General features: G+C 30.1%; 52 protein-coding genes and 1 pseudogene. 30 read left to right on the forward strand and 23 right to left on the reverse strand.

The window, feature by feature from the left end; all coding sequences use genetic code 11:
• The first annotated feature begins 36 nt into the window (after positions 1-36).
• Positions 37-1,410 (forward strand): DUF4317 domain-containing protein, encoded by a 1,374-nt coding sequence (locus KPL54_RS11040; RefSeq protein ID WP_216106636.1) that lies wholly within the window; start codon positions 37-39, stop codon positions 1,408-1,410.
• A gap of 203 nt (positions 1,411-1,613) precedes the next feature.
• On the opposite strand, the gene KPL54_RS11045 is transcribed toward KPL54_RS11040, so the two are convergent.
• Entirely contained in the window at positions 1,614-2,060 is a 447-nt protein-coding gene (locus KPL54_RS11045; protein ID WP_290444387.1) for a staygreen family protein, read from the reverse strand.
• A 464-nt stretch (positions 2,061-2,524) separates the two neighbouring features.
• Between KPL54_RS11045 and KPL54_RS11050 the strand changes: the two genes are divergently transcribed.
• Positions 2,525-3,142 (forward strand): uridine kinase family protein, encoded by a 618-nt coding sequence (locus KPL54_RS11050; RefSeq protein WP_216106637.1) that lies wholly within the window; start codon positions 2,525-2,527, stop codon positions 3,140-3,142.
• A gap of 56 nt (positions 3,143-3,198) precedes the next feature.
• Positions 3,199-3,723: an ECF transporter S component gene (locus tag KPL54_RS11055; RefSeq protein ID WP_216106638.1), complete on the forward strand. Its 525-nt coding sequence runs from the start codon at positions 3,199-3,201 to the stop codon at positions 3,721-3,723.
• A 431-nt stretch (positions 3,724-4,154) separates the two neighbouring features.
• On the opposite strand, the gene KPL54_RS11065 is transcribed toward KPL54_RS11055, so the two are convergent.
• Complete coding sequence (locus KPL54_RS11065; protein WP_216106640.1) at positions 4,155-5,453, reverse strand: cation:dicarboxylate symporter family transporter; 1,299 nt, start codon at positions 5,451-5,453, stop codon at positions 4,155-4,157.
• A gap of 476 nt (positions 5,454-5,929) precedes the next feature.
• Here KPL54_RS11065 and KPL54_RS11070 point away from each other — a divergent pair, with 476 nt between their 5' ends.
• The 8 genes from KPL54_RS11070 to KPL54_RS11105 all read left to right on the forward strand — a co-directional run bounded on the left by KPL54_RS11070 (position 5,930) and on the right by KPL54_RS11105 (position 12,561).
• Positions 5,930-7,048, forward strand: coding sequence for a YkvI family membrane protein (locus tag KPL54_RS11070; RefSeq protein ID WP_216106641.1), 1,119 nt, complete (start codon positions 5,930-5,932; stop codon positions 7,046-7,048).
• Between the two features lie 70 nt (positions 7,049-7,118).
• The gene (locus tag KPL54_RS11075) at positions 7,119-7,823 is read left to right on the forward strand and encodes an L-2-amino-thiazoline-4-carboxylic acid hydrolase (RefSeq protein WP_216106642.1); all 705 of its coding nucleotides are present in this window, start codon (positions 7,119-7,121) and stop codon (positions 7,821-7,823) included.
• 3 nt (positions 7,824-7,826) lie between these two features.
• Positions 7,827-8,633 carry a pyrroline-5-carboxylate reductase gene (gene proC / locus KPL54_RS11080; RefSeq protein WP_268038303.1) on the forward strand — a complete coding sequence of 269 codons (807 nt, stop codon included), beginning with the start codon at positions 7,827-7,829 and terminating at the stop codon, positions 8,631-8,633.
• A gap of 640 nt (positions 8,634-9,273) precedes the next feature.
• A complete protein-coding gene (locus KPL54_RS11085) occupies positions 9,274-9,696 on the forward strand; it encodes a thioredoxin family protein (RefSeq protein ID WP_216106644.1) in 423 nt (140 codons plus the stop codon).
• Entirely contained in the window at positions 9,693-10,652 is a 960-nt protein-coding gene (locus KPL54_RS11090; RefSeq protein WP_216106645.1) for a hypothetical protein, read from the forward strand. The genes KPL54_RS11085 and KPL54_RS11090 overlap by 4 nt, the downstream gene beginning before the upstream one ends.
• 119 nt (positions 10,653-10,771) lie before the next feature.
• Positions 10,772-11,050, forward strand: coding sequence for a DUF6442 family protein (locus tag KPL54_RS11095; protein WP_216106646.1), 279 nt, complete (start codon positions 10,772-10,774; stop codon positions 11,048-11,050).
• A gap of 189 nt (positions 11,051-11,239) precedes the next feature.
• Positions 11,240-11,521, forward strand: coding sequence for a ribosomal protein L7/L12 (locus KPL54_RS11100; RefSeq protein ID WP_216106647.1), 282 nt, complete (start codon positions 11,240-11,242; stop codon positions 11,519-11,521).
• Between the two features lie 281 nt (positions 11,522-11,802).
• On the forward strand, positions 11,803-12,561 hold the full coding sequence (locus tag KPL54_RS11105; protein WP_216106648.1) for a GNAT family N-acetyltransferase: 759 nt from the start codon (positions 11,803-11,805) through the stop codon (positions 12,559-12,561).
• A gap of 40 nt (positions 12,562-12,601) precedes the next feature.
• Here the strand turns inward: KPL54_RS11105 and KPL54_RS11110 are convergent, their stop codons facing one another.
• The 4 genes from KPL54_RS11110 to KPL54_RS11125 all read right to left on the reverse strand — a co-directional run bounded on the left by KPL54_RS11110 (position 12,602) and on the right by KPL54_RS11125 (position 15,963).
• Entirely contained in the window at positions 12,602-13,621 is a 1,020-nt protein-coding gene (locus tag KPL54_RS11110; RefSeq protein ID WP_216106649.1) for an ABC transporter permease, read from the reverse strand.
• Positions 13,621-14,367 (reverse strand): ABC transporter permease, encoded by a 747-nt coding sequence (locus KPL54_RS11115; RefSeq protein WP_216106650.1) that lies wholly within the window; start codon positions 14,365-14,367, stop codon positions 13,621-13,623. The genes KPL54_RS11110 and KPL54_RS11115 overlap by 1 nt, the downstream gene beginning before the upstream one ends.
• A gap of 13 nt (positions 14,368-14,380) precedes the next feature.
• On the reverse strand, positions 14,381-15,127 hold the full coding sequence (locus tag KPL54_RS11120) for an ABC transporter ATP-binding protein (protein WP_216106651.1): 747 nt from the start codon (positions 15,125-15,127) through the stop codon (positions 14,381-14,383).
• Between the two features lie 122 nt (positions 15,128-15,249).
• Positions 15,250-15,963 (reverse strand): PadR family transcriptional regulator, encoded by a 714-nt coding sequence (locus KPL54_RS11125; RefSeq protein ID WP_216106652.1) that lies wholly within the window; start codon positions 15,961-15,963, stop codon positions 15,250-15,252.
• Positions 15,964-16,204: 241 nt separating this feature from the next.
• Here KPL54_RS11125 and KPL54_RS11130 point away from each other — a divergent pair, with 241 nt between their 5' ends.
• On the forward strand, positions 16,205-16,885 hold the full coding sequence (locus KPL54_RS11130; protein WP_216106653.1) for a TetR/AcrR family transcriptional regulator: 681 nt from the start codon (positions 16,205-16,207) through the stop codon (positions 16,883-16,885).
• Positions 16,886-16,914: 29 nt separating this feature from the next.
• Positions 16,915-17,697: an acyl-CoA thioester hydrolase/BAAT C-terminal domain-containing protein gene (locus tag KPL54_RS11135; RefSeq protein ID WP_216106654.1), complete on the forward strand. Its 783-nt coding sequence runs from the start codon at positions 16,915-16,917 to the stop codon at positions 17,695-17,697.
• 261 nt (positions 17,698-17,958) lie between these two features.
• On the opposite strand, the gene KPL54_RS11140 is transcribed toward KPL54_RS11135, so the two are convergent.
• A complete protein-coding gene (locus KPL54_RS11140; protein WP_216106655.1) occupies positions 17,959-18,333 on the reverse strand; it encodes a zinc-ribbon domain-containing protein in 375 nt (124 codons plus the stop codon).
• A 451-nt stretch (positions 18,334-18,784) separates the two neighbouring features.
• On the opposite strand from KPL54_RS11140, the gene KPL54_RS11145 reads away from it, so the two are divergent.
• The gene (locus KPL54_RS11145) at positions 18,785-18,997 is read left to right on the forward strand and encodes a hypothetical protein (RefSeq protein WP_216106656.1); all 213 of its coding nucleotides are present in this window, start codon (positions 18,785-18,787) and stop codon (positions 18,995-18,997) included.
• 67 nt (positions 18,998-19,064) lie between these two features.
• Here the strand turns inward: KPL54_RS11145 and KPL54_RS11150 are convergent, their stop codons facing one another.
• From KPL54_RS11150 to KPL54_RS11175, 6 genes are all read right to left on the reverse strand, one after another.
• Positions 19,065-20,108 carry a PTS sugar transporter subunit IIC gene (locus KPL54_RS11150; protein ID WP_216106657.1) on the reverse strand — a complete coding sequence of 348 codons (1,044 nt, stop codon included), beginning with the start codon at positions 20,106-20,108 and terminating at the stop codon, positions 19,065-19,067.
• A gap of 27 nt (positions 20,109-20,135) precedes the next feature.
• Positions 20,136-21,014: an L-serine ammonia-lyase, iron-sulfur-dependent, subunit alpha gene (gene sdaAA, locus KPL54_RS11155; RefSeq protein ID WP_216106658.1), complete on the reverse strand. Its 879-nt coding sequence runs from the start codon at positions 21,012-21,014 to the stop codon at positions 20,136-20,138.
• Positions 20,995-21,696: an L-serine ammonia-lyase, iron-sulfur-dependent subunit beta gene (gene sdaAB, locus KPL54_RS11160; protein WP_216106659.1), complete on the reverse strand. Its 702-nt coding sequence runs from the start codon at positions 21,694-21,696 to the stop codon at positions 20,995-20,997. The genes sdaAA and sdaAB overlap by 20 nt, the downstream gene beginning before the upstream one ends.
• Before the next feature lie 261 nt (positions 21,697-21,957).
• On the reverse strand, positions 21,958-22,788 hold the full coding sequence (locus KPL54_RS11165) for a DNA-binding domain-containing protein (protein ID WP_216106660.1): 831 nt from the start codon (positions 22,786-22,788) through the stop codon (positions 21,958-21,960).
• Positions 22,785-24,071 carry a sensor histidine kinase gene (locus KPL54_RS11170; RefSeq protein WP_216106661.1) on the reverse strand — a complete coding sequence of 429 codons (1,287 nt, stop codon included), beginning with the start codon at positions 24,069-24,071 and terminating at the stop codon, positions 22,785-22,787. The genes KPL54_RS11165 and KPL54_RS11170 overlap by 4 nt, the downstream gene beginning before the upstream one ends.
• A 315-nt stretch (positions 24,072-24,386) precedes the next feature.
• Positions 24,387-25,283, reverse strand: a complete 897-nt coding sequence (locus KPL54_RS11175; RefSeq protein ID WP_216106662.1) for a LysR family transcriptional regulator — start codon at positions 25,281-25,283, stop codon at positions 24,387-24,389.
• 194 nt (positions 25,284-25,477) lie between these two features.
• On the opposite strand from KPL54_RS11175, the gene KPL54_RS11180 reads away from it, so the two are divergent.
• Positions 25,478-26,443 (forward strand): NmrA family NAD(P)-binding protein, encoded by a 966-nt coding sequence (locus tag KPL54_RS11180; protein ID WP_216106663.1) that lies wholly within the window; start codon positions 25,478-25,480, stop codon positions 26,441-26,443.
• Positions 26,444-26,738: 295 nt separating this feature from the next.
• Here the strand turns inward: KPL54_RS11180 and KPL54_RS11185 are convergent, their stop codons facing one another.
• Positions 26,739-27,581: a nitroreductase family protein gene (locus KPL54_RS11185; RefSeq protein ID WP_216106664.1), complete on the reverse strand. Its 843-nt coding sequence runs from the start codon at positions 27,579-27,581 to the stop codon at positions 26,739-26,741.
• Between the two features lie 914 nt (positions 27,582-28,495).
• On the opposite strand from KPL54_RS11185, the gene KPL54_RS11195 reads away from it, so the two are divergent.
• Together KPL54_RS11195 and KPL54_RS11200 are read left to right on the forward strand one after the other, a co-directional pair.
• Positions 28,496-29,665 carry a hypothetical protein gene (locus KPL54_RS11195; protein WP_216106665.1) on the forward strand — a complete coding sequence of 390 codons (1,170 nt, stop codon included), beginning with the start codon at positions 28,496-28,498 and terminating at the stop codon, positions 29,663-29,665.
• A 226-nt stretch (positions 29,666-29,891) separates the two neighbouring features.
• On the forward strand, positions 29,892-31,208 hold the full coding sequence (locus KPL54_RS11200; RefSeq protein ID WP_216106666.1) for a Na+/H+ antiporter NhaC family protein: 1,317 nt from the start codon (positions 29,892-29,894) through the stop codon (positions 31,206-31,208).
• 380 nt (positions 31,209-31,588) lie between these two features.
• Here the strand turns inward: KPL54_RS11200 and KPL54_RS11205 are convergent, their stop codons facing one another.
• Both KPL54_RS11205 and KPL54_RS11210 read right to left on the reverse strand, forming a co-directional pair.
• Entirely contained in the window at positions 31,589-31,945 is a 357-nt protein-coding gene (locus KPL54_RS11205) for a DUF4003 family protein (RefSeq protein WP_216106667.1), read from the reverse strand.
• A 212-nt stretch (positions 31,946-32,157) separates the two neighbouring features.
• Positions 32,158-33,498, reverse strand: a complete 1,341-nt coding sequence (locus tag KPL54_RS11210; RefSeq protein WP_216106668.1) for an MFS transporter — start codon at positions 33,496-33,498, stop codon at positions 32,158-32,160.
• A 913-nt stretch (positions 33,499-34,411) separates the two neighbouring features.
• On the opposite strand from KPL54_RS11210, the gene KPL54_RS11215 reads away from it, so the two are divergent.
• Positions 34,412-35,821: a L,D-transpeptidase family protein gene (locus KPL54_RS11215; RefSeq protein ID WP_216106669.1), complete on the forward strand. Its 1,410-nt coding sequence runs from the start codon at positions 34,412-34,414 to the stop codon at positions 35,819-35,821.
• 368 nt (positions 35,822-36,189) lie between these two features.
• On the opposite strand, the gene KPL54_RS11220 is transcribed toward KPL54_RS11215, so the two are convergent.
• Positions 36,190-36,618, reverse strand: a complete 429-nt coding sequence (locus KPL54_RS11220; protein ID WP_216106670.1) for a hypothetical protein — start codon at positions 36,616-36,618, stop codon at positions 36,190-36,192.
• 174 nt (positions 36,619-36,792) lie between these two features.
• Between KPL54_RS11220 and bioF the strand changes: the two genes are divergently transcribed.
• The 6 genes from bioF to KPL54_RS11250 all read left to right on the forward strand — a co-directional run bounded on the left by bioF (position 36,793) and on the right by KPL54_RS11250 (position 42,482).
• Positions 36,793-37,968, forward strand: a complete 1,176-nt coding sequence (gene bioF / locus KPL54_RS11225) for an 8-amino-7-oxononanoate synthase (protein ID WP_216106671.1) — start codon at positions 36,793-36,795, stop codon at positions 37,966-37,968.
• Positions 37,965-38,708 carry an alpha/beta fold hydrolase gene (locus tag KPL54_RS11230; protein WP_216106672.1) on the forward strand — a complete coding sequence of 248 codons (744 nt, stop codon included), beginning with the start codon at positions 37,965-37,967 and terminating at the stop codon, positions 38,706-38,708. The genes bioF and KPL54_RS11230 overlap by 4 nt, the downstream gene beginning before the upstream one ends.
• A gap of 13 nt (positions 38,709-38,721) precedes the next feature.
• Positions 38,722-39,543 carry a malonyl-ACP O-methyltransferase BioC gene (bioC, locus tag KPL54_RS11235; protein WP_216106673.1) on the forward strand — a complete coding sequence of 274 codons (822 nt, stop codon included), beginning with the start codon at positions 38,722-38,724 and terminating at the stop codon, positions 39,541-39,543.
• Positions 39,544-40,218: 675 nt separating this feature from the next.
• Positions 40,219-40,830: a hypothetical protein gene (locus tag KPL54_RS11240; RefSeq protein ID WP_216106674.1), complete on the forward strand. Its 612-nt coding sequence runs from the start codon at positions 40,219-40,221 to the stop codon at positions 40,828-40,830.
• Between the two features lie 167 nt (positions 40,831-40,997).
• Positions 40,998-41,240 (forward strand): CPBP family glutamic-type intramembrane protease, encoded by a 243-nt coding sequence (locus KPL54_RS11245; protein WP_326493182.1) that lies wholly within the window; start codon positions 40,998-41,000, stop codon positions 41,238-41,240.
• Positions 41,241-41,486: 246 nt separating this feature from the next.
• Positions 41,487-42,482: an alpha/beta fold hydrolase gene (locus tag KPL54_RS11250; RefSeq protein ID WP_216106676.1), complete on the forward strand. Its 996-nt coding sequence runs from the start codon at positions 41,487-41,489 to the stop codon at positions 42,480-42,482.
• Between the two features lie 83 nt (positions 42,483-42,565).
• Here KPL54_RS11250 and KPL54_RS26510 read toward each other — a convergent pair whose 3' ends face one another.
• The gene (locus KPL54_RS26510) at positions 42,566-42,697 is read right to left on the reverse strand and encodes a hypothetical protein (RefSeq protein WP_268038288.1); all 132 of its coding nucleotides are present in this window, start codon (positions 42,695-42,697) and stop codon (positions 42,566-42,568) included.
• Between the two features lie 632 nt (positions 42,698-43,329).
• Between KPL54_RS26510 and KPL54_RS11255 the strand changes: the two genes are divergently transcribed.
• From KPL54_RS11255 to KPL54_RS11275, 5 genes are all read left to right on the forward strand, one after another.
• Positions 43,330-43,719, forward strand: a complete 390-nt coding sequence (locus KPL54_RS11255; protein ID WP_216106677.1) for a guanylate-binding protein — start codon at positions 43,330-43,332, stop codon at positions 43,717-43,719.
• 426 nt (positions 43,720-44,145) lie between these two features.
• Positions 44,146-44,853: a LytR/AlgR family response regulator transcription factor gene (locus KPL54_RS11260; protein WP_216106678.1), complete on the forward strand. Its 708-nt coding sequence runs from the start codon at positions 44,146-44,148 to the stop codon at positions 44,851-44,853.
• Between the two features lie 22 nt (positions 44,854-44,875).
• Entirely contained in the window at positions 44,876-46,231 is a 1,356-nt protein-coding gene (locus KPL54_RS11265; RefSeq protein ID WP_216106679.1) for a sensor histidine kinase, read from the forward strand.
• 105 nt (positions 46,232-46,336) lie between these two features.
• The gene (locus KPL54_RS11270) at positions 46,337-47,296 is read left to right on the forward strand and encodes a M48 family metallopeptidase (RefSeq protein ID WP_216106680.1); all 960 of its coding nucleotides are present in this window, start codon (positions 46,337-46,339) and stop codon (positions 47,294-47,296) included.
• Positions 47,297-48,270: 974 nt separating this feature from the next.
• Complete coding sequence (locus KPL54_RS11275) at positions 48,271-48,765, forward strand: hypothetical protein (RefSeq protein WP_216106681.1); 495 nt, start codon at positions 48,271-48,273, stop codon at positions 48,763-48,765.
• Positions 48,766-48,905: 140 nt separating this feature from the next.
• Here KPL54_RS11275 and KPL54_RS11280 read toward each other — a convergent pair whose 3' ends face one another.
• Entirely contained in the window at positions 48,906-49,061 is a 156-nt protein-coding gene (locus tag KPL54_RS11280) for a hypothetical protein (protein ID WP_216106682.1), read from the reverse strand.
• A 923-nt stretch (positions 49,062-49,984) separates the two neighbouring features.
• Here KPL54_RS11280 and KPL54_RS11285 point away from each other — a divergent pair.
• On the forward strand, positions 49,985-50,383 hold the full coding sequence (locus KPL54_RS11285) for a hypothetical protein (protein ID WP_216106683.1): 399 nt from the start codon (positions 49,985-49,987) through the stop codon (positions 50,381-50,383).
• A gap of 66 nt (positions 50,384-50,449) precedes the next feature.
• Here the strand turns inward: KPL54_RS11285 and KPL54_RS11290 are convergent, their stop codons facing one another.
• The 4 genes and pseudogenes from KPL54_RS11290 to KPL54_RS11305 form a co-directional block, all read right to left on the reverse strand.
• Positions 50,450-50,797, reverse strand: a complete 348-nt coding sequence (locus KPL54_RS11290) for a hypothetical protein (RefSeq protein ID WP_253203434.1) — start codon at positions 50,795-50,797, stop codon at positions 50,450-50,452.
• A gap of 285 nt (positions 50,798-51,082) precedes the next feature.
• A pseudogene (locus KPL54_RS26835) lies at positions 51,083-51,199 on the reverse strand (carboxymuconolactone decarboxylase family protein); the annotation flags it as partial.
• A 34-nt stretch (positions 51,200-51,233) separates the two neighbouring features.
• Positions 51,234-51,794 (reverse strand): nitroreductase, encoded by a 561-nt coding sequence (locus KPL54_RS11300; RefSeq protein WP_216106684.1) that lies wholly within the window; start codon positions 51,792-51,794, stop codon positions 51,234-51,236.
• A 167-nt stretch (positions 51,795-51,961) separates the two neighbouring features.
• Positions 51,962-52,708, reverse strand: a complete 747-nt coding sequence (locus KPL54_RS11305) for an MATE family efflux transporter (protein WP_253203435.1) — start codon at positions 52,706-52,708, stop codon at positions 51,962-51,964.
• Positions 52,709-52,840 lie beyond the last annotated feature (132 nt).

Consider the following 52,840-nt stretch of genomic DNA (forward strand, 5'->3'; position numbering starts at 1 on the left):
TACGTATGGTTTGTCTATAAATTGAGGAGTTTATATATGAGAAGAAAAGATATACTTGAATTAAAAAGACGTTTTAAAAAAGAACAATGCACCTTCACTAAAGTGTGTGGCTGCTATGTTAATGGAGAAAAACATACTATTTTAAAATTTAGAGAAAGTTTTCTAAATTTAGATGAGGAAGAATACTTTAAATATTTAGAAATTGCTAAAAAAGTACTATCTGGGACTATTGGGAATAATATTTTAGAACTTAACTTTGAAGTTAATGAAGATTTTACAAATGAAAGACAAACTTTGCTTATGCAGCTTAAAAAGAGTCAATTAAAAGATGATGCTCTTGTAGGTAACCTTTATGATTTGATTATAGATAATTATGATTACACCGGTAATTTTTTAATACTCTTTTTTCATGATGCTTATGATGTTATTAGCAAAACCAGAGATAATGTGAAGATAGATGAATCTGAAGAAGTATATGAATACGTGTTATGTGCAATATGTCCAGTTTCACTTTCAGAGCCAGGTCTTGGATACTTTGAGCAGCAAAACGAAATAAAAGCACGTATTAGAGATTGGGTAGTTGAGTCTCCAACTAATGGTTTTGTGTTTCCTGCTTTTATTGATCGTAGCTCAGATGTTAACTCTATTATGTATTACACAAAAAATGCAAAGGATACACATACTGAATTAATGGAAAATGTTCTAGGGTGCCTCTCAAAACAAACGGCTACGGTGCAAAAGGAAACATTTCAATCAATTATTAAAGATTCTTTTAGCGAAGATGAAATTAAAGCAGATAAAATTTTTATGGATATACAAGAAAACTTAAGCACTATGATAGAAGAATACAATGAGCTAAACGATGATGCAGATTGTGAACCTATAAGCTTAACAAAGAAGGATATACAAAAACTTTTAATAGAAAGTGAAGTTCCAGGCGAAATTACTACTAAGATTGAAAACTCTTATGTAGAGAACTTTGGTGATGATATCACAATAGCTAAAAATTTAATTGACGCAAAGGCACTTAAGGCAAATGTGCAAAGAAAAAAGGAAGAACGCCTACATAAACAAGTAGAAACACTTCAAGCTAGACTTGATCAAGTTAACCAAGATAATACTATAGATAATGAAACTCAACTGTCTACAGAAGTTAACGATGACAATGTGGTTTTAGAAGAAGCTTCAGTAACTGAATTAAAAGAAACTTTAGAAACTAATTTAGAGAAAGTTCCAGATGCATTTGCAGAAGATAATGATGTTACCCCTCAGTATGATGTTATACTACAGGTAAAACCCGAAAAAGTATCTCAAATAAAATCTCAAATAATTAATGGCCAAAAATGCATAGTTATTCCTATTAATGACAATGAACAAACTACGGTTAATGGTATAGATAATTTGATTTAAGACAACTTTACATATTTGTTCAAGGGTCTGGCCCCTTACACAGGCTATTGACGGATTTTATGAGTGAAGCGAATTTGATATTATTAGCTGTTGCCATTAAAGAATCAAGGGAAGAAACTGGAGTGAAAAATATTCACCCTGTTATTTCCCTTATACTCTCATTGCAGTTTTAACTTATGTTATATGGATACTAAATAAAAAAATTATTTATAATCTGAAGGCGTTCCCCATAGTTCTAAACGATTAAACATAGGATAAACAGAATTAAATTTCACATAAATAGGTGCTTTATCTAAAGAGGGATTTTCTCTAAAAAATTCTCTATCTCCATATCTAATCGCCGAAAGTGCTAGCGGTAATTCTTTTGTGAAAATGCTATTACGTACCGCTGACATTATTGGGTTCTTTTCTTTATCTACCATAACGTTAACCATCAGTGCGTATTCGCTATTAACAATAATCCATTCTGCCAGCACTTCATCCCTCATATCAGTGATTTTATCATAATCATACTTTGCTGCAATAGTTAAAAATAATTCTCCGGTAACGTCTGAATGAGTAAGTGTATATTTCCTAGGAATAATTGGTTTTGTTTTACCTGTTCCCATGCCAAAATTAACGTGTAACATATCCGTATTGAATTTGCTCAAAGCCTACCCTCCATAATATAAATACATTACATATATTATGAAATTAACTGTTGTTATATTCTTGTTATACACTTAATGCTAGCAAGAATTTATGCAGTGAGAAGTCCAGTTATAGAAATTAGGAACAAAGTGTACGAGTTCTGTTTGATAACAAAACAACAGAGCTAATATTTACAAAGTAGAAGTTACATGGTATTATAAGTCAGTATATTACGAGAGTATACAATTGTTGGAAAATTATATAAATCTATAAATTTAATTAATGACCACGAAGGTTGATTTCTGCAGAGCAGTTATCAGTTTTTGTGGTTTTATTTTTTAAAAATTATTTAAGAGAGGATTTAAAATCTGAATTTATGAATGTAATAGTTTTACTAATATCAGGAGCTGTACTTAGATACAGCAATAAAACTTTGAATTATATATCTAAAATTAAAAGTAAAAATATTAAGGAGGAATATATTATGAACAATAATAGTAATCAATATTCACTATTGGATAAGGTAAAGTATCCGTTGGTGTTTGCAGCAGTGGAAAAGTTATCTAAGGCAAGTGCACCTACAATTATAGCAATTGAAGGGCGGTGTGGAAGCGGGAAAAGTTCTTTGGCAACAATGCTTGCAGAAACGTTTGACTGTAATGTATTTCATATGGATGATTTTTTCCTTCCCTTTGAGATGAAAACGAAGGAACGACTGTCCAAATGCGGTGGCAATGTATATTATGAGCGCTTTAAAGAAGAAGTTATTAAACCACTACAAAATAGGGAGGCAGTTACCTATCGACCATATTCATGTTTAAGTGGAACTTTGGGAGAAGCACGCCATGTAGGTTTTAAAAAAATTACTATTGTTGAGGGCAGTTATTGTCTACATCCTACAATTTCGAAATACTACGACTATAAAATATTTTTAGATCTTAATTCACAGGTGCAGCAGAAACGTATTTTAAGTCGCAACGGAGAAAAAATGTTTCAAAATTTCCGTGAAAAATGGATTCCTATGGAGGAATATTATTTCCTAAACCTTAATATTGAAGCTCAATGTAACATTGTAGTAGATACCTCTGCTTTGTGGATATAGAGAACTGTCACGTTGTTATATAGGTTAATAATTTAATTAAAAAAGGGGATTCTAACATGAAAATTAATCGTACACGAAAGCTTGCTTATACTGGGTTATGTATCGCTATTGGGTTGTTACTTCCTCAATTTGTAAAAATTATACCAGTATCTAATCCGGGGGCTATTTTTTTACCTATGCATATACCTGTGCTAATATGCGGTTTTCTCTGTGGATTCCCATATGGTGCTGTTTGTGGCATGATTTTACCCATACTAGCTTATGCTCTTACCGGAAGGCCAGCAATTTTTCCTACAGCTATATCTATGATGTTTGAACTGTATGCTTATGGTGCACTGTCTGCATTATTGTATCGGTATACCAAGGGTAAAATTTATCCAACCCTTATTGGAGCTATGTTGGGTGGCAGAATTGTCCAGGGTATAGTTAATACTATTTTCTTTAGATTTACCGATAAAACTTATGGTATGGTATCATTTATTTCTGTTTCATTTGTTACCGCACTTCCAGGTATTATTATTCAAATTGCTCTCATACCTACCATTATTTATGCATTGAAAAAATCTAGACTTATGTCATAATGTGAGGCTTTGAGATATAGTAAGAAACTTACATAGACCTTTCTGCTAGTTTTGACTTTGTTTCCACATGTTAAATGGGTACATGACTCGTTATATCAAAAGGCTTCATTTTTTCAATGGTATAGACTAATCCATTAGATTTTTCATCAACAATAACCAAGGCATATGATAAGGTTCTACCCCTCATATAAACAAAAGTTTTAGTTTATTAATCATAAATTTATGATGCTTTAATAATTAGGGAAAAATAAATTGGCTTGTCTATTTTACGACAAGCCAATTTATTGTTATTTTATCCATATTTAAAATTATTATTTAATACAATCTATGATATTGGGTTGCTAAGCAATATTTTACAATTCTCTTACTTAGTGCACTTCAATTAAGAAATGAAAATATTGTAGCCATTACTTAGAATATATTAATGTCGGTTACAAACTTTGAGCTTCGTTAGAATTAATAACGCCGTTCTTAATTTCTTCTAGATATTTCTCACCTTTAACTGCATCGTATTTACCTTCCCATTTGGACATAACCACAGCGGCTAATGAGTTACCAACCACATTTACAACTGTTCTTGCCATATCAAGGATACGGTCAATTCCAGCGACAAATGCTACTCCTTCTAATGGAATACCTACAGATCCAAGAGTAGCTAATAATACAACTAAAGATGCTCCTGCTACACCTGCCATACCTTTTGAAGTAATTGCAAGAACTACCACTAAGTTAATTTGAGCAAATATTGACAAATGAACTCCATATAACTGAGCAATAAATAGTGCTGCAATAGATTGATATAATGTTGATCCATCTAAGTTAAATGAATAACCAGTTGGAATAACAAAGGATACAACAGATTTTGAACAACCAAAGCTCTCCATTTTGTTCATTACTCTAGGTAATACTGCTTCAGAACTTGCTGTAGTGTATGCAAGAATAATTTCATCTTTTAGAACTTTAATTAGTGAAAAAATGTTTATTCCAACCATTTTAGCTATTAATCCTAGTATTACTAAAACGAAGAATATCATACATCCATAAACAGTGAAAGTTAACTTGCCAAGAGGAATTAGGGACTTAAGACCAAATTTTGAAACGGTCACACCCATTAAGCCAAATACTCCAATTGGTGCTACTTTCATAACTTGATTAGTTACCCAGAACATTGCCTCAGAAATCCCTTGACATAACTGAAGAACAGGTTTCGCTTTTTCCCCGACTGCAGAAATTCCTAATCCGAACATAACCGAGAAAAATATGATAGAAAGCATATTGCCTTCAGCCATGGCGCTAACAATGTTTGTAGGAACAATATTTACAAGCATATCTACCGTGCTGTGATTTGCAACGGATTTAGTAGTACTAACATAACTTGATATGTTAGTTTTTACAAGTGTTGCCATATCTATACCTGTTCCAGGATGGAATACATTGCCTGCCAATATTCCAATTAAGATGGCAACTGTAGTTACTACTTCAAAGTAAATTAGGGTCTTTAAACCCAATCTACCAATTTGTTTACCATCTTCTCCACCTGCAATTCCAACAACAAGTGCACAAAATATAATTGGAACTATAATCATTTTAATTAGACGTATGAAAACATCGCCTAAAGGTTGTAGAAATGGTATAACTGCTGGGTTACCATAGAAAATAGCACCAACTATAACACCAAGTGTAAGTCCGATAAGAATCTGTGTACCTAGTCCAAGCTTTAATTTTTTCATCCCGTGTTCTCCTTTGAATTTTCCATTAATAAAATATTAATTGCTATTATGTTATTTGAAAACAAAAAAAATGCTCTATTTGTTATTATAGAGTTGGGTATATTTTCATTTGCAATTTTACTTTTATTGTAGTACTAGCTTATGAAAAATGCAAGTTTTATTTTATATGAATTCATTTGTATAAAAAAACAATCAATTAAAATAAAATGAATGTAGGGGAAAAAAACATACTTGCTCCATATTATTACATTGCATATTAGTACAAAACATAGTAATATAATAGGAATAGTATGAATTTATCAAATTTAGTAAATATAATGAATCTAAAACAATTGAATATTTAAAAATTATTTATTCTTATCTAGAGATAATAAGGGATTGTCCTAATGAAGTTTCAGCAACCATATGTTTTTTTATTGTAATTTATAATGAGACAATATTATAAATATTTAAATTAGAAAAAAGGAGTGGTGAAGGTGGAAAAACAATTAACTAGTGTAAAAAAAGTAGTACTTCTTGCAGGCGCATTGTGTGCATATTGGATTGGATCTGGATTCGCAACAGGACAGGAGGTCTTGCAATTTTTTGCAACAAGTGGGACAAAGGGGATTATAGCTGCGTTAATTTTTGTGGCTTTAATGATACCCTTAACGTACATTTTATATGGAATAGGGCAAAAAAAGAAATTTGATAATCCATATGATGTTTTTGAGTATTATTGTGGAAAAGCTCTAGGTAAAGTTTATGTATGGTACAGTGTTGTATTGGTGTATGCCATATCTGTAGTTATGTTGGCTGGTGGAGGAGCAACAATTCATCAATATTATGGAATACCAACATATATAGGTACTGGCGCTATAGCTCTTCTTGCATTGGGCACAATATTGTTGGGGGTAGAAAAATTCATTGACATAATAGGTGTTATAGGCCCAATTAAAATTTTATTTGTGGCAATAATAGGTATTTATGGGATTATAACTATTTTTGGGCAGCCAACTATATTGTCAGAAGCTGGCAGGCTTATGCCAACATTAGGGTTTAAATCCGCTTCTTCTAATTGGGCATGGTCAGGAGCACTATATGCTTTTCTTGCTCTTATGGTTAGTATACCATTTCAGGTTAGTTGTGGAGCATCTGCAGGAAGTTTAAAAGAAGCAAGAACGGCAGCTGTTGTTGGAACTGTTGCTTTTACTATTGCAATTATTGCACTTATAATAGGTGAACTTGTTTATTATAAATTAATTATAGGTACGCAAGTTCCAACATTAGCAATCGCTAATCACATATCTCCTATATTAGGATTAATTTTTTCAGTATTAATAGTGCTAAGTATTTATTCAGCAGTGGCTTCATTTCTTTTAATGGTTGTTAGAAAGTTTGCTACTGACAAAACTAAAAAGTTTAACATCATTGCAACAGTACTAACTGTAATCAGTATGTTATTTGGAGGAGTACTTCCTTTTGATAAATTGTTAAATATTCTATATCCTTTGGCAGGATATTCAGCTATTGTTTTCGCAGGATTTATGATTTATAAAGAATTAAGAGAGAAGACTAAAAAATTAAAAAAGAATGAAGTAAATCATAGTATTTAATAGAAAGAGACTTATAATTAAGGGTTGTTGAGTAAATTTATAAATTATTGAAAGGATGTTGAATATTAAAATGGGTAAAATTGAAATAGTTCATTGCAGGATTGAACATCATGCAGTATTAGTTGCACTCTTCGCAAAATATACTATAGAGCGTTTTGGTGAAAAAGGCAAAGAGGCGATCTATATTGGAATTGAAAATTATGGGCATGAACGTGGAAAAAGGATGGCTAAAAGAGCAATTGCAAATGGAGATGCATTGGATTTTATAAATAGTCAAGCTTACAGTGAATGGGTTCCAGAAAAAAGTACAATGGAATTTGGTATTCTTAAAACAGAACCGGAACTTGTAAGTGCTGTAACGAAATGTGAATGGTGTGTATCATGGAAAAAATATAATCTTTTAGATTATGGGAAATATTACTGTGTAAATATAGATGCTGCTGTTTTTAATGGTTTCAATAAAAATTTTCATATGAAAGCTACTAGTAATCTAAGCTTTGGAGCAGATCATTGTGAATTTCACTGGGAAAATCCAATGCATGAAGAGGATACGATAAAACTTGCTCAAAAGAGAACTGAACTGGGTAGTACCTGCACTAGAGATTTTAACTTTCACACTGCTCATTTGCTATATTCAATGAGTAAAACATTAAAAGATAAACTCGGCGAAGGTGGTATTCTAATTATTAGTCAAGTAGTAGAAGAATACATATTGCTATTTGGCAAAGAGTATTTTGATGTTTTAAAAAATTTGCAAATAAAACAGGAGGAATAAAATATGTTAAATAAAAAAATTACATTTATCGGCGGTGGAAATATGGCCGAAGGGATCATCAGAGGAATTATTTCAAATGAAATATTTTCTCCAAGAAGCATTACAGTTTTTGACATATTAAGTGAAAGAAGAAAATACCTTAATGTTACATATGGTATTGTAGAGGCAGAAGATGTCACAGTTGCTGTAAAAGATGCAGATATTATTCTAATTGCAGTACTTCCTCAAAATATTGTAAGTGTTGCACAAAATATTAAAGATCATTTATCTGAATCTACTATCATTATTTCTATATGTGCGGGAATCAAAATGGAAAAATTAGAAAATTTATTTGAAAGCCATCACAAACTTGTTCGTATTATGCCAAATACCATGATTGACGTACAACATGGTTATAGTGCAGCAAACGTAAATGAGCAGGTTCAACCTGAAGACAAAAAAATAGTTGAAACACTTTTAAGTGCATTAGGACAGACAATGTTCATAGATGAAAACCTCTTTAATGCATTTACTGCATATAGTTGTGCTGGGCCTGCCTACATAATGTATTTTCTTGCAGCGTTTATAGATTCTGGAGTGGAATCTGGTTTTTCCCGTAAGGATGCCGCAGCTATAGCTTTAGAGAATTTAATTGCTTCTGCACTAACCATTCAAAAAACTGGAAAACATCCTTACCAAATTACGGATACAATGACTTCACCAGCAGGTACAACCATTGCAGGACTACATGTGTTAAGCGAATCTAGTTTTCATGGAACCATTATGTCAAGTGTAAAAAGTGCTCTTGAAAGGACAAATGAATTAGAATAATTATTTATGTTAATTTACTTCTTTCTTAATAAAATAATAAAGAAGTATTCTATTTTATTAAGAGGGAATTAATATGCCATTTAAAATAATGATGTTTGTTCAGTTTTCTCATTATCACTTATAATCACAGAATAGTAAGCCATTGATTCAATCTTATGCAAATATCTTTTCATATCGAATTTTCTTTTTAATCCTTTATCATTCATAAATCTAACTAATCCAAAGACAGCTCTCTCACCCCAAGGTCTATCATGATTTCCAAAGCACCAAGCTATCCCGGCAAATCCATTTGCGTCCCTACCATCTAAAAGCCACTTGTTATTTAAATAAATAGCAGTATTATAAGCTTCTTCTGGAGTTTTACTTCTTTTCTTTATTTTGCTGTTGATATTCCATTCATGTCGAAATAATGACGTTTAAGGGTTTTTATGTTGCATTATAAAACTTTATGTAATACCATGTTAACTAAGGGATAAATAACTTGTATTACCAAAAAATATTATGAACAATGGAGTGAATATTAATATACATAAGAAAACAATTCCATTTGAAAGAGTTTTTATTCAAAAACTTTAATGAAAAGAGGTATTATGATTAAAAAAAAATTTTAAAGCACTGTATTATAATTATTGTAATAATTTTGGGAGTAGGATCTTTTTATCTGACTAGGGTTCATGGTAACTCTAAAGAAAATAATGTAATACCAACTACTTCTAAGGTTAAGATATTATTAGACATTAATAAAGAAAGTTTAGCTAAAAAAATAGAAAACAAAGAAAGTTTTTTAGTTTATATTGGTAGACCATCATGTCCTGATTGTAGAAAATTTACGCCTAAATTAGAAAAAAAATTAAAGGATACAAATAAGCAAATATTGTATTATAATACTGAAGTTCGTGCTAGTAAAAAGCAAGAAATGAGGGTTTATTTAAACAGTTTAGGTATTAAATCCGTTCCAACAATAATGGTTGTAAGTAAAGGAGATGTAGAAAAGGTTTATGATTGTAGTGTAGAAAGTCAAAGTGAAGAAATTATGAATACATTAGGAGGAAAGATAAAATGAGTAGTTATAAACAATACATAGCAGGGGTATTATTAACAACAATGTTAGTTGCATCAGGTTCAAGTGTGCAGGCTAATGCTACTGAATACAATAATAAATTAGCACAAAACGCAATTGAGAAAATTACAGGAACAAAAACTATTGTAAAAAATACAACTGAATCAAATGATTTTGTTGTAAAGACAGATGGTTTTCATGCAGTTGTTAAAATACCACAAAAGGCTTCTAATCCTATTTTAATTAACTCTGCATATGATAACAACAATAACTTTGGTATGTTATTACCGGAGCAAGCTGGTGATTCAAATGTTAATAAAAGTGAAAATGGAACAGTTGTATATACTAATAATAACAGTTCTGCATCCTTTGGAGCTCAAGCTGTACAAGAAAAAGGTATGGAGGGAGTTAGAGCACTAATTACAATTAACAATAGTGCTGCTCCAAAAGAGTATACTTTTAAATTTAATTTAAAAGAGGGGACAAAACTTGTAACTGACACTGAATACTTAGGGAAGGAGTTTTCAACTGGTGAAGTTTTTATTGTAAACAATAAAAATATTATTACGGGGATTGTAGATAAGCCTTGGGCTTATGATGCTAACGGTAAAAAAGTTCCAACACATTATAAAATTCAAGATGGAAATAAATTAACTCAAGTTATTGAATTCACAAATAATACTGCTTTTCCTGTTATTGCAGATCCATCAGCATGGCAAATAACTAAATGTGTGGGTTCTATAACTTGGGCAATTGGTTCTGGTGTATTTTCAGTTGCTAAGATATTTAAAATAAAAAAATATGTAGCTGCATTAGGTGGAGTGAAAGAAGCTGCCGCAGCTTTAATGGGAGTATCAACAACTGGTGTTGAAAAAGGAGCGGCTTTTGGATCGGCTTTAATGCAGTTAGGATCAGCAGTATTAGGTATTACTGCAATAAAGGAGAATTGTAATCTCTAATCAATCAATTAACTTTATAATGATATAGATGTGATTTTATTTGAAACGTCACATCTATATTATCAGGTATCTAATTTAGTTTAAATTAAAAAATAAAAAATACGAGAGGTGAAGAAATAATGACTGAAAATAATATTGGTAAAGAAAAAGCTGTGAGGTTACAATCAAAATCTATAGGTTATTTAGCTATGATGTTTTATATATTAATTTTAATTATAATTATATATATGAAGGAAAGTCAAATTCCATATAGTCTTTTTAGTATCTTATGTGTAGGGCAAGGATTTGAAAGTTTGTACAAATATAAAAAAAATAAAAATAAATCAAACCTTTTAGAGATAATAGGTTGTGTAATTGCTTTTATTGGTTTAATTATATTAATGGTAACTAGTGTCTAATCATTAAAAATATTAATAGTTAGAAGAAATGCAACATAATCAAGGGCCATACTAGGTATCATCTTATTATGATTTTTATTGTATTAGTAACAAGAGATATTTTAATTTTTTATATAGAATTTATGGTTACTCTAGTATAAGTAAATAATTTATCTCATACTCGTAAACTATATTGGAAGGAGTGAAATTATGAACAACACAGTTATTTGGGGAATTATAGGAGCAGGATTACTAGTAATTATAGTATGTGCTATTATTCGTACGCAAAAAGACGTTGAAAGAATAAATGTAACTCTAAATAAGATTGCTAAACATGTTGGAGTGCCGGATACAGTAACAAATGATCTGAAAAGTCTTATTTTAGATGGTAAAAAAATTGAAGCAATTAAAAAATATAGAATGGTAACTGGATTGGGGTTACTAGAAGCAAAAGAGTATGTAGATTCTTTATGTGAAAAGGAATTAAAATAGGCAAACATGCGGACAAAAAGAGTAGGATATCTCTAATCTTTATATTTATTGTAAGGCATAATTCAATGAAATTTATATAGTGATTAGCATTGTGAATTTTGATGATAATGGATATAAATTATTTTATTTAATGCGAAGGATTTTAAAAGCATAAAAACAATTTAAATCTAAATATGTTAAATATTTGGATAAATACATCGTTATACTGTATAATCAAATAAGGGCACAATTGTAATTTATGATGGTGCGAAGACTATTTTATATAACAGGAGGATAATACGGTGGGAAATGATTTTATAAATTTAAACGCAGACAATATTTCAAGTGAGCATTTGTGCTGTGCTATTGCCGATAAAAAACATCAATATGGTGTTGCTGTAAAAAAGGCATGGATTGCAGATAGAATAGCGGAAGGCCATGTTTTTAGGAAACTCAATGAAAAGGGCAAGGTATTTATTGAATATACACCGCTTGAAAAAGCTTGGGTGCCTATTGTTGGTGATAATTATATATATATCTATTGTCTTTGGGTTTCGGGAAGTTTCAAAGGAAAGGGCTATGGCAAAGAATTACTTGATTATTGTATAGCAGACGCAAAAAAACAAAGCAAGGCAGGTGTTTGCATTATTAGCTCAAAGAAGAAAAAACCTTTTCTCTCAGAGAAAAAGTTTATGCAGAAATTTGGATTTGAAACGGTAGATACAATTGATGGCGAGTATGAGCTTTTAGCGTTATCTTTTGATGGCTCAAAACCACAGTTTGCACCAACTGCAAAAACACAGAGAATAGATAGTGAAACTCTAACTATCTACTATGGTTTACAGTGCCCGTATATACCGAACTGCATAAAGCAAATTGAGGCATATTGCAAGACAAATGACATTCCTATTGAATTAATAGCGGTTGACAGTTTAGAGAAATCAAAGAGACTTCCTTGTGTGTTTAATAACTGGGCAGTGTTTTATAAAGGTGAATTTAAAACACTGCATTTGCTGAATGAAGGATATTTGAAAAAAATGCTTGAAAAATCAACAAATTGAGCCTTATCATTTGATACAAGGTTATAAATATTATTATAAATTAAGCAAATTTTCTTTCGCCCAATTTACAAGCAACTACAAGCATTAACATTGATAATCCTAGTATAATACCAATGGGAGTGAATGCATCAGTGTTAACTACTCCTTGCTGTATTTTTTCAATAAATATAACTAACCACTTTGTTATTGTCGCATTACTTACGTATTTTAATACTGTAGGCATTTTATCCAAAGGTAAAAATGAGCCTCCAAGTAATGACATTATCACAGAAACTACTGATGCAATTAAACTTGCCTGCAGCTCGGTTTTACACAAATTAACAATTAGACAACTCAAACTTGTTGCAATAATGGCTATAGTTAATCCGATAAATAGTAACTGTAATGCACTAATTCCAATATCAATAGGTAATATTGTTATTATAATAACCGAAATTATCACTTGTACAATTGTGGTTAGGAGATTATATGAAAATGTCCCTAATATATAGATAATCGGTTTATAAGGAGATACTGAAACCCTTTTTAATGTACCCTCTTTCTGATCCTTTATTAAATTGCAGGCGGATAAGGTACATGTTATTATTAAGGTTAATAGTATATATCCTCCACCTCTTTGCGCTACAGTCATACTTTCGCTTAGCATTTCGGATAAAGTATCTTCAAATCCATGCAGATCACCATTAGCAAAATAATTCTTTATGATTTGTTCAATATTTTCTTTAACCTTATTGTCTAAGCAGATTACTTGGAAGGATTCATCCTTATTGAATTGAATTACAACAGAATATTTAGCAAGAATCATGTCAGTATTAATACTATCTTCATTTGCTTTCTTTATAGTTAAACCTTTTATTGAAACAGCCTTTTCTTTAAATCTTGAATATTCATTCCCTGATCCTTTATCAATTACACCTATATTAATAGAAGGCTTCATAAGACTATTAATACCTAATGCAGCTATAACTGCAATGACTGGTATTAATACTGTTAATATCAATTTTTTTTTATATTTTAAGCTCTTTAAAAATTCATTCTTTGTTACTAATAATATACCCATTATAAGAACGACTCCTTTCTAAACTTTTTAATAGATCCAAAGGTAAATATTATACCCAAAGCTAGTATTATACCTGTAGCAATAAAATACAGCTTAGTGCTATGATCGTTATTCATTAGGAATATACCTTTGTTTATCCATGTTAATGGTGATATATAGCTTATAATCTCTATAATCTCTCCTAGAGATCCTATGGGAAAGAAAGTTCCACCTAGTAGTGCCATAATTAATATTGGAGTACTGATAAAATTTTTAACCTGCATAAAATCTTTTGTACTTACACCTATAAAAGTACCTATTGCACATGACATTAATCCAAGTATTGAAAATAGGATAAATATCTGTAAAAAATTATTATTATAATTCACACTAAATATATATTTGCATATAAGCATTAAAATTAAATTGTAAAACATCATAGCAATCGTAGAAGGTATTATTTTAGATAATACTATAGCGGTCTTACTAATTGGTGCTATAATAAACCGTTCTCCACATTTATGCATACTTTCCTCTCTTGTAATATATACAAGAGTTACGGAGCTTAAAAATGTGCAAAATGGAATAATTACCATGCTATAGTAATAATATGAAGTTATTCCATTTTTCCCTGAATAATAATTTGATGCCATGTATCCAAGTATTGCTATTAAAAATAATGGAAATATAGTTCCATACCCTATCAAAAAAGAATCCTTAAGTCTCCTTTTCATACCCATATTAAATAATACCTTAAAACCACTCATGTCATCGCCTCCATTAATCTCTTAATTCTTTTCCAGTTAAGTGTAAGAAAATTTCCTCTATACTATTTAATCCACTTTCCTTATATTTTTTCTTAAGTTCATCTTTATCACCTTGTTCAATGATTATACCTTGGTCAATTATAATTAATCTTGAGCAAATGGACTCAACCTCTTCCATATAATGAGATACATATATTATTGTTGTTCCTTCATCTCGCAACTTTTTTGTTACTTCCAATATATTATTTCTTGACTGAGGATCTATACCAACCGTTGGCTCATCCATTATTAATAATTTGGGTCTGTGCACTATTGAACAAGCTATATTAAGACGTCGCTTCATACCACCTGAAAAAGAATCCGGATAATCCTTTCTTTTCTCCCAAAGACCTACATGATCTAATGCTTCTTGAACATTTATTTTCAACTTACTACCACTTAAGTCATATAGGGAACCAAAGAATTTTACATTATCATAAGCTGAAAGATCCGAAAAAAATGCGATATCTTGTGGGACTAGACCTAGTTCTTTTTTGAATTCTCCTTTATTTTCTTTAACATCCTTATTTTTAAATAATACCGCACCTTCATCCATATTCAATATTGTAGCGATCATATTTATTGTAGTGCTTTTTCCTGCTCCATTAGGTCCTAGAAATCCAACGATTTCCTTAACTCCAATATCAAATGTTATTCCTTTTACTACCTGCTTTTCTCCAAAACTCTTTTTTAATCCCTTAATTTCTAAAATTTTTTCCAATTTCATTACCTCCTATATAAAACATTATATATACAACGTTTAGTATTTATATTTAAAATTTAGCAATGAATTATCATTGCTAAATAAATTTTTATTTTATTTTTAAAATTAAATATATTTTACTACTTATTTCCAATAACAGTTATTAGTTTTTCTAAAGCGTCTTTTGCATCATATGAATTATTTAATATGATATCCTTTAATTGATTTACACTTGCTTTATTGATATCAATATTTTTTTTATCCTTATCTTCCATTTCACTAAAGTGAAAATTCTTGATCATAACTTCATTTTTTTCACTCAATTTATAATATAAATCAAATTCTTCAATTAAGGCTTTACACCATTTGAGCTCATATTCATAGTTACATATTGTCATATCGAAGGAAATTTTCTCAACTAGTGGACTGTCACCATTGATTTTTATATTTCTCCAGTAATTCCAATATTCTAAAGTTTTATTAAGCTCTTTCATATGTGCTTCAATTATCTTAATAGCTACATCCTTATCTAGTTTATTAAATGTGCTTGGTAGAATAAATTTGTCTATATTCAAAGGAACTAGTGGTTTATCTAGCTCTTTTTCAATAGCTTTCTTAAGCTCGTTTTTTCCTAAATCTGTAATTCTGTAAATTCTTCTTATTCTTGAGCCTCTTGTCTCTTCTCTTACTAGCTCTATCTCGCCAGCTTTTTCCATCTTGCTTAAAGCATAATATATAGAACCAGCTTTAATGTTAGTCCAGTTATCAAAACCACTTGCTTGTATAAACTTTTGAATTTCATATCCATGTGTATCTTTAATGTTTAAATAAAATAAAATTAGTATTTTAACCATGTCTACTCCTCATATAGTATATGAATTTTTGTGATATTAAAATTACATAAGTAACCTTTAATATTACAGTATACTAAACGTTGTATATTGTCAATATTATAATTATTTTTCAACTCATTATGAAAATGAGTTAATATACCAATTATGTATTCTGTTTTTTTTTAAAACATATTGATTTTTAGTATCAATACACATATAATGAATATGAATTCAAATTCATTATATTGAAATAGGAGGTATTATGAAGGGTACTAATTTTACTAAACCAGAAAATAAAAAGGACTTAAAAAGAAAGATTATTATTGAAGCAGCTACAAAGGTCTTTTCACAGAAAGGATACATTGATTCTTCAATAAAAGATATTACTGATGAAGCATCTGTAGCAGTAGGTACTTTTTATTCGTACTTTAATAATAAGGAAGAAGTATTAGAACAGATCTACGATGAAATTTCCGATATGAGTCTGAAAATCGCTTCTGATGTTTCTATGGGTGAAAATGATAGTGTTACTAAAAAATTCACTCTAGCAATGACCTGTGCAATTTGCACATATGTAAGCAATAAAGAGTTGTCAAAGTTACTATTTGTAAAATCTATGGCAATTAATGAATCATTAGAAAGGAAACGTTGGGAGACATTAGATAAGACAAATAGTTATTTAAAAGGCATATTGGAACATTTAAATGAAGTCCACTCATTCGGTATCAATGATATCAACGTGACTTCGATTTTACTTACTAATAGCATATTTGGTGTTATAACCTACTGGATTGATGAAAGGCTTACAAGTAATTTGAAAGATATGATTTTTTCTTTGTGTACTTATCACCTTAGAGCATTGAATATTGATTTCACAGATAACGAGGTAAATAAATATATCAATGAGGTGCTCATATCAGATTATGAAGAACTTCTGAAATAGAAGAATTTAAATTTATGGAGGTAATTATAATGCAAGAATATAGGACAAAGGAAACTTATGGTGATTTTTATGAAAATGAGGGCAAGCCCCTAGTTGTTATTTTAGGGGGTAGTAGATCTGGACTTCCATCGCCCTTAAGTGAAGACTTATTGGATTATTTAAAGCAAAATTATAATGTTTTACTACTAGCATATTTTGGCGTTGGGGATCTCCCTAAGACTTTAGAAAGTATTTCAATGGAATACTTTGTAAATACTATTAGTTTTGTAAAAGAAAAGCATAAAATAGCTGATAATCAAGTAGTTCTTATTGGTCAATCTAAAGGAGGAGAAGCTGCCTTACTATTATCTAATTACATGGAATCAGCAATTACTATTGCTTGTGTCCCTAGTTGCTATGTATTTCAGGGTTTGCCAGTTACTCCTTCTAACATGAAATCTCCTAAATCTTCATGGTCATTTAATAATTATGATTTACCATATATTAAATTTTATTTAGATGAAAATGTTATGAAAGAAGCAGAAAAAAAGAATTATTGTAAATGTTATGAAATGTCTATAGAAAATAATTTAAATAAAGATGCATTAATCAATACTAACAACTATAAAGGAAAAATATTATTGCTTTCAGCTGAAAATGACAATTATTGGCCAAGTAAAAGGATGAGTAATATACTAGTTAAAAATAGTAATAACAAAGAAAATATAAATCATATTGTTTTAGAATTAGAGGGACATTACTTTTTAAACTATAAACAATCAGTTAATGAAATAATTAACTTTTTAAAGATAAATGCAACCTTCTTAGCTTAGTATTTAAGCCGACTTTGAAGAGCTATTTTATTTTGGAATAGGCCTATATTGTAACTTCTTAAAGTATCACATACAATTAGAATGGGACATGCAATATAATAAGATGTTATATTGAATTAAAAGTATCCATTCAAAAGCGTAATTGCTCAGTTAAATTTCACTAAATGCTTAATAAAAAATTACTAGCTCTTAAAAGTTAGTAATTTGTTACAACACCTTATTTAGTTGTTAGTTTTACATATTTAATACTATATTGATTAGTTATAGCTGTTTCTTGTTGTGTTTTCTTATAAGAAGCACTTTAGATGTTTCTACTTGCTGATTAACTTTTTTGTTGATTTTATTATTATAATGTATTTGTGCTACATTGTTATATTTTTTATTAGATGATTGCTTAAGAAGAGCAACATTATGATTTAATTTATGGCTCATTAATATTGGTATACAAAAACATGTTATTATGGTGCCTGCTACCAATAGAGTAGTAAGGCGCCTTTTCTTAGTATTTAACTTTTGAATATTATTAATTGAAGAAATTTGATAATCCTCTAAACTCTCATATATATCATGACTACAATAATGACAATAAGGTTCATTTTCATCTACTTCATTACCACAATTTTTGCATATAATCATTTTAAACCTCCACTTTTCGTTATTTAATTTGTTTTTTTTATATAGCATAGAAAAACATAATTATTCTACTACCCTTTTAGAAATAGTTTTTAAATTATTCCACCTAAATTTAATTTTATATTATATCCATTATATTAGCACTTCCGATTATTATTTCATAGAATTAAAAAATGCTTTTAAAGTAATTATACCATTATGTTCCACGTAAAATAAGTAACATACAATATAAGAAGATGTTTTTTTTGAATCAAAAGTATCCATTCAAAAGCGTAATTGCTCAGTTAAATTTAACTGTGTGCTTAACAACACATATAAACCAATGCTTTAATAAAAACAAAATCTAAATCAATTGCCACTATTTCCTTTTGGGTATGGTCTTAGTTATACAAGCTTTTAATATTCAGACATTAATTTGTATAAAAAAACAATGTATTACAATGAAAGTTTAAAGGTGTCTTTTAAAATTAAAAATACGGCAAAAACAGCTGGAAAAGAGATAGCGCAGTTAGATATGTGGTTTGAAGAGATTTCTGAGACTTGGATGCCTTCATCAGTTAAAGAACGACAATTGTATTTATATTATAAATATGCAGAGGATAATCTAAAAAAGGAACAAATATTATTTATTAAAAATTTGCCATTCGAGTGTTCATTGTTACAATGATTAAGAAAAGGCTGAGTTTTACGTAAAAGTAAGCTCAGCCTTTCCTTATTTTTAAAAAAGCATATATTTATGATACTTCTTCTAAATTGGGGGTAATCTCTCCACGAATTTCTGCAGCAGTATGTATTTTATAATTTTTAAACATAATAGACCCTATGTAACCACTAAAAATACTAACTATAATACAACCCAAGGCTGTTATTAACACTTTAGAAGCTGGGTTATATGCAAACATTACTGCGAACCCTGCTATAGGGGTTGCTGTTCCTGGAGAATTATTTACAAGTCCCATTAATGCAATTATTACTCCACATAAAGAACCACCTATAAAATTAGTTACATAAATTGGTATGGGATTTGCTGAGGTTATATCAGCTTGTGTTAGAGGTTCTATAGCGACTGAAATTGTATCTTTTTTACTTCCAAATTTCATTCTTGAAAATAATACGAAATTCATAAATGATGAACCAAATACTGATAATGCGCCTATAGCCATAGGGGCACCGGTAAGCCCAAGCATTGCGGTTAAAGCCATTGAACTAAGAGGTGCAGTGGCAACAACGGTTATTGTTCCTCCAAGTACTATACCCATTATTATTGGGCTAGAACTTGACGCGGAAGTTAAAATTCCACCAATATTTAATAGTGTCGAATTTACTATAGGGGTCATACAGTTTCCTATAAATCTAGTTAATGGAGCTGCAAAAACAATTATAACTATTAAATCTAAGCCACCTGGTAATTTCTTTTCTAGATATTTAACTATAAATGACATAAAGTATCCAGCTATAAATCCGGGTATGATACCAAGACCAGAACAAGATAGCCCAAGCAATACTGCATATATTGGTGAAACACCAAGAGCTAGAGGTACAAGTATTGCAGCGGCTACTCCTCCTAAACTACCATTAGATAAACCAACTTGTTTTAAAAATCCTATGTTTAATACATCACCAAAAAATGCAGAGTGAAAAGCTTCAACTAAAAAGCTTGCACAAGCAGCACTTGCTAGTGCACCCATCGCTTTCATTCCGTGAGGTGCTTTGTAACTAAAAAGTGTAAATAAAGCTAATACTAATAATAAAAGACCAGTTCCTATTAAAATATTCATTAATTTTCCCTCCTTATAATTTCAAATTTATTTTTTTGAAAACACCTTATCTTTAAGTGCTAGACCTGTTTTAGTAATAGCAAGGCCACCAAGAGCTGTTTCTCTTAAGGAAGCTGGTAATTCTATGCCTATTTTATACATTGCAGATAATGTATCATCAAATGGTATTTTTGAAGAAACACCAGCCATAACTAAATCCGCGGTAGAAAGTGCACTAATTGCACCAGCTACATTCCTTTTTGCACAAGGAATTTCAACTAGCCCTGCAACTGGATCACAAACAAGTCCTAATACATTTTTAAATACGATTGCACCAGCATTTAAGCTCATCTCTGGTGTTCCTCCCATCATTTCAACAACTGCAGCTGAGGCCATGGCAGCGGCCGATCCACACTCTGACTGACAACCACCTTCTGCACCTGCAAAAGTTGCATTCATTCCAATAATCATACCAACTGCAGAAGCGGCAAATAATCCTTCAATCATTTCATTTGTACTTTTTCCAAGCTTTTCACCAGCAGTTAATATTACGGCTGGAAGTATCCCACAGGATCCAGCTGTTGGACATGCTACTATTCTACCCATAGAACCATTAACTTCTGAAGAAGATAACGCCATAGCCATCGCCTTTACAGCAGTGTCTCCTAAAAGTGATTTACCAGATTCTAAATATTTTTGCAGTTTATAAGCATCTCCACCTATAAGACCGCTTAATGAATAAACTTCTTTTTCTCTTCCAGAAAGAGCACCTTGTCTCATTACATCAAGAGTTTCTTTCATATGCAGAAATAATTCTTCTCGCGTGCTATCCTTTTGCTTCATTTCAAGATTTATTGCATATTCACTTAATTTTATATTTTCTGTTTTACATATTTCGATAAGTTCACTAGCTGACTTTGCTATCATTATGTTTTCTCCTTGTTTCTGGATTAATAACTATTACTTTGTTTATTCCAGTAATTTTTTTTATATCTTTTACTAAAGAATCGGGAATAGTACTATCTACTTCAAAAGTCATAGTTGCAGATTTTCCTTTTTCGCCTCTGACAAGTTTTAAAAAAGCGATATTAATTTTATCCTCATAAATAAGGTCTGAGACTTTTGCTACTGTTCCTTGAATATCATCATGACAAGTGATAATAGTAGGGTATTCTCCAGTTATAATAACGCTATTTCCATTTATTTCATTTATTTCTACATTGCCGCCACCAATAGACGAACCCATTATTTCAAAATAATTATTATTAACATCTGTTATTAAAAATTTAACTGTATTTGGATGTACTTGTCCAAGATCATACTCAATAAATTTTATTTTTAAGCCTTTACTTTCAGCAATTGAAATAGAATTTCTAAGATCATCATCACTTGGTTCCATTCCAAGTATGCCAGCAACTAGTGCTCTATCAGTTCCATGGCCTTTGTAAGTTTTACCAAAAGATCCGTGAAGTAAGAATGTAACCTCTTTAATATCAGTACCAACAATAGTTTTTGCTATTTTACCAAGTCTAGCAGCACCCGCTGTATGAGAAGATGATGGACCGACCATTATAGGACCTAGAATATCAAAGACACCAAAATTTTTCATGTTAAGTATTTCTCCTTTCCGCAATGTAATACAATTTACATATTTAAACTTGTTATTCTTTTGAAGCTTACTTGCTAAATTAAATGAGTAACCGTTTTCTTTTACATTATTTTAAGATCATAATGTTAATGAACCTCACTCCCACGCTTTTATTATAGAAGCAACATTTCAAAAATACTCAGTTAACATCAAAAAAAATATCTAAGGATCTAAATATTTTTAATATTTAGATCCTTAGATGTCTGGGAAACGCTAAAATTTTTAGTCCATTTCACAATTAAGTAAAATTCCCTCAAAAAATTTGTTTACGGATATTTTTCCACCCGATTTTTTTATTCCTTTAATATGATCCATTTCAGCTTTAACACTTGAAAAATTAAAAAGAACATTTGAATAAGTACAAAAGGTTTCATTCATTGTATCTTCAATCCCTAAGTTTGCAATATTCTCTAGTCCACCTTTAATCGATCTTCTAATCCTTTGTTTTATAATTTCAGGATTCTCTCCAAAACAACTAAACAGTTTTTCTAAATTACACTCAGAAAAAGATTTTTTGTTTTCAATAAGGTAAGTACATATTTTGATTATATCGGTTGTTCCCTTTTCACCAAGCATTCCAAGTATACTTAAAATTTGTTTTATTTCCTTTATGTTACTATTTATATCCTTATCTGGCTGTACAGAACTTTTTAACATTTCTTTAATATTAGACAACATCATTCGCATTTCAATTTTTTCTGCAACTTTTGATGTAACTTTTTCTACTTCAATTTTATTTATGGGTTTCTTTATAAAAAACTCTATGCCTGATTTGTATGAATCTTCAACAAGTGTCTTATCTAAAACTTGAGATATCATGATAAAACTAATATCTGGTCTTAAATTTTTAAGCTCACGTACAAGAGTATTCCCATCCATTTTAGGCATAAGAAGATCTACAAGCACAATATCAGGGTTTAATAAAAGTATTTGATTAAAGGCTGTTTCTCCATTGCTAGAACTACCTATAACTTCAAATGAATTATTTTCTTCTATTATATTGGTAAGTATTCTTACTATACTTATATCATCATCAACTATATAGTATCTCATACAGATACTCCTTCCATTTTATCTTGTTTTATTTTTATAACAAATTCAGTTCCTTTTCCGGTAATGGAATGAACCTCTATAGTACCCGAAAAAATATCATTAACAATACCTTTTACATGGGCAAGCCCTATACCCCTACAAATGTCACCAGTTTCTCTGTTAAATTTAGTTGAGAATCCAGGATTGAATATATATTCGATATCTTTTTCTTTTATGCCTTTACCATTATCAGATACAACAAAAATACACTCTTCTTGGCTTTTCCTAATTAAAATTTTAACATATCCATTTTTGGGCTTATCCATAGCCTCTATTTTATCCATAGACTCTATACTATTATAAATAAGGTTTCGTAATATGCAAACCAGATAAAAATGCTCAACTACATTAAAATTATTCTTTATTTCAAATTCTAAGCTTACATTAGAATTATTTCTTTTTATATATTCCCTTACATCCATTCCAATAATATTTACTATATCTTTAATATCCATTTTAACCTTATCCGTTTTTTCACCAACCATTTCTTCTAAACCTTTTATAACACTTATATAATCTTTTTTTATTTCATGCACGTCTTTTGCTATATCAAGAGAAAGGTTTTTTAGTTCAGAAGGATACTTTTGCTGCGATATTGTTTTGTAAAGTAGATATGCTTTTTTCATAACATCTTCAATATCTGAATTATTTTTGTTCATAAAATATATTTCACTTTTCATACTTGAAGTCATTAAAATTAATTTTCTATATCTTTCTTCGTGTTCTTCCTTTATTAGTAAAGACTTATAATATTTTAAGAGTAATATTATACATACTGCAATTATTGCTCTTACAAAGGCTATAATTGCTAGATCTTGAAACATTATATAACTGTATCCTCTAAAATGCATCATTGTACTTATTTCTATAATATTTGAAAACAAATCACATAAAAATGCACAAAAGAATAAGTCCGTAATGCCTTTCTTTTTCTTTTTCCAATACAATAAATAAAATAATATACCATATGAAAAATAAAACAAAACATTTGCCCCTATAAACCCAATAGTAGTGTGAAGATTGTTAGTATCTAAATATAAGAATATTCCCCTATAAAGTGGATAAATGATCCCAGTTACAAAAAGAATTTCTATAGGATTAAATTGTTTATAAAAATAAAGAAAAACAGGTAATATAACAACAGAAAGGGCTACTATAAATCCTGGCATAAAAAAATTTATATTAACTTGAGACGCCAAGGCAACCCCTATAGCAATAGTAAAAATATATTTTATTTTTTTCATTTTATTAAATACTTCTTAAAACTAGACTTATCTTATTTTTCATAATATTTTGCTCCTCAAAACTTCATATTTTAAACTTATTATATAACCTGTGTAGCTATTTATCACATAAATTGCTACAATATTAAAACTTCAGAAGGAAATTTATGCTCCCCTGAAGTTTTTTATTATTTTCAAACAGAAATTTTACCCATAGCGGCTACTATTATCATAATAATAGCTACTATAATTATAACTGCCATAGCCAATTTTTCTTTAATATGTCCGCATTCTTTATTATAACATTATCTATTAAATAAAGTTCTTGCCTTCAAATTATTTGTTTACTTTATGAATTTTATACATTTGTTTTGTAATTGTAATGAACCCTTTTATTTCATCGCGTACATTGTTTTTATGCCATGCAATTCCATAGGAAATTAAATCACTTATATCCATAGGAATAATGGAAAGCTCAGGGTCTTCGGTGCATACAAAGTCCGGCATTACTGCTATGCCAAGGTTGCCCTTAATCATAGTATAGCCGATGAGTGGACCATCACCAAAATAAACCATGGAAGTTGGACACTTCTCCTGTATATCCTTTTGTACACGTGCCATTTCGGAGGGACATTTCAGAGGGTCTAAGAGAATAAGGGATTGATTTTGAAGGTCATCTATTTTAATGATAGCTTTGTGAGTTAGTGGATGGTCTTTAGGTAAGACGCAGACAAATCTTCCGGTAAAAAGCTCTTCATAATCAACATCTGATAAATCTTGAATACTTTCTTTTACAGTGAAATTTAAATCAAAATTATAATTGGTAAATAAATTTCTTTTCTCTTTAAAATCAGATATTTTTAAATACATATGCACATGTGGAAATTTTTCTTTAAATATACTTAATATGTTTGGAAGGTATTTTACCTCTGCATTCCCATCATAACTAATTGAGATATTAGATTCGAATTCCAAAGAGCAGTGTCGTGCCTTTGCTATTGCAGTATTTGTTCTTGTTAGAATATCTTTCATATCATTATAGAAGGAAACTCCGGCTGGAGTAAGTTCTACTTTTCTCTTTGTTCTAATTAATAATTTTAATCTGAGTTCATCTTCTAGAGTATTAATTTGATTAGTAACAGTAGGCTGAGTGATATATAAAAGTTCCGCAGTTCTAGAAAAGCTGAGGGTTTCAGCTAGATTAACGAAACATTCAAGTTGTTTAATGTGCATATTAATTTACCGCCTTCACTTATAGAAGTTTTCTATTAATAATAACATATTTCGATTTCTGTTCCAATAAAAAAAATGTTAAGATATTAACAAATAAGATATTACTTGATGTAAATGTTTGAGTTTAGCCAACGGCTTATTACATTATTTATTCGATTAATACCTTTAATTAAAAACAAATGGAGGGAAAAAATATGCGTTATATTGTTACAGGATCAGATGGACAACTAGGAGGAAGAGTAGCTTCAAATATGTTGAAAGAGGTATCTGGAGATCAATTGATTTTTACATGCCCAGATAAAAGCCGTTTAAGAAAAGAACGTTTAGATCTTTGGGAAGAAAAAGGTGTCACAATTAGAGAAGCAAATTATGACAACAAGGAGCAAATGATAGAGGCCTTCAAAGGTGGAGATCGTATTTATATGGTATCTGGTGTAATAATAGGACAAGAACGTGTAGAGCAACATAAAAATGTAATTGATGCTGCTATTGCAGCTGGCGTAAAACATATTACATATACTTCATTTTTTGGTGCTAACCGTCCAGAATACAAACAATACGTATTGCCAGATCATACAGCAACTGAAAAATATTTAATTGAATCTGGTGTAGATTATAATATTATGAGAAACAATCTTTACTTAGAAAATTACTTACTTAATTCTGTTATGATGGCTAATTTAGATAATAATAGATGGGTTACTACAGCAGGAGAAGGAAAGGCAACATTTATTGCAAAAGATGATAGTGGTCGTGTTGCTGCTGCATTGCTATTAGGTAAGGGAGAACATAATAAAGACTATGATGTGACAGGTAAATTAGTTAGTCAACATGAAATTTGTGATATGATTAGTAAATTGTCTGGTATTGATTATGAATATATAACGCTAAATGAAGAAGAATATTATGATTATTTAGATTCAATATATATTCCTCGTACTTCACATGGAAATTATTCAAAATCACCTGTACCATGGTGTACTAATGATATGGTAACAAATGAATCAGGTATTAGAGATGGTTTAATGGCAGATGAAACGGATACTGTTGAAAAATTAACTGGCAGAAAGCCGGTAGATCCTAAAGATTTATTAGAAAAGTATAGTTTTGTATGGAAAGAAAAAATAACTACTTATTGGGATTTAGGTAAAGTTCAATAATAGATATAAATGGTCCCGTAACATGTGGAAATATAGCTAGTGTTATATTTCCACATGTTTTATTGTTTAGACCACCATTATCATTTTTTTGTAACGTAAATCTAGAAAATATCATAGCGGACTAAGCTTTATAGGATGCTTATGTTAAGTCCTTGGCATTTCAAGCAAGTCGGGTAGCAAAACAAATTATGTTTACAACTTGTTCACGACCAACGGGGGTTCTAACATATAAATAAATATGTTATTTTTAATTAAGAGTGGTTTTTCTCCTATATTTAGGGCTAAAATTCACTTTTTATTCCATTATCCAAGAAAAAACATACTCCATATTCAAAGGCAACTCTAGATCCGGCTTAGATGCCGTATTAAAATGACCTTTAATACCTTTTTCTTTAAGTGAAAAATCAAAGTGTGCTGCGGCAATCCCCATATCTACTCTTTGGATATCGTAGGGGAATCTATCGCTATATCCAGGTTCTTTATATTCATAAAAATGGAAGTCACCATCTTTAAGAAGTATTCTCCATGGCTGTTTATTTGATGCTGATGGTGCTAATCGAACCATTTCTAGTGGAAAGGCAAGACCATCGGCTTCTTCACTCGTAAGAGGAGACTTAAAATCATTTTTATAAAATAATTGATCCCATTCTTTACGCTTATCTGCTTGAATCATTGTTCTCATTTCTATCTCTTTTTCATGCTTAGTGGCGGCGGCGTATCCATAAGGTGTTATGATTGGGAATAATTCTCCCTCATTAATCTTCATAGCATCTGCAAAGCCTTCACGATCGAAGGTTCCTCCGAGCCAGCAAGTTCCAAGACCAAGATGTTCTAAATAAAGAACTACTGCTTCCAATTCATATCCCAATGCTTCGAGTGCCATTGGTTCTAATTTAATAGTTGTCCCGATGTATTGCTTTGCACCTTTAATAACGCCGTAGGTTCCAAGTTTTTCTTTGTTTTTTATGTCCTTGTCATCAAGATAGTGAAACCTGACTTTAATTCCAAATGGATTATTCAAAGAATCAATAAAAGATTCAATAGCTTTTCTTTTAGCCGGTTCAATTTCTATTCCCTTATAGTTTCTTACACTGTATCTTTTTTTTACTACATCTTCAATTGAAAAATCAACATTCATTTATTATACCTCTTGTAAAATATATTTAGGTTATTAAAGGCAACCTATAATCCTTTCTAATAATGCGATGTATTAATTGAGTTCAATTACATTGTATACAATTAAAAATGCATTGTCAATAAAAATAAATTTAGATTTACAAAAAGATGTTAGCATACACTTTTATGTTTTTTTATCCACTCGTATATATTCTTCTGTTAGAATTCTCCTTTGGCTATACCTAATCCTAAATCTATTAATTCATTTAGCTAATTCTTTAAAAGCATCTAAATTTTCAAATAATATTCTATCTGCAATTGTCTCTAGTTTTTCTTCCTCTGATATTGCCACTTTGCTAAATTCATCAAAATCTAAAAGAATATATTAATATTTTAAACATCCATTACGTTGTAGATTTTTTAGTATATTTAAATTGAATAAACATTCTCATTATGGATTTTAATAAAATTATTAATAAAAAACATGAAGGTGTATAATTAAAAGAAAATACCTCAGCATACGATAAAAAACTTAACGTTAATAATAAAAGCCCTATTATTAAAGAGCTAATTTTATAAGCATTTAATAATAATAATAGTTGCCTTTTAAGTAAACTTTGCTTCAATTTTTACTATAAGTATGTTCTTGTTCAAATATATAGAATATTAATACAAATTTCAAATATTTTAACATAACAATGTTTAATTTTAAATACATCCTAAACCTTATATGCTATACTTTAATTGGTTCTAAACCTTCATCAGAGTTGGAAAGTTCTCATATTTGTAAATAAAATTTAATTGAATAGTAAAGAAAGATAACTTTTATTTGATGTTAATATAAGAGTGTTAATATATACAAATATAGTATTAAATGCTAAATTAGGTATAAGTATATGCTTATTTTTGATTGAGTTTAAAGGGGGACATAATAATATGAACAATATTAAGAAGATTTTAGCAATGAGTTTAATAGTAGCGCAATTAAGTATACCAGCTTTAGCTGTGAATTTTACAGTACCCGAGTTTTCTATACTAATAGGATCTTCGGTTTATGAATTACAATATGCTAATGATTCTAAAAATGCAAGTGCTATAAGTGAGGCTTTAGTAAATAGTGAAGGTGATATTTATATCCAAACAAGTAAGGGAACATGGATTAGTAATTCTACTGGACTAACCGTTGCGAAAAGCTTAATAGATAATATTACAATAACAAACTTTAATGGTAAAGCTATTGAGAGTACAGATTTTGAAGATAAGGCAGCACTGTTAATGGGCTCAATAAAGTATAAAGTAAATGATGAAAGTTCTATAGCATTTATAGATTTAATACAAAGTGAGTCAAAAATAAACAATGTTAAAGCGGAAAATGCATTACTTTTAGCTAAAGGTATATTAAATGATGATATTTTCAAGAAATCATACCTTGAGGTTAAAAGTGATAAAGCAGCTACACTGATTGCTGATAAAAAATATAAGGAAGCTGCAGAGGCTTATGCTACATGTGTTAAGTATGGTATAAATATTGTAAATAATACGGGGTATATTAATGCTCTAAGCAAATATGCAGATTCAGAACTTGTAAAAAAAACAAATTTGAATGAAGAAGATATAACTAACTATTATAGTGTCGGTGATATAGATAATGATGGAACTCTTGAAGTTGCAGTATTTGAAAGAAATTATTCTTCTGAGAAATATATTCCGAGTAATATACAATTATTTAAATATACTAATGGAGAATATAGTCTTTTTAGTACAGTGCAAACTAATGCAGAACGTTGTATGAGTATAAATATTTCAAAAGCTAAAGATGATATAAATGGAGTCTTTGTATCAGGCATTATGGGTATGCACAGCGGATCGCAGTCTCTTTATATAATTAAAGCTGGAGAACTTACTCCAGCAATAGATAATATATATTCAATTTATCCTTCTAAAATTAAAGATATTGATGGAGATGGATTACTAGAACTCTCTTCTTTAGAAAGGGATCCTAAGGATCCAGATTCTAGCGATGCAACGTGTTCTAAAATATTAACATGGTATAAATGGGATGGTGCAAGTGGTTTAACTACAGTAAAAAGTGGAAAAGCAAATTAGTGAATCTGCCGCATTAACATTAGGTACTATCTACAAGTTTATTTTATATAACACAAATATTAAAAGTAGCTAAGATTAAATCTTAACTACTTTTTTCATACACAACATATGGCCATTCAAATCTATTAATAATTAATCCCTTTAATAAGTTAAATGAGATATAATGTGTATAAAATGCTAATATCGATTGTAGTGAAACTTATATAAGAGGGGGGTATTTAAAATAATGGATGAAAAAAAAGGTAGTGCCATTGCATTGTTACCATTAGGGATATTTATGGTTCTATTTCTTGGTGTTTCAATTATAATGAAGGACTTTTATAAAATGCCTGTAGTTGTAGCTTTAATAATTGCATCTACCATAGCCATACTTCAAAACAAAAAAATACCTATAGAATTAAAAGTTGAAAGATTTTGTAGAGGTGGTGGAGACCCAAGTATCATACTTATGTGTTTAATTTTTATTTTAGCAGGTGCTTTTGCTGAAGTCAGCAAATCTATGGGAGCTGTAGATTCTACTGTAAATTTAGGACTAGCTATTTTCCCACCTAATTTTATAGTAGCTGGTATATTTATAATTGGTTCTTTTATATCTATGTCACTTGGAACTTCCGTTGGAACAATAGTAACTTTAGGACCTATTGCAGTTGAGATTGCACAAAAAACAGGGTTACCTATAGGGATTTTAATTGCGGCTGTAGTCAGTGGTGCTATGTTTGGTGATGGATTATCTATGATATCGAATTCTACTGTAGCTGCTACTAAAACTCAAGATTGTGAAATGGTAGATAAATTCAAAGCGAATTTTAAAATAGTACTTCCTGCAGCTATTATAACATTACTTATATATGCATTTTTAACTGGTGGTATGCAAATCAATCATTCAGGAAGTTATAACTACCAATTAGTTAAAATATTACCTTACATAGCTGTACTGGTAGTAGCTTTAACAGGATTTAACGTAGTCTTAGTATTAGTTGGAGGTATCATATTAGCAACTATAATAGGTCTTATTTACGGTTCATTTAATATATTTATGGTACTTCAACTTTGTGCAAAAGGTATCGCAGGTATGGAGGACATATGTATAATATCCATACTAATTGGTGGCATAGGTGAATTAATAAAATTCAACGGTGGTATAGATTTTTTATTAAATACAATACAAAAGAGAATTCACTCCGAGAAAGGTGCTGAATTTGGCATTGGTATATTAGTTAGTTTAGTAGATTTATGTACTGCTAATAACACTGTTTCTATAATTATAGTTGGTTCACTAGCTAAGGACTTATCTGAAAGATATGGTGTAGATAAGAGAAAAAGTGCTAGCCTTTTAGACACTTTTGCTTGCTTTGTACAAGGATGTATACCTTATGGTGCCCAACTTTTGGTTGCTTCTAGTCTTGCAGCAATTTCACCATTTTTAATAATGAAATACCTTTGTTATCCATATCTTTTAGGCATTTCATCAGTATTTGCTATAATACTTGGTATACCTAAATTTAAAACTCCAGCTAAAGGTGCATTAAAGCTAGAAGAATAAGACTCTCATCCTATGCGAGTATAAAAAATTAATTCAAAATAATAAAAGATGAAATTAAAGAGCTATTCTTTCATCTAAATCATAGTATTCCATTAAGGATTTAGATAAAGGTAAAAGAACTATATTGAAATTTTTACATAAGATATCAATTCCGACTTGATTGTTGCTATAAAAGGCGCAATCTATTTCATTATTTCCTTTATATTTTGGTTTATATTCTTGGAATATTTATTAATTTTTTGATGTAAAATGGTAAACCGAAAATAGTTTATGTCAGAGATGAATATATAAAAGATTATTTAGAAAATTGTTTGGATTTGTTTCATATATTTTAGATAAAAAAGGAGATATGAATCTTATAAATTTATGATAGATAAGCATTAAAGGGCATAACTCGCTATCGGTAAATACATATTATTCTTAAATCCTGCTTTTCTCATCTTCTTATTATAATCCAGTATTCTATCAAATTCCTGTTTTGGACTCTCGTATTTAGATAATAACAAAGCTGATAAAATGATATTAGAAGTCCCTCTATAATTGGAAAATATTCCTGTATTTTGATTAATATACTTTCTCACATCTTTTATCTTTTCTTTATCAAACTCTCTGTTATTTAATGTATAAGTCAATGCAGTAAAATGATTAGTTAAAGATCCTTCCCATTTATACTCGCTAGATACTCCTTGAAACAAATTTATCAACCTATCTAGTTTTTCTTTTACCAATTGATCCATAGAAAATATCCCCCCTTACATCTAATATTTATTTAAAGACTATTATACAACATCTCTATATTTGAAATCATCTCTTCGAAATAATCTTTCTAAAATATTTAAAGATATACAAAATTGAATTTTCGGATACAGTCTTTAATTTAGGCTATTAAAAAGCCCCTCGAAATTTACTCGAGAGGTATAAATGAATTCTAGGTTGATATTAAAATTTGTTAAGCTGCATCGATTTCGTCTAGAGTTTTACCTTTAGTTTCAATACCACCTAAAGCAACCACTACGGCAACTGCTGCGAACACTATAGTTAGCATAATAAACACATAAGTGAAGCCAGCCTGCTTACCTTTAGTCTCATACACCACTCCAACGATATAAGGAGCGGAGATGGCACCAATACGCCCAATTGCAGCTGCCCAACCGGTTCCGGTGCCTCTAATACGTGTGGGATAAACTTCTGGCGTATAAGCGTAGACCGCACCCCAAGCTCCTAGACTGAAAAAGTAAAGTAGGCATCCAAAAACAAGCACAGTAGCTGCGGATGTTGCTTGACCAAATAAGTATGCGGACACTGCAGTTCCTGCTAAGTAGCTTACTAAAACCGCTTTACGACCAATCCTTTCTATTAGATACGCCGCACTGTAATATCCGGGTAACTGAGCAATGCTAATAATTAATGTAAATTGGAAACCCCTTACTAAGCTGAAACCTTTGCCGACAAGGAGAGTTGGAGTCCATAAAACAAACCCATAATAACCAAAATTAATACCTAACCATAAAATCCATAAGACAAGGGTACGCTTAAAATAGGCTTTAGACCATAAATCCGAAAGCTTAGAACTACCAATTTTCTCATTTTCTAGCTGACTGGGTACAGCCACTTTATTATTATTTACTCCGGCTTGTTGCTCCATTTTACTTACAATTTCATCTGCCTCTTTGAAGCGCCCTTTTTGTTCCAGGAATCGAGGAGATTCCGGAATGTTCCTTCTCAGATAGGCTGCATACAGTGCTGGTATTCCTCCCAATAAAAAGCCAATACGCCAGCCATAAATAGGAATCAAGAGGTAAGAAATTAAAGCTGCAACAATCCATCCCCAAGCCCAAAAGCTCTCTAACAACACAACCATTTTACCACGTGATTTAGCGGGTGAGAATTCACTAACCAAAGTAGATGCTGCTGGCAACTCTCCGCCCAAGCCTAATCCCGTTAAAAACCGGAAAAATAACAATAGGCCAAAGTTAGGCGCGATGCCAGATAATATACTAGCTAATCCATATAACACAAGGGTAAACGTAACGACCGTTTTCCTACCCCATTTATCAGCAACCATTCCAGCAACTGCCGCACCAATAGCCATTCCAATCGCCGAAACACTGCCCAATAAACCTAAATCAGTGGGAGTAAGTTTCCACACCTTTCCAATTGAAGCCATCACACCGGCGACCATCCCTTGATCCATGGCATCAAACAACCATCCGATACCTACTAAAAACAGCACTCTCCAAAGCATGGGTGTAACTGGCAGTCTTTCAATTCTTTTCGAAATACTACTCATTTAATTAATCTCACTTTCTTTTTTGATTTTTTATAATTTCATACATATTAGTAACTTTTATCCTTTTGTATAATATAACTGACATAGCTATGACAATAATAGCTTCCTTCATAAATACTTATAATAATATATATTATATAATTTAATCATTTATATAACTAGTGTATATACATATATATATACACTAGTTATAGTATAGTATATACATATATATAAATGCAATAGTATATTAATTATTTAAAAAAATAAATTCCACCATTATATTTTTTTCTGTGCCGTAAACATCATAGCTAATCCCCATACAAAGAATAGCCCAAAGCATATCACATCATATACAGTATTTGATGTGAGTTTAATAATAACCATCATCAGTATCATTCCTATTCCCATTATAATACATGCTTTACCCATTTTTTCTGTATAAGATCTGAATGTGTGCTTATTAAAGTAAACCTATATGGGAATTATGTATGCATTTTAAGGCTATAAAATGTTTTGCAATACCAACTTCACCTGAAGTAATAACATCAGTAAAATATTGTTTAATACCCATTATTCCAATTCTTATCTAGAGTTAGATCACCTTTAATAATTTTATAATACTCTCCATTAATTGCTAAATCTGAAGTGCCTATAAAATATATTATCGTTGGATGTTTACTATTGGTATAAAAATACACACTAGTCGTTGTAGGTTGGAAGTGAAACGAACAAGCTATGTTGCTACAACTAACTGTGATATAATTTAAGTAACAATGATAACCTATTTTGGGAAAATTGTTGTTTAAATATGGTGTTTAGGACTATAGCTTAATTTGAAGAGGCACAAAATGAAAGAGCAATTAGGTGCAACAAAAATGACAGGTGAAAATAGAGCAGAACTTAAGGCAAAATGCAGAAGAGGGGTGCAGTTATGGAAACTGAAGTAGAAGAGTCAGCAATAAAACCAATAAGAAAGCGTAAGAAAATTGTTTTGGGTATTATAATTTCTATATTTATTTTGCTTATTATATACTTTGGGATGGCGTTATATTTCATGAATCATTTTTATTTTGGTTCTGTAATAAATAGCATTAATGTTTCGGGTAAAAGTGTAGAAGATGTAAATAAACAAATGGCATCTGAGATTCAAACATATAAGCTAAACATAAAAGAACGTGGCGGTAAAAATGAACAGATTAGAGGAGTAGAAATTGGCTTAAAGTATGATGCGAATGCTGATTTTAAAGTGTTTAAAGATAAACAGAATCCTTATAAATGGATCTGGGCAGTTTTTAATACGAAAGATTCTAAAATGATAGCAAAAGTTAAATATGATAAAGATTTATTAAAAGAGAAATTGGGCAGGCTTTCTTGTTTTGATAGTAGTAAAGTAGTTGAACCTAAAAATGCTAGCTATAAATATACAGAGAAGGGTTATGTAATTGTTGATGAAATTATTGGAAACAAGGGAGATAAAGACATCTTATATAATTATGCCATAGATGCAGTGAGCACTGGCAAAACAATAATAGATTTAGATTCAATTAATTACTATGTTAAGCCAAAATATACTTCTAAATCTCTGAAGGTAGTTGCTACAAGGGACATGCTTAACAAATATGTATCTTCAAAGATTACATATACTTTTGGGGAAGATAAGGAGATTTTAGATGGGGCTACAATAAATAAGTGGTTTACAGTTGATGAGAATAATGAAATAACATTTAATGAAAAGTACGTTGAAAGCTATATGGACGTACTTGCTAGTAAATATAATACAGTTGCTAAGACGAGAAATTTTGTTTCATCATCAGGGAAGAAAATTAACATTGGTGGTGGTAGTTATGGCTGGTCAATTAATAAGGTTAAAGAAACTAAAGATTTAATTTCAATGATAAAGCAAGGGAAGTCTATAGAAAAAGAACCAGCATATTATCAAACCGCATTAGCTCGGGGTAATGATGATATTGGAAATACCTATGTAGAAATAGATCTTACAGGGCAACACTTATGGTTTTATAAAAACGGAAAACTAATAACACAAGGGGATGTTGTCACAGGTAAGGCTGGATCTGATAAGACTAGAACACCAGGTGGAATTTATAAGATCGATTATAAAGAAACAAATGCAACTCTTGTAGGTGAAAACTACGCTTCTCCTGTGAAGTTTTGGATGCCTTTTAACAAAGGAATAGGAATTCATGATGCAAGTTGGCGAAATAATTTTGGGGGAGAGTTGTATAAGACCGGTGGATCCCATGGGTGTGTAAATTCACCATATGAGGTAGCAAAAACAATATTTAATAATATAGAGGTAGGCACTCCAGTTGTTTGTTATTAGTTTTAAATACAACTAGTAGTATCTTGTTTTATTATAAAAACATTTGCGAAGTACTTTTACTAATATTCTTTATACTTACATCAATATGCGTGTATAAATATACAAATATAAATGTCTTAGAATAAAAAGTAGAAAATAAAGAACGAATTTATATTTTATAATAAAACCTAAAAAACAATAAAAAGGTGTATCAAAATGATTAGAAAAATCATTTTGATACACCTCCTTTTTATTGACCAATTTGAACTTCTCAAACATTTGTTGTTTGCTCTTATACATCCTATACCAACATTATAGCTTTTTTCTTATGCGATAAACTACTATTTAAACTGCATAAAAGGTGTCTGTTTATTATAATTTGTAATTGACTATAAAAACTTTTTCATTTCTTCAACATTTTGTTGCTCGAACTTTAACAACCTATTCGCTATATCTTTTATATCTTGAGTGGCATCTTTATATTGTTTAAGTCTTTTTGTAATATCAATAATCCCCATGGTACTACCTTGAATTAGCATTTCAGATATATGAGATGGGGTTTTATTTGTTAGTGTCTTAATATTAATCATTATATATGAAGTTATTTTAGTAAGAGTTCCTATGCCTTTAGATGACTCTTGTGTATCTTTAATTTTATTATTTGTTATATCAAATATTTCAGTGTACTCTTTCAGTTGTGACTCCAAATTTTTTCTGTATGGTTCATCTTTAACAATATCAATTAATTCACTAATTGTACTTTTGCCCATTTCAGCATTTTGATAAATATAGTCTAAAAACTCAATGTTACTATTCATTAATATCACCTCATTAGTATTATTTGCATAAAAAGAATATCTATCCATAATAAAGGTTTTTATTTTTTATTTTGATATAAAGTGGGTAATTAGGTGAATTGTAAACCGAACATGCTAACAAGGTTGACAAAGTTTCGCTTTTGTTATATATTTTGATTATAGGGGGACTAATTAATGAATTATATAACAGATAAACTTATAAAAATTAAGGATAAAGGATTATATAGAGAACTTAGATACATTGATACAGCGCAATTACCTAGGGTTAAAATTGAAGGAAAAGATTTTATACTTTTAGGATCAAATAACTATTTAGGTCTTTGTGATGATTTTAGGTTAAAAAAAGCTGCTATTGATGCAATCAACAAATATGGTGTTGGGTCAGGTGGTTCTAGATTAACCACAGGAAGTTATGACCTACATAAACAATTAGAGGAAAAGATTGCATCATTTAAAGGGACTGAAGCAAGTTTAGTTTTTAATACTGGATATATGGCTAATGTGGGTATTATTTCAGCCTTGTGCGATGCTAGCTGGGTAATTTTTTCCGATAAATTAAATCATGCCAGTATTATTGATGGCTATCGGTTAAGTGGTGCAAAACTTATAAGGTACAAGCATTGTGATATGAATGATTTATTAAACAAAATAAATAAGTATAAAGGAAGTAACAATTTAATTGTAACAGATGGTGTATTTAGCATGGATGGTGATATTGCACCATTGCCAGACATTGTGAAAATTGCAAAGAAATTTAACATGATGACAATGGTAGATGATGCACATGCTACCGGGATCTTAGGTAAAAATGGATCAGGTACAGCATCATATTTTGGTTTAGATAATGAAATTGATATCATTATGGGAACGTTAAGTAAAGCTGTTGCTTCAGAAGGCGGATATGTAGCCGGTAAAAATGATTTAATTAATTATTTAATAAACTCTGCAAGGAGCTTTATTTATTCTACAGCTTTATCCCCTAGTACAATCGCAGTTTCTATAAAGGCACTAGAAATTATTGAAAAGGATGAGGAAAGAAGAGTTAAACTATTAAAAACCTCAAACTGGTTTCAAAACCAACTTAAAGTAGCAGGATTTAATGTAATGGAAACAAAAACCCCAATCATTCCCATATTAATTGGAGAAGTAGACAAGGCTGTTGAATTCAGCAAAAAATTATTATCACAAGGCGTATATGTACCAGCCATTCGACCACCTTCTGTACCACGAGGAACAAGTCGTTTAAGAATTTCTTTAATGGCAACACATTCAAAAGAAGATTTAGAAGAAGCATTGGTTAAAATTAAAGAAATAGGAAAAGAATTAAAGATTATTGGGGGCTTATTATGAATAAGCCCTATTTAATTATGCTACCTGGCTTTGGAATGAACAGTTGTGTTTGGAAAAGAATTAGTGGATTTTTATCAAAGGATTTTGAATTGATTTTTATTGAATGGGATGACATTAATTTATTAGATGGGTTTAAACAAAAGATAATAAATATTATAGAAGAAAAACAACTTTCATCTTTTTCATTACTTGGATGGTCACTCGGATCATTAGTAGCGGAGGAAATTGTTTTAGATAATTTGTGGAATATTAATAACTTAATTTTGATTGGAGGTACAAGCTCTTTTATTCAACATAAAGAAGAGGGGTACAATTTAGGGTGGAATAAAAGAATTGTAGAAAGAATGAAATCTCAGCTATATAAAAATACGAAAGCAACACTCTTTAATTTTTATGAGTCGTTGTTTTCAGATGGAGAAAAGGAAAAGGGATATAACACGGAATTTTTAAAGATAATGGAAGATAACATTAAAATTCAGTCAGTAGATTCCTTGGCATTGGAGCTTGATTATTTAATTCAAAAAGATTTAAGAAATAAATTAGTAGATGTAAATATTCCTTTATTAATGATTCATGGTGAGGAAGATAAAATATGTCCAATAGAGGCTACTTTATATATTAAAAATATATTAACACATTCTAACATAGAAGTTATAAAGAGTGGAGGTCATATCCCATTTTTCACAAATCCTCATGATTGTTATAATTTCATATCAAAATTTATAAAAAAAGACCGATAAAGGGAGAGAATTTATGATTGATAAAAAACAGTTAAAACTTCATTTTAGTAAAAATGCATCAAATTATGATGAATATGCCCACGTGCAAAAGGACATGAAAAATTTTTTAGTGAAATTTATGATGCAAAACAATAAAAATAACACTGAAGTTAAAAACATTTTAGAGATTGGTTGTGGAACGGGTTACTTAACATCTACCTTAATTGATCTTTTTCCGCATTCGCATATAACCGCTGTTGATATTGCGCCAGGAATGATTACTGAAATAAAGTCAAAAATTAAAAATGATTCTGTTGACTTTATTTGTGGTGATTTGGAAGAAATGAATTTTAATAATACTTACGATATTATTATTTCTAATGCCACCTTTCAATGGTTTAATTATATACATGCAACAATAGAAAAATTATATACTCTATTGAATCCAAACGGTATCCTTTGCTTTTCTACATTTGGAGAACATACTTTTTGTGAATTAAATGAATGTTTTAAAAAAGTAAAGGAAGAACTGTCCATAAAGGAATCAATATATTCAGGACAGTCTTTTTATAGTCTTAATGAATTATCTACATTATGCAAAGATGCTACAAAAAATCAGAATATTGATGATGTTTTAGTAGAAGGTAAAGAAAAATTTGAATATGAATATTTCAATAACTGTAATGATTTTTTCACCTCAATAAAAAAAACTGGTGCTAATAATAGTAATAAAAACAATAAATGTACTTCTCTAACTTTTATTAAAAAAGTAATCAAGTATTATAATGAAAATTTTTCTGAAAATAATAAAGTAAAAGCTACTTATCATTGCTTATTCCTTAGAATAATAAAATAGAAGGGTTCTAGAAAATTTACAGTGCATATAGATATTCTATCGGCAATTGCATCTAGTTTTTTTCTCTGATATTGACCCTTTGCTAAATTCATCAAAATCTAAAAGAATATATTAATATTTTAAACATCCCTTACGTTGTAGATTTTTTAGTATATTTAAATTGAATAAACATTCTCATTATGGATTTTAATAAAATTATTGAGAAAAAACATAAAGACGTATAATTAAAAGAAAATATCTCAGCATACGATAAAAAACTTAACGTTAATAATAAAAGCCCTATTATTAAAGAGCTAATTTTATAAGATTTTACAAAACCCTTTTTATTATCAATTTTTGTATTTGTAGTTAAAGCATATCTAAGCATATCAAAATTTGTTTCTGTTCTCGTTAGTCCATACAGAATAATGCACAATCCTACTATAACCATGAACAGTATAAATATATTATTCGTAATAATACCACTCCCTCTTAGTTTCTAATATTATAAGTATTTAATAATAGTAATTGCTTTTAACTAAATTTTGCTTCAACTTTTACTATAAGTATGTCCTTATTCAATTATATAGAATATTAATATAAATTTCAAATATTTAACATAATAATATTACAATAACAAACTTTAATGGTAAAGCTATTGAGAGTACAGATTTTGAAGATAAGGCAGCACTGTTAATGGGCTCAATAAAGTATAAAGTAAATGATGAAAGTTCTACAGCATTTATAGATTTAATACAAAGTGAGTCAAGAATAAACAATGTTAAAGCGGAAAATGCATTACTTTTAGCTAAAGGTATATTAAATGATGATACTTTTAAGAAATCATACCTTAAGGTTGAAAGTGATAAAGCAGCTACATTGATTGCTGATAATAAATATAAGGAAGCTTCAGAGGCTTATGCTACATGTGTTAAGTATGGTATAAATATTGTGAATAATACGGGGTATATTAATGCTCTAAGTAAATATGCAGATTCAGAACTTGTTAACAAAACAAATATATATGATAATGATCCATCTAATTATCATAGTGTGGGTGATATAGACAATGATGGAGTTCTTGAAGTGGCGGTATTTGAGAGAAATTCTTCTTCTGAGGAGTATATACCGAGTAACATCCAATTATTTAAATATACTGATGGAGAATATAGTCTTTTTAGTACAGTGCAAACTACTGCAGAATATTGTATGAGTATAAATATTTCAAAAGCTAAAGATGATATAAATGGTATATATGTTTCAGGTATTGTGGGTGCACATGGCGGATCTCAGTCTCGATGTTTATAAAATGCTAATATCAATTGTAGTGAAACTTATATAAGAGGGGGTATTTAAAATAATGGATGAAAAAAAGGTAGTGCCATTGCATTGTTACCATTAGGGATATTTATGCATTTCTACAAACGGGGTTTTCAGAAGAACTTTTTTTTAGATGATTTCTTTCAAAAAGGCTCATTGATAAATATGGATTTAAAATCGGGAATATTATACAGTCATTAATTTTTGGATTAATGCATGGGATATTTTTTATATCATTAGCAGGTGTTTTAGGTACAATAATTATTATCGCGATTACTGGCACAGTAGGGTGGTTTATGGGTTGGTTTGATGAAAAACAATCAGATGGTTCTATTTTGTCAAGTTGGTTGCTTCATGGCTGTACTAATACTCTTGCAGCAATACTTAATTCCATTTAGAAATATCAACATTCTTGCACTAATTGAAATATAATGGATAATATTTTTTTTAAAGGATGTACTCAATAATTAGGGTGATAGTATAGATTGGAGAGCGTGGATAAAGATGTAAATCATGAATGAAAGTAGTGCATAATCTCAATTAGAAACCTAAAATGGCATAAAAATAGTACAATAAACAAGTATTTTGTTTATTGTTGGTATAAATGTACAATACAAATTTGATGATAACGGGGGGATTTACAAATGAGTTTAGAAACAAAAAAAAATACAAACAAGATCAAACTAAAAGGCATAAAACGATTTAGAAAATGTGTATTTAGAGCATTAATTAGTATAATTGTTATTTTATTAATTGGTTTTTTATACGAAAAGATTGGTGAATACAATGATGCTAAAAAGTATTCTCCAGTAGGAAAAATGATTACTGTAAATAATCATAAAATAAATGTTTACAGTAAAGGTAATGGAAAGGTTACTGTAGTTTTCTCATCTGGATTGTCTACTCCAAGTGCAATTGCAGATATGTACCCTCTCTATAATGAAATTTCAAAATATACTAAAATAGTTGTTTATGACAGACCAGGACATGGTTGGAGTGATGTGACAGATGTTCCAAGAGATACAGATTCTATGGTACAGGAAATGCACATTGCACTAATAGAATCAGGACAAAAAGCTCCATATATATTAGTTGGTCATTCATTTGCATCATTACAACTAATAAGATTTGCACAAATTTATAAAAATGAAGTGTCTGGGTTAGTGCTCATAGATGGTGGTGCTCCTGAGTACTATGACAAAAACAATTTGGTATTTCCAAGCAGTTTAGTATCTAAGTATAAGTTATTAAAGTTAACAGGCATAGCAAGGTTATCTATTTACCATACAAATTATCTTTCAAAAGGTCTTAATTTTCTGCCTAATAACTTTAAACAATTATATTTAGGAATGGCTCTAAAAACTATGTACAATAAAAATATTATTGATGAGGGTAGTATGTCAAGTGCTGGTGCAAAAACTGTTTTAGCAAATGGTCATTTAGGGAATCTACCACTTAGAGTATTTACTTCTGGAATTAACAGTAAAGAAACCGAATGGGAAAATAGTCAAGAAGCGTTAAAAAAATGGTCTACAAATAGTATGCAAATGGTTGTTAAGGGTTCAAACCATGCCATACATCATACTTATCCTAATGTTATTAATAATGAAATAAAAAAATTAATAAAAAATCAGAAGTAGCGTTCACAAACTAGTTTGGTAGAAAAAAGGCATTAAAGATAATTAATATTATGTTGAATGCCCTTTATTCTAAAATATCTTTCTTATTTCCAAACATTGAGATAATCTTTAATAAAGTCTCCTATCGTTCTAGGTTTTCTTTTCAAAAGTAATTCAGCAGTATTAGTAACATGGTTTGCCATGCCTAATTTTGTTGTAAGATATAATATCATCATTACCGTTGCAAACTCCTATTAATGATAAAACTCAAAGTTAATGTAACACAAATGGTAATTGAGTTACATTCACTTTGTGGCTATATGCTAGATGTACAAATAAGTAAAATACCGTAAATATTCATTACAGTTGCAACAATGTTCATATAAAGATGATAATACTAGTAGCATAGTATAGAAGTATGTGCTCCAAATAAATCCCAATCATGAGAAGCAACCATAGCTATATTATCAGTAGATAAATTTTCTGCATTAGCAACATATTGATATATATTTATAAATGATCCTAATATAAATGATCCTAATATATCAGATTTAGTAGCATCTGTTAATTCTTTTCCGAATAGATGTTTTTTGTGTGTGATTAAATTTAATATTTACGATTAAATAAATACTTAAATATGATATAATACAAATAAATTCCATTTATAAATCAGTTTGATATTTAAGGTGGTAATTATAGTGATACAAAAATTATGGTGTTCTACAGAAAATGATGCAATTGAGATTGTAGTCTCAGAGCTTAAGAGTCTATATTTTAGAATTTGTTAAGCGAGTAAGATATGCATTAAGTGAACTTGAAGTCGCTACAAGTGGGATACTGAATATTGTTTTAGAGAGGAATGATATATATGAATACATTTGAACTAGCAAGACTAAAAAAGAGAAATAAGAATTTTGAAAAAAACTACTTATTAGCCGAACAAATGATAGTTGATATAAAATCAGAGCATTTACTTATATTAAAGGGAATGTGTAAAGATGAATCGGTATATAAACATTTAATTGACAAGTTTAATGCTCTCAAATTTGATTTAATGGATTACTGGTTTTATGAGTTTAGTAAGCGTCTTAATATGTCACTTCTTGTTTTAGATTCTATCTATGGGAAAGATGAAGAATCAAGAGAAGATGCAAAGAAGCAGTTTGGCCTAGAACATGAAATATTAACACTTTTAAGTAGGGAACACGGTGTAGAAGATATTAAGTTCGCCAATGAGTATAGAAAAGAAGTAGAATAAAATAGAGACCTCGGAGGTTGCATATCATTCTTGATCCAATGAATTAAAACTCCCATCATTGCTGAGGGTTGTTATTATGAAACTGATAGAAGGAAGTTCACTTGTGAACTTCCTTCTAATATATTTACATATTTAATTTTGAATTAAGTAGAGTATAGTAATTTATTTAGAAGTGAATTTATTGTACCATAATATATCTTCGTACCAATTACATTTTTTTATCTTTGTCACTGTAAGTAATCCCTTTAACAAGTTAAATAGGATATAATGTGTATAAAAGTAAGTGTATGTTAAAACGGAAAAGCTTTATTTGAAATTTTTAATTTTCCTTGTGATTTACTTAATCAGTTTGCATATGATAAAAGGAAAGACGATGATGGAAAAAGAATAGAACAATACATAGAATGATATTTTGAGGGAGATAAAATGAAAATAGCTGTATGTGACGATGAGTCGGTGTTTACAAACCAAATATCTAGTTATCTGGAAAAGTATTATCATAGTCTAGATGTATTAATCGAAACATTTCAATCTGGTGAGGAATTTTTAAAACGGTTTATAGTACATCCAGACCATTATGACCTGATTTTTCTCGATATTGAAATGGGTGGGATAGATGGCGTAAGCACGGCCAGACAGATTAGAAAATGCAACAGACAAGTATTGATTATTTTTCTGACTAGTCATGTGGAATTTGCTGTGGATGGATATGAAGTAGATGCATTTCGATTTCTGCCAAAGCCAATTCAAGAGGTAAAACTGCTTCGGACGTTGACCGATATTCAAACGGAATTGGACAGAAACAAAAAATTACTGATTTCAAAAGGAGATAGAGAAATTTTACTGCGTTATCAGGACATTGTCTTTTTAAAGGCACAGAATATAAATGTTCTGATTCGAACGAAACAAGACAGCTATGTCATCAGAAAGACATTGAATGCATTGGGAAATGAAATTGAGGGCCCTGTATTTTTCTCGCCACACAGGAGCTATGTGATAAATTTAAGTTGTGTTGCTGATTATGATAAAAAAGCAATTACTATGGAAACTGGTGAACGGATTGCACTAAGTAGAAATAAGGTATCCGAGTTTCACACGGCAATGATGACATATGTAAGAATATGTGGAAAATAACAAAAAGGATATGAGAATAAGTATGGATCTATTTGAAAAAATATATAATATAATTTCATATTGCATGATAATTTCTACCATGATATGCATTGCAAAATATATTTATATGGAACCCTGTTTTCAAAAAACAATACATGCAGTGGGTTATTTTGCAATCTGCTTTATAATGGAATGTGCGTTCTCATTTTGCTCAGGAGAACTGGCTGAAGTGAGTCTGCTGTTAATGATCTTTGGTCCCTTTTCTATTATGGTATGCATCACTAGGAAAAGCAAAAGAATACGAGGGATGTTTTTGGTGTTACCTGTATTCGGAATGTCAATAGCATTGTACTTGGTTCCAGCATTTATTATTGTTGCAGTTATGGGCGTTTCCTTTAAAAGTTTTTATGACCAAAAGATTTTTGATGTTATATCGTATGCTTTTGCAATACCTTGCATAATTTTATTGGCGCATAGCCACTATAGATGGAAAATCATGTCGGCGACGGATGTAGAATCAGCAGATGAAGTGAAGTTAAACAAATGGGACAGAACGCTACTAAATGTAAATGGCATGATTATGCTTTTTATCTGTACTTTCGTTGCAGCCATAGAGGATATTAATAATATGGTGGCATATGAGCGATATGTGACTGCTGGTAGTGCATTATTTTTGGTAATGGTAGGAGGATTGGTGATTATGATGGTATTAAAAAGTAATTGCGCCCATTATTATATTGCTTTGTCTAAGGTGAATGAATATTACCTAAGTGCGCAACTGGAACATTTTCATGCTTATCAGGAAACACAACGTGAGACTAGAAGGATTGGTCACGATATGAAAAATCATCTGCTGTGTATTAGAGAATTATATGAGGAGAAAGAATACGGTGAAATGGGCGCATATATTGAAAAATTAAATGATCAGGTGATGAATATTGATAAGGCGTTGTATATTGGAAATGATGTAGCGAATGCCATCATCAATGAAAAGAATATGAGGGCTAAAGCGAATGGAATTTCGATACGTACGGAAGGAAGTTTAGCTGGAATCGAATCAATTACCCCACTTGATATATGTACCATATTTGCAAATGCACTGGATAATTGTTTGGAATCGCTCAAAGAGTCTGAAATTAAAACCCCATTTATTGAGATTTCAGTCCGTAGAGAAAACAAAATGCTTCTTATATCATTCATAAATCCTGTAGATCCCACAAGAGAGGTGAAAAATGTTATAAACCCTGTTACGACAAAGAATGATATGGAAAATCATGGATTTGGATTAGAAAATATAAGGATGACAGCTGAAAAATATAAGGGAGAGATTAACTGTAGTATTATTGACTGGGATAATAATTCTAAGGTTTTTTGTCTTGACGTTATGGTGATAATTTAGAAAAAATTGCATTTCACAACATAATGAATACATACCGCAACAGTATTTCACATAGGTTTTACAAATTTGTTATAATCAATATATAAGCTATTAAGGAGTGGAAAAATGGATATAAATTACGAGGTAATGGATAAGGTCGAGTTGAAAAGTTGTAGACATAAGGCAGAGAAACGGTGGTATAGAAGAATGGTTGTCTTGAATCTTCTGATTATTGTTGGAATTATTGTATATGTTATTAGTACTGCAAAAGCGAATGGAGCATATTTTCAACGGCTGCAAAAGGAATTTATTGCTGCGAATCACGAGATAATGCAAAAAGTAGAGACAGATGCTCCTGCTAAAAAAACAGAAGTTGCAATGGATACTTTTTCTGCAACATTGGAGAAGTTTCCAGATTCTATTATGTATTTGGGATTTATTATTTTTATGATTATTGCACTTCCTTTTATAGTCAGTTATATGTATGCACAGTATAGAAGTATGTCTGTCAAAATTACTGAGAAAAATTTCCCCGAAATATATGCAATTGTGGATGAGTATGCAGCCCGTCTTGGATTGAAAAAGGTTCCAAAGGTTTATCTGATTCAGGGAAATGGTATATTAAATGCATTTGCAGCTTTTATACCATTCAGACAATATATTGAATTGTATGCTGATTTGATTGAAGTAGCTTATCGTGAGCACCATGATATGGAAACCTTAAGATTTTTAATAGGACATGAGATGGCGCATATACGACTTGGACATGCAACGCTCCATTATGCACTAGCTATGTTATTCTCTAATATGATTCCTATCCTTAGTAGCACTGCATCCAGAACAAGAGAGTACAGCTGTGATAGAATTGGACAGAAACTATCAGGTAGTGATGGAATTGAAGCGATGATGGTGCTAACTGCTGGCATTCATCTCTACAAGCAGGTGGATATAGAAGATTATATAGAGAATGCAAAAATGGTAAAAGGAGTTTTCGTATGGAGCTATAATTTGGTAGCTGATCATCCGATTACATCAAAAAGAGTGCTGGCGCTTGCAATGAAGGACGGAAGCGGGAAGTTATATTAGTTACGAAGAAAGGAAGAAAATAGTATGTCACTAGTTGTTATCATAATTATTGCTTTTGCAATTATGTCTTTACTCATGGTTGCTCAATTTATATTGAGCAAGCTTAAAAATTGGGTGTGGGGTGCCATCATACCAATAATTATTATCTTATCTGCTGTATATTCTTTCTTTTTTACAAAGATTAATTTCCAGTTTAGAACTTTCTTGGATTTTGCAATCCCTTTTTTTTGGAGCTTGGAAATATGGGAGACAGGACGCAATAAACTGAAAAAGCAAAAGGAATAAACAATTTAAGGCAGAAGATTATATTAAATCTTCTGCCTTATGTACTTCCTTAAGAGGCCAAATCCATGATTAATCTCTAATTAAAGATATCCGACTTATATTTATAATTTAAATACCTCTATTGTTTCTTGTAATTTAGTGGTAACATCATTCAAGGCATTACTCGTAGATGCAATTTCATTTATAGAACCTAACTCATTTGTAGCTGACTGGGCTACCTTTTTTGAATCTTCATATAAAGAACTAGCAATTCCTGCTGCTTTAAGTCATCTGATATTTTAGTCATTTAAAATATTAAGGTATTCATCAACATAGCTTCATCTGAAGTTATGTTCTTTTTTTTGAGTATTGCAGTTCCCTTAGCTCTTAATTGACCCATATATTCTGTAATCCATGATAATTTATCTATGCTAATTTGTGCTAAATAGAAATTAACAGTATCTGAATCTAAAATTGCACCACTACTAGCTATGTTATGAACTCAATGTGTGAGTTGTTCGGGTCTCCAAAGAATTATTAGATTTGAGTTGTTTAATACATCAGATATATCTGACCTGGTAACGGCACTACTATCGCCATGTCCAATAATACGCGAAGTAGGAAAAGTAGCAGAGGATGATCGGTTTATGAATTACAATATGCTAATGATTCTAAAAATGCAAGTGATACAAGTGAGGCTCTAGTAAATAGTGAAGGTGATATTTATATCCAAACAAGTAAGGGAACGTGGATTAGTAATTCTACTGGCGGTATTTGAAAGAAATTATTCTTCTGAGGAATATATACCTAGTAACATCCAGTTATTTAAATATACTAATGGAGAATATAGTCTTTTTAGTACAGTGCAAACTATTGCAGAACATTGTATGAGTATAAATATTTCAAAAGCTAAAGATGACATAAATGGAGTCTTTGTATCAGGCATTATGGGTATGCACAGCGGATCGCAGTCTCTTTATATAATTAAAGATGGAGAACTTACTCCAGCAATAGATGATATATATTCAATCTATCCTTCTAAAATTAAAGATATTGATGGAGATGGGTTACTAGAACTCTCTTCTTTAAAAAGGGATCCTAATGATCCAGATTCTAGCAATGCAACGTGTTCTAAAATATTAACATGGTATAAATGGGATGGTGCAAGTGGTTTAACTACAGTAGAAAGTGGAGAAGCAAATTAGTGAATCTGCCGCATTTAACCATAGGTACTATCATATTAGCAACTATAATAGGTATTATTTACGGTTCATTTAATATATTTATGGTACTTCAACTTTGTGCAAAAGGTATCGTAGGTATGGAGGAAATATGTATAATATCATTATTTACTTTTGAATATATCAATTAGGGAGCCTATTATCATACCACTAAACGTCCATATAAAAACATTTTCAAGCGAAGCACCTATCATAAGCCCCAAAATCAATCCAATGCATGAAAATTTAGTATTAGAGATATGCTTTTTTTTCTTCGACAAGTATTACACCTCCAATGTAATATAACATTCTACAGTTGCGACTTATAAACTAAAAATATTATATTATTAAACACCATATAATGAGGATGCGTTTTAACTATAAAAATTAATCTTTAAGATTTAATTTAAAGCAATTTAAAACAATTTACAACTAATTATAGCAAATTATAGCAAAATATGATATGATTAATTTGAAAACAAAGTAAGCATTTTATATTATTGTAATATGAAATCAATTATAACAAAAATTAAAAGATATAAGTTCAATAAAAATTAACCCTACAATTTATCGATATATGATGCAAAATATATAAGTGAAATTGACAATGGTGAAATTCATATTTATGTAGGAATACCCTCTAACAAAAACCTCTAACAAAATTTAGTTAGTGTGCATTAATGGTGGCGCATTTGCATTAATTGGGGCTGTAATGGCCGGCGGAGGGGCTTTTACTAAAGCCGCACACAAAACTCCGTGGGTATTTATTAATTTTATGTAAAAATAAACAAACTTAAAAAAATATATGGTAGATGTGTTGGAAAATATATTGGAAAAGCAATTGTAGATTGGTCATGTAACCTTACACCAACAATTTGGAAGTATAACAATACTCATTATGAAAATTTAATTTAGTGATTAACAATACATATAACCAAATGTTTTCGTAAAAAAATTGCTAACTTTCAAGAGTTAGTAATTTTTTTAATTAAAACAAAATCTAAATCAATTTCTATTGTTATTGTGCTCCTAGCTCTGAAATCATTAAAAGCACAACTGACGAAGATATTAAATATCTACAGAAGTGCTTAAATTAGCTTTGTGTATTAAAATATAAAGCTTTATACTATATAACATGTAATTGGTCTTGCATAATGTAATAAAACTATAAAAATATAACATTGTTTATTAGGAGTGTGTGTATATGATAAAAAAAACAGTCCCCTTAATTTTCAGATTATCCTTAATTACAATTGTATTCAATATTTTATTAATTATAGACTTTGTTATTAAGAACTATGCAGGTAATAATGATTTTAGTTCTTTAGTACTAGTCCTCACTTTAGCTTCTGCACAACTAATATTTCTTTGTCGTTCAGTTTATAAAAATCATGTTACAAATGGTAAAAAAAGTATTAAAAAATTAACTAATATAATCTTATTTATTAATTGGTTAGACTTGATGTTTGTAGTTTTTGCTTTTATAGAAGGTATAAATGCACAGCAAAATCCCTTTACCAATATCAATGTGATTATTCCATGGACAATCATTACCGTGGTAGTTATTTCAATAAGATATATTCACTTTAAGCAAGAAAAATAGTTGCAAGGTTTTTATATTTGCAAATAAAATTCAATTAAATAGTAAAGAAAGATAACAAATTTGATTTTATTTTATTATAAATTCAAAAATTGAATACACCAAAGCAAGTATCGCAACCAATAAATGACCTTTAGCAACCTCTTTATTTTTCTTCCGATACTGAATGGCTTGAATTAACATTGACACACCCAACAATGGAACAAATACATCTGTTTCAATTTTCCAAACACCTAAAATCTGCGTACATACAAATATTATTATACTTATAGAACAAACATTGCTAAGTACAGAAAGCACTTTTTCATCTGTCTGTTTTTTACTCCATTGTTTTTTACGCCAGCTACCATTGCTAAGTACAGACAGCACTTTTTCATCTGTTTGTTTTTCACTCCATCTACCTCTCACTTTTCCCATTGTACCTCCAATACGATTAATTATTAATTTATTATATAAGACGTAATAAATTACAAACACGACTAACAATATATATTTAATTATATCATAATTACCATAAATTTAGTATATTTACAATTGTTTTAAAATGGATAATAGCCTCAAAGTGAAAGTAACTCAATTGGTATTGTGTTACTTTCAAAATATTAATATGCGCTTAATAATAAAGTAAGCCCATATCTAGTGATATGGGTTTACATGTGTAAATATATATGATTATGATTAATTCTCTTTTATCAAGTTTATTTATTGAAATCTTTTTTCTGCTGCTTTTATTGCTTCAACACCTGTTTTACATAAAGGATTGATACCTTTAACAATAGTTACTATTACCAATGCTTCTACTAATTCTTCCATTGTTAAACAACCTATAAGTACTTATTTCAAAGTTTACTATTTATCGCTTAAAGAAAATCTTAGCTGGTTTTCTACTTGGAGAAGGCAATTGTACCTTTGGATAACCGACTATTAAGGAACTCACTAAATTGTAGTTAGCAGGTATTTTGTATTTTAACTTAAATTCTTCTGTACCACAGACATGCTCAGCAAATCCAATCCAACAGGTACCTAATTCATATTCCATAGCAGCATTCATAATATTACCAGCTGCTAAAGTGCAGTCATAGACATTCCAGTGCGAGTCAGTATCACCATATATAAGTATTAAACATGGTGCATTATAGAAGGTATTAAACTTTTCATTATTAAGCCAGCTCTCATATTGTTTAAAATATGGGTGTTTTTCAAAATTTTTTAACAAATATTTTTTTGTTTCATCTGATATTTTCTTCATTTCATTTTTATCAGTAATAACTACAAAACCCCAAGATTCATTTCCGGAACCGGTAGCAGCTTTTGTTCCAAGCGCTATTAACTCATCAATTACATCTGATTTTACTTCCTGATCTGTAAACATTCTTATGCTTCTTCTATTATTAATACAATCACAAATATTCATATATATCTCCATTTCTATATTATTTTTATAACTTGTAGCCTTTTATTAAATGATTTCACACATATCCTATTCTATAGGATAGAAAGTTTTTAGGTGAAAAAGAAATACTCAATTATTTACACTATTGTATCACGAAAAAAAATTAATTGCATTTATGTTACATTCAGCTACCCTGTTACTACCCCTAACGCATTCATCTTATTTATCTCACGATATATAAAAGCTAAAGATATCATTGCAGTAAAAAAATCGGATAATGGAACGGATACAAAGATACCAGTAACTTTAAAAAATATTGGAATAATCAGCATTAATGGTATTAAAAATAAACATGGTTTCATTATTGATAAAAATAATGCTGGTTTAGATTCACCGATATACTGAAAGAAACTTGCAACAATTACTTGAACTCCTACCAAAGGGCTCATTATTAGTATTACTCTTAAAATAGGAACAGTTAGTGATATCAAAGCATTATCAGATGTAAAAGCACCTGCAATTTTATTTGTAAAACTAAAAATTATAATTAAAAATCCTAATGAAATCGCAACTGATGTTAAAATACCCAATTTTAAACTTTGTTTTACCCTATGAAATTTCTTAGCACCATAATTAAATCCAATGATTGGTTGAAGCGCTTGTCTAATTCCATATATAGGAACAGTAATAAATGCAAATACACGATTATATATACCAAATGCTGAAAGATATAAATCAGATCCTCCATAAATTCTCAATGAGTTGTTTAATACTATGGAAAGAACTCCATAGCCCAGTTGAGTCATAAATGTTGATAATCCTAAAGAAATTGCTTCCTTCAATAATTTTATATTAATTGTTAAATGTTTAACTTTAACTCCTAAAGTTTTACTATTAAGTCCTATGTATACCAGTAAAAATATAAAGCATATCATTTGGGAAATATCTGTTGCAATGGCAGCTCCTTTTATTCCGTATTTAACCTTAATAGGCGGAATTCTCCCATCCTCTACAGGTGGGGGATGGACAGCCTTTATTATTTTAGGTTAGATACATAAAATAATAAA

The organism is Clostridium estertheticum, assembly GCF_018861295.1.
GTDB classification, from domain to species: Bacteria; Bacillota; Clostridia; order Clostridiales; family Clostridiaceae; genus Clostridium_AD; species Clostridium_AD estertheticum_D.

Bases quoted from the DNA above. Each gene is read 5' to 3' on its own strand.
- KPL54_RS11300 (WP_216106684.1), bottom strand. From the start codon at position 51,794: ATGAATATTTGTGATTGTATTAATAATAGAAGAAGCATAAGAATGTTT.
- KPL54_RS11270 (WP_216106680.1), top strand. From the start codon at position 46,337: ATGGATATAAATTACGAGGTAATGGATAAGGTCGAGTTGAAAAGTTGT.
- KPL54_RS11260 (WP_216106678.1), top strand. From the start codon at position 44,146: ATGAAAATAGCTGTATGTGACGATGAGTCGGTGTTTACAAACCAAATA.
- bioF (WP_216106671.1), top strand. From the start codon at position 36,793: ATGAATTATATAACAGATAAACTTATAAAAATTAAGGATAAAGGATTA.
- sdaAA (WP_216106658.1), bottom strand. From the start codon at position 21,014: ATGATAGCAAAGTCAGCTAGTGAACTTATCGAAATATGTAAAACAGAA.
- bioC (WP_216106673.1), top strand. From the start codon at position 38,722: ATGATTGATAAAAAACAGTTAAAACTTCATTTTAGTAAAAATGCATCA.
- KPL54_RS11175 (WP_216106662.1), bottom strand. From the start codon at position 25,283: ATGCACATTAAACAACTTGAATGTTTCGTTAATCTAGCTGAAACCCTC.
- KPL54_RS11185 (WP_216106664.1), bottom strand. From the start codon at position 27,581: ATGAATGTTGATTTTTCAATTGAAGATGTAGTAAAAAAAAGATACAGT.
- KPL54_RS11050 (WP_216106637.1), top strand. From the start codon at position 2,525: ATGAACAATAATAGTAATCAATATTCACTATTGGATAAGGTAAAGTAT.
- KPL54_RS11100 (WP_216106647.1), top strand. From the start codon at position 11,240: ATGAACAACACAGTTATTTGGGGAATTATAGGAGCAGGATTACTAGTA.
- KPL54_RS11130 (WP_216106653.1), top strand. From the start codon at position 16,205: ATGAAGGGTACTAATTTTACTAAACCAGAAAATAAAAAGGACTTAAAA.
- KPL54_RS11210 (WP_216106668.1), bottom strand. From the start codon at position 33,498: ATGAGTAGTATTTCGAAAAGAATTGAAAGACTGCCAGTTACACCCATG.
- KPL54_RS11170 (WP_216106661.1), bottom strand. From the start codon at position 24,071: ATGAAAAAAATAAAATATATTTTTACTATTGCTATAGGGGTTGCCTTG.
- KPL54_RS11285 (WP_216106683.1), top strand. From the start codon at position 49,985: ATGATAAAAAAAACAGTCCCCTTAATTTTCAGATTATCCTTAATTACA.
- KPL54_RS11255 (WP_216106677.1), top strand. From the start codon at position 43,330: ATGAATACATTTGAACTAGCAAGACTAAAAAAGAGAAATAAGAATTTT.
- KPL54_RS11305 (WP_253203435.1), bottom strand. From the start codon at position 52,708: ATGATATGCTTTATATTTTTACTGGTATACATAGGACTTAATAGTAAA.
- KPL54_RS11090 (WP_216106645.1), top strand. From the start codon at position 9,693: ATGAGTAGTTATAAACAATACATAGCAGGGGTATTATTAACAACAATG.
- KPL54_RS11150 (WP_216106657.1), bottom strand. From the start codon at position 20,108: ATGAATATTTTAATAGGAACTGGTCTTTTATTATTAGTATTAGCTTTA.
- KPL54_RS11075 (WP_216106642.1), top strand. From the start codon at position 7,119: ATGGGTAAAATTGAAATAGTTCATTGCAGGATTGAACATCATGCAGTA.
- KPL54_RS11140 (WP_216106655.1), bottom strand. From the start codon at position 18,333: ATGATTATATGCAAAAATTGTGGTAATGAAGTAGATGAAAATGAACCT.
- sdaAB (WP_216106659.1), bottom strand. From the start codon at position 21,696: ATGAAAAATTTTGGTGTCTTTGATATTCTAGGTCCTATAATGGTCGGT.
- KPL54_RS11055 (WP_216106638.1), top strand. From the start codon at position 3,199: ATGAAAATTAATCGTACACGAAAGCTTGCTTATACTGGGTTATGTATC.
- KPL54_RS11240 (WP_216106674.1), top strand. From the start codon at position 40,219: ATGGGCTCAATAAAGTATAAAGTAAATGATGAAAGTTCTACAGCATTT.
- KPL54_RS11125 (WP_216106652.1), bottom strand. From the start codon at position 15,963: ATGGTTAAAATACTAATTTTATTTTATTTAAACATTAAAGATACACAT.
- KPL54_RS11290 (WP_253203434.1), bottom strand. From the start codon at position 50,797: ATGGGAAAAGTGAGAGGTAGATGGAGTGAAAAACAAACAGATGAAAAA.
- KPL54_RS11180 (WP_216106663.1), top strand. From the start codon at position 25,478: ATGCGTTATATTGTTACAGGATCAGATGGACAACTAGGAGGAAGAGTA.
- KPL54_RS11215 (WP_216106669.1), top strand. From the start codon at position 34,412: ATGGAAACTGAAGTAGAAGAGTCAGCAATAAAACCAATAAGAAAGCGT.
- KPL54_RS11095 (WP_216106646.1), top strand. From the start codon at position 10,772: ATGACTGAAAATAATATTGGTAAAGAAAAAGCTGTGAGGTTACAATCA.
- KPL54_RS11040 (WP_216106636.1), top strand. From the start codon at position 37: ATGAGAAGAAAAGATATACTTGAATTAAAAAGACGTTTTAAAAAAGAA.
- KPL54_RS11205 (WP_216106667.1), bottom strand. From the start codon at position 31,945: ATGGATCAATTGGTAAAAGAAAAACTAGATAGGTTGATAAATTTGTTT.
- KPL54_RS11230 (WP_216106672.1), top strand. From the start codon at position 37,965: ATGAATAAGCCCTATTTAATTATGCTACCTGGCTTTGGAATGAACAGT.
- KPL54_RS11115 (WP_216106650.1), bottom strand. From the start codon at position 14,367: ATGAGTGGTTTTAAGGTATTATTTAATATGGGTATGAAAAGGAGACTT.
- KPL54_RS11195 (WP_216106665.1), top strand. From the start codon at position 28,496: ATGAACAATATTAAGAAGATTTTAGCAATGAGTTTAATAGTAGCGCAA.
- KPL54_RS26510 (WP_268038288.1), bottom strand. From the start codon at position 42,697: ATGATGATATTATATCTTACAACAAAATTAGGCATGGCAAACCATGTT.
- KPL54_RS11165 (WP_216106660.1), bottom strand. From the start codon at position 22,788: ATGAGATACTATATAGTTGATGATGATATAAGTATAGTAAGAATACTT.
- KPL54_RS11200 (WP_216106666.1), top strand. From the start codon at position 29,892: ATGGATGAAAAAAAAGGTAGTGCCATTGCATTGTTACCATTAGGGATA.
- KPL54_RS11265 (WP_216106679.1), top strand. From the start codon at position 44,876: ATGGATCTATTTGAAAAAATATATAATATAATTTCATATTGCATGATA.
- proC (WP_268038303.1), top strand. From the start codon at position 7,827: ATGTTAAATAAAAAAATTACATTTATCGGCGGTGGAAATATGGCCGAA.
- KPL54_RS11135 (WP_216106654.1), top strand. From the start codon at position 16,915: ATGCAAGAATATAGGACAAAGGAAACTTATGGTGATTTTTATGAAAAT.
- KPL54_RS11250 (WP_216106676.1), top strand. From the start codon at position 41,487: ATGAGTTTAGAAACAAAAAAAAATACAAACAAGATCAAACTAAAAGGC.
- KPL54_RS11220 (WP_216106670.1), bottom strand. From the start codon at position 36,618: ATGAATAGTAACATTGAGTTTTTAGACTATATTTATCAAAATGCTGAA.
- KPL54_RS11065 (WP_216106640.1), bottom strand. From the start codon at position 5,453: ATGAAAAAATTAAAGCTTGGACTAGGTACACAGATTCTTATCGGACTT.
- KPL54_RS11110 (WP_216106649.1), bottom strand. From the start codon at position 13,621: ATGGGTATATTATTAGTAACAAAGAATGAATTTTTAAAGAGCTTAAAA.